This is a genomic window from Streptomyces mauvecolor, assembly GCF_039532965.1.
Taxonomy (GTDB): Bacteria; Actinomycetota; Actinomycetes; order Streptomycetales; family Streptomycetaceae; genus Streptomyces; species Streptomyces violascens.
Genome location: NZ_BAAASQ010000004.1, coordinates 225,804 through 281,840, shown reverse-complemented (window position 1 = coordinate 281,840; position 56,037 = coordinate 225,804). Strand labels below are relative to the sequence as shown.

The 56,037-nt window shown below is 71.3% G+C and carries 53 protein-coding genes, 1 pseudogene and 1 riboswitch (2 of these 55 running past the window's edge); of the genes and pseudogenes, 31 read left to right on the top strand and 23 right to left on the bottom strand.

What is annotated here, in order from left to right:
* The 5 genes from ABD346_RS04410 to ABD346_RS04390 form a co-directional block, all read left to right on the top strand.
* On the top strand, positions 1-514 hold the end of the coding sequence (locus ABD346_RS04410) for a hypothetical protein (RefSeq protein ID WP_344371705.1). It extends 638 nt beyond the left edge of the window; only the last 514 of its 1,152 coding nucleotides appear in the window; its start codon lies beyond the left edge, outside the window; the stop codon is at positions 512-514.
* A gap of 693 nt (positions 515-1,207) precedes the next feature.
* Positions 1,208-2,533, top strand: a complete 1,326-nt coding sequence (locus ABD346_RS04405) for an MFS transporter (RefSeq protein ID WP_344371703.1) — start codon at positions 1,208-1,210, stop codon at positions 2,531-2,533.
* A gap of 62 nt (positions 2,534-2,595) precedes the next feature.
* Complete coding sequence (locus ABD346_RS04400) at positions 2,596-4,407, top strand: S9 family peptidase (protein ID WP_344372180.1); 1,812 nt, start codon at positions 2,596-2,598, stop codon at positions 4,405-4,407.
* Positions 4,408-4,611: 204 nt separating this feature from the next.
* Entirely contained in the window at positions 4,612-6,549 is a 1,938-nt protein-coding gene (locus ABD346_RS04395) for a RiPP maturation radical SAM C-methyltransferase (RefSeq protein ID WP_344371700.1), read from the top strand.
* Positions 6,550-6,635: 86 nt separating this feature from the next.
* Positions 6,636-7,298, top strand: a complete 663-nt coding sequence (locus tag ABD346_RS04390) for a DUF5825 family protein (RefSeq protein WP_344371698.1) — start codon at positions 6,636-6,638, stop codon at positions 7,296-7,298.
* 81 nt (positions 7,299-7,379) lie between these two features.
* On the opposite strand, the gene ABD346_RS04385 is transcribed toward ABD346_RS04390, so the two are convergent.
* The 3 genes from ABD346_RS04385 to ABD346_RS04375 all read right to left on the bottom strand — a co-directional run bounded on the left by ABD346_RS04385 (position 7,380) and on the right by ABD346_RS04375 (position 10,312).
* Positions 7,380-8,156, bottom strand: coding sequence for a class I SAM-dependent methyltransferase (locus ABD346_RS04385; RefSeq protein WP_344371697.1), 777 nt, complete (start codon positions 8,154-8,156; stop codon positions 7,380-7,382).
* 127 nt (positions 8,157-8,283) lie between these two features.
* Positions 8,284-8,955 carry a pyridoxine/pyridoxamine 5'-phosphate oxidase gene (locus tag ABD346_RS04380; RefSeq protein WP_344371695.1) on the bottom strand — a complete coding sequence of 224 codons (672 nt, stop codon included), beginning with the start codon at positions 8,953-8,955 and terminating at the stop codon, positions 8,284-8,286.
* Positions 8,956-9,163: 208 nt separating this feature from the next.
* Complete coding sequence (locus ABD346_RS04375) at positions 9,164-10,312, bottom strand: methyltransferase domain-containing protein (RefSeq protein ID WP_344371693.1); 1,149 nt, start codon at positions 10,310-10,312, stop codon at positions 9,164-9,166.
* A 455-nt stretch (positions 10,313-10,767) separates the two neighbouring features.
* Between ABD346_RS04375 and ABD346_RS04370 the strand changes: the two genes are divergently transcribed.
* Positions 10,768-11,349: a molybdopterin-dependent oxidoreductase gene (locus tag ABD346_RS04370; RefSeq protein WP_344371690.1), complete on the top strand. Its 582-nt coding sequence runs from the start codon at positions 10,768-10,770 to the stop codon at positions 11,347-11,349.
* A 42-nt stretch (positions 11,350-11,391) separates the two neighbouring features.
* Here ABD346_RS04370 and ABD346_RS04365 read toward each other — a convergent pair whose 3' ends face one another.
* The 3 genes from ABD346_RS04365 to ABD346_RS04355 form a co-directional block, all read right to left on the bottom strand.
* Positions 11,392-14,175, bottom strand: a complete 2,784-nt coding sequence (locus ABD346_RS04365) for a molybdopterin-dependent oxidoreductase (RefSeq protein WP_344371688.1) — start codon at positions 14,173-14,175, stop codon at positions 11,392-11,394.
* Positions 14,172-15,005: an FAD binding domain-containing protein gene (locus ABD346_RS04360; protein WP_344371685.1), complete on the bottom strand. Its 834-nt coding sequence runs from the start codon at positions 15,003-15,005 to the stop codon at positions 14,172-14,174. The genes ABD346_RS04365 and ABD346_RS04360 overlap by 4 nt, the downstream gene beginning before the upstream one ends.
* Before the next feature lie 174 nt (positions 15,006-15,179).
* Positions 15,180-15,842 (bottom strand): SRPBCC family protein, encoded by a 663-nt coding sequence (locus ABD346_RS04355; RefSeq protein ID WP_344371682.1) that lies wholly within the window; start codon positions 15,840-15,842, stop codon positions 15,180-15,182.
* 233 nt (positions 15,843-16,075) lie between these two features.
* Between ABD346_RS04355 and ABD346_RS04350 the strand changes: the two genes are divergently transcribed.
* Positions 16,076-16,729: a TetR/AcrR family transcriptional regulator gene (locus ABD346_RS04350; RefSeq protein ID WP_344371680.1), complete on the top strand. Its 654-nt coding sequence runs from the start codon at positions 16,076-16,078 to the stop codon at positions 16,727-16,729.
* 3 nt (positions 16,730-16,732) lie between these two features.
* Here ABD346_RS04350 and ABD346_RS04345 read toward each other — a convergent pair whose 3' ends face one another.
* Entirely contained in the window at positions 16,733-17,665 is a 933-nt protein-coding gene (locus ABD346_RS04345; protein WP_344371677.1) for a LysR substrate-binding domain-containing protein, read from the bottom strand.
* A gap of 152 nt (positions 17,666-17,817) precedes the next feature.
* Between ABD346_RS04345 and ABD346_RS04340 the strand changes: the two genes are divergently transcribed.
* From ABD346_RS04340 to ABD346_RS04305, 8 genes are all read left to right on the top strand, one after another.
* Positions 17,818-18,951 (top strand): diaminopropionate ammonia-lyase, encoded by a 1,134-nt coding sequence (locus ABD346_RS04340; RefSeq protein ID WP_344371675.1) that lies wholly within the window; start codon positions 17,818-17,820, stop codon positions 18,949-18,951.
* A gap of 282 nt (positions 18,952-19,233) precedes the next feature.
* Positions 19,234-20,445, top strand: coding sequence for an ROK family transcriptional regulator (locus ABD346_RS04335; RefSeq protein WP_344371672.1), 1,212 nt, complete (start codon positions 19,234-19,236; stop codon positions 20,443-20,445).
* A 54-nt stretch (positions 20,446-20,499) separates the two neighbouring features.
* The gene (locus ABD346_RS04330) at positions 20,500-20,652 is read left to right on the top strand and encodes a hypothetical protein (RefSeq protein ID WP_344371671.1); all 153 of its coding nucleotides are present in this window, start codon (positions 20,500-20,502) and stop codon (positions 20,650-20,652) included.
* 239 nt (positions 20,653-20,891) lie between these two features.
* Entirely contained in the window at positions 20,892-21,965 is a 1,074-nt protein-coding gene (locus ABD346_RS04325) for an ABC transporter substrate-binding protein (protein WP_344371669.1), read from the top strand.
* Between the two features lie 4 nt (positions 21,966-21,969).
* A complete protein-coding gene (locus ABD346_RS04320) occupies positions 21,970-22,818 on the top strand; it encodes an ABC transporter permease (RefSeq protein WP_344371667.1) in 849 nt (282 codons plus the stop codon).
* Positions 22,794-23,606, top strand: coding sequence for an ABC transporter ATP-binding protein (locus ABD346_RS04315; protein WP_344371665.1), 813 nt, complete (start codon positions 22,794-22,796; stop codon positions 23,604-23,606). The genes ABD346_RS04320 and ABD346_RS04315 overlap by 25 nt, the downstream gene beginning before the upstream one ends.
* Entirely contained in the window at positions 23,603-24,949 is a 1,347-nt protein-coding gene (locus ABD346_RS04310; RefSeq protein ID WP_344371662.1) for an LLM class flavin-dependent oxidoreductase, read from the top strand. Before ABD346_RS04315 ends, ABD346_RS04310 begins: the two co-directional genes overlap by 4 nt.
* A gap of 12 nt (positions 24,950-24,961) precedes the next feature.
* Positions 24,962-25,864, top strand: a complete 903-nt coding sequence (locus ABD346_RS04305; RefSeq protein ID WP_344371660.1) for a TauD/TfdA dioxygenase family protein — start codon at positions 24,962-24,964, stop codon at positions 25,862-25,864.
* Positions 25,865-25,917: 53 nt separating this feature from the next.
* On the opposite strand, the gene metE is transcribed toward ABD346_RS04305, so the two are convergent.
* Positions 25,918-28,236 carry a 5-methyltetrahydropteroyltriglutamate--homocysteine S-methyltransferase gene (gene metE, locus ABD346_RS04300; protein WP_344371657.1) on the bottom strand — a complete coding sequence of 773 codons (2,319 nt, stop codon included), beginning with the start codon at positions 28,234-28,236 and terminating at the stop codon, positions 25,918-25,920.
* A gap of 153 nt (positions 28,237-28,389) precedes the next feature.
* Positions 28,390-28,610: riboswitch (cobalamin riboswitch) on the bottom strand.
* A 147-nt stretch (positions 28,611-28,757) separates the two neighbouring features.
* Between metE and ABD346_RS04295 the strand changes: the two genes are divergently transcribed.
* The 4 genes from ABD346_RS04295 to ABD346_RS04280 all read left to right on the top strand — a co-directional run bounded on the left by ABD346_RS04295 (position 28,758) and on the right by ABD346_RS04280 (position 33,438).
* Positions 28,758-31,892, top strand: coding sequence for an ATP-binding protein (locus ABD346_RS04295; protein ID WP_344371654.1), 3,135 nt, complete (start codon positions 28,758-28,760; stop codon positions 31,890-31,892).
* Between the two features lie 95 nt (positions 31,893-31,987).
* Complete coding sequence (locus tag ABD346_RS04290) at positions 31,988-32,362, top strand: cupin domain-containing protein (RefSeq protein ID WP_344371652.1); 375 nt, start codon at positions 31,988-31,990, stop codon at positions 32,360-32,362.
* Positions 32,359-32,799 carry a hypothetical protein gene (locus ABD346_RS04285; RefSeq protein WP_344371649.1) on the top strand — a complete coding sequence of 147 codons (441 nt, stop codon included), beginning with the start codon at positions 32,359-32,361 and terminating at the stop codon, positions 32,797-32,799. The genes ABD346_RS04290 and ABD346_RS04285 overlap by 4 nt, the downstream gene beginning before the upstream one ends.
* 96 nt (positions 32,800-32,895) lie before the next feature.
* Positions 32,896-33,438, top strand: a complete 543-nt coding sequence (locus ABD346_RS04280) for a heme-binding beta-barrel domain-containing protein (protein WP_344371647.1) — start codon at positions 32,896-32,898, stop codon at positions 33,436-33,438.
* Between the two features lie 26 nt (positions 33,439-33,464).
* Here the strand turns inward: ABD346_RS04280 and ABD346_RS04275 are convergent, their stop codons facing one another.
* Positions 33,465-35,102: a serine/threonine-protein kinase gene (locus ABD346_RS04275; protein ID WP_344371645.1), complete on the bottom strand. Its 1,638-nt coding sequence runs from the start codon at positions 35,100-35,102 to the stop codon at positions 33,465-33,467.
* 429 nt (positions 35,103-35,531) lie between these two features.
* On the opposite strand from ABD346_RS04275, the gene ABD346_RS04270 reads away from it, so the two are divergent.
* The 4 genes and pseudogenes from ABD346_RS04270 (at position 35,532) to ABD346_RS04255 (ending at position 38,498) form a co-directional block, all read left to right on the top strand.
* Positions 35,532-36,167, top strand: a complete 636-nt coding sequence (locus ABD346_RS04270; RefSeq protein ID WP_344371643.1) for a DNA primase — start codon at positions 35,532-35,534, stop codon at positions 36,165-36,167.
* Positions 36,160-37,266, top strand: coding sequence for an SRPBCC family protein (locus tag ABD346_RS04265; protein ID WP_344371642.1), 1,107 nt, complete (start codon positions 36,160-36,162; stop codon positions 37,264-37,266). Before ABD346_RS04270 ends, ABD346_RS04265 begins: the two co-directional genes overlap by 8 nt.
* A 58-nt stretch (positions 37,267-37,324) precedes the next feature.
* Positions 37,325-37,799: pseudogene (locus ABD346_RS04260) on the top strand (cation diffusion facilitator family transporter).
* Positions 37,800-37,916: 117 nt separating this feature from the next.
* The gene (locus ABD346_RS04255) at positions 37,917-38,498 is read left to right on the top strand and encodes a hypothetical protein (RefSeq protein ID WP_344371640.1); all 582 of its coding nucleotides are present in this window, start codon (positions 37,917-37,919) and stop codon (positions 38,496-38,498) included.
* A gap of 79 nt (positions 38,499-38,577) precedes the next feature.
* On the opposite strand, the gene ABD346_RS04250 is transcribed toward ABD346_RS04255, so the two are convergent.
* On the bottom strand, positions 38,578-38,925 hold the full coding sequence (locus ABD346_RS04250) for a PRC-barrel domain-containing protein (RefSeq protein WP_344371638.1): 348 nt from the start codon (positions 38,923-38,925) through the stop codon (positions 38,578-38,580).
* Positions 38,926-39,159: 234 nt separating this feature from the next.
* Here ABD346_RS04250 and ABD346_RS04245 point away from each other — a divergent pair, with 234 nt between their 5' ends.
* Positions 39,160-39,660 (top strand): flavin reductase family protein, encoded by a 501-nt coding sequence (locus ABD346_RS04245; RefSeq protein WP_344371637.1) that lies wholly within the window; start codon positions 39,160-39,162, stop codon positions 39,658-39,660.
* A gap of 46 nt (positions 39,661-39,706) precedes the next feature.
* Positions 39,707-40,552 carry an SDR family NAD(P)-dependent oxidoreductase gene (locus tag ABD346_RS04240; protein WP_344371635.1) on the top strand — a complete coding sequence of 282 codons (846 nt, stop codon included), beginning with the start codon at positions 39,707-39,709 and terminating at the stop codon, positions 40,550-40,552.
* A gap of 10 nt (positions 40,553-40,562) precedes the next feature.
* On the opposite strand, the gene ABD346_RS04235 is transcribed toward ABD346_RS04240, so the two are convergent.
* The 5 genes from ABD346_RS04235 to ABD346_RS04215 all read right to left on the bottom strand — a co-directional run bounded on the left by ABD346_RS04235 (position 40,563) and on the right by ABD346_RS04215 (position 43,532).
* On the bottom strand, positions 40,563-41,153 hold the full coding sequence (locus ABD346_RS04235; RefSeq protein ID WP_344371633.1) for a hydrolase: 591 nt from the start codon (positions 41,151-41,153) through the stop codon (positions 40,563-40,565).
* A 71-nt stretch (positions 41,154-41,224) separates the two neighbouring features.
* On the bottom strand, positions 41,225-41,674 hold the full coding sequence (locus tag ABD346_RS04230; RefSeq protein ID WP_344371631.1) for a MarR family winged helix-turn-helix transcriptional regulator: 450 nt from the start codon (positions 41,672-41,674) through the stop codon (positions 41,225-41,227).
* A gap of 125 nt (positions 41,675-41,799) precedes the next feature.
* A complete protein-coding gene (locus ABD346_RS04225; protein ID WP_344371628.1) occupies positions 41,800-42,297 on the bottom strand; it encodes a hypothetical protein in 498 nt (165 codons plus the stop codon).
* 62 nt (positions 42,298-42,359) lie between these two features.
* A complete protein-coding gene (locus ABD346_RS04220) occupies positions 42,360-42,872 on the bottom strand; it encodes a RipA family octameric membrane protein (RefSeq protein WP_344371625.1) in 513 nt (170 codons plus the stop codon).
* A gap of 234 nt (positions 42,873-43,106) precedes the next feature.
* Positions 43,107-43,532, bottom strand: coding sequence for a DUF5997 family protein (locus tag ABD346_RS04215; protein ID WP_344371624.1), 426 nt, complete (start codon positions 43,530-43,532; stop codon positions 43,107-43,109).
* 57 nt (positions 43,533-43,589) lie between these two features.
* Here ABD346_RS04215 and ABD346_RS04210 point away from each other — a divergent pair, with 57 nt between their 5' ends.
* On the top strand, positions 43,590-44,378 hold the full coding sequence (locus tag ABD346_RS04210; RefSeq protein ID WP_344371623.1) for a LysR family transcriptional regulator substrate-binding protein: 789 nt from the start codon (positions 43,590-43,592) through the stop codon (positions 44,376-44,378).
* Positions 44,379-44,387: 9 nt separating this feature from the next.
* Here the strand turns inward: ABD346_RS04210 and ABD346_RS04205 are convergent, their stop codons facing one another.
* Positions 44,388-45,911: an MDR family MFS transporter gene (locus tag ABD346_RS04205; RefSeq protein WP_344371621.1), complete on the bottom strand. Its 1,524-nt coding sequence runs from the start codon at positions 45,909-45,911 to the stop codon at positions 44,388-44,390.
* 160 nt (positions 45,912-46,071) lie between these two features.
* Between ABD346_RS04205 and ABD346_RS04200 the strand changes: the two genes are divergently transcribed.
* The 3 genes from ABD346_RS04200 (at position 46,072) to ABD346_RS04190 (ending at position 49,640) form a co-directional block, all read left to right on the top strand.
* Entirely contained in the window at positions 46,072-46,653 is a 582-nt protein-coding gene (locus ABD346_RS04200) for a TetR/AcrR family transcriptional regulator (protein WP_344371620.1), read from the top strand.
* A 145-nt stretch (positions 46,654-46,798) separates the two neighbouring features.
* Complete coding sequence (locus ABD346_RS04195) at positions 46,799-47,905, top strand: hypothetical protein (RefSeq protein ID WP_344371618.1); 1,107 nt, start codon at positions 46,799-46,801, stop codon at positions 47,903-47,905.
* A gap of 91 nt (positions 47,906-47,996) precedes the next feature.
* The gene (locus ABD346_RS04190; protein ID WP_344371617.1) at positions 47,997-49,640 is read left to right on the top strand and encodes a GMC oxidoreductase; all 1,644 of its coding nucleotides are present in this window, start codon (positions 47,997-47,999) and stop codon (positions 49,638-49,640) included.
* A 71-nt stretch (positions 49,641-49,711) separates the two neighbouring features.
* Here the strand turns inward: ABD346_RS04190 and ABD346_RS04185 are convergent, their stop codons facing one another.
* From ABD346_RS04185 to ABD346_RS04165, 5 genes are all read right to left on the bottom strand, one after another.
* Complete coding sequence (locus ABD346_RS04185; RefSeq protein WP_344371615.1) at positions 49,712-50,191, bottom strand: carboxymuconolactone decarboxylase family protein; 480 nt, start codon at positions 50,189-50,191, stop codon at positions 49,712-49,714.
* On the bottom strand, positions 50,188-51,270 hold the full coding sequence (locus ABD346_RS04180; protein ID WP_344371613.1) for an NAD(P)H-dependent amine dehydrogenase family protein: 1,083 nt from the start codon (positions 51,268-51,270) through the stop codon (positions 50,188-50,190). Before ABD346_RS04180 ends, ABD346_RS04185 begins: the two co-directional genes overlap by 4 nt.
* A gap of 65 nt (positions 51,271-51,335) precedes the next feature.
* Positions 51,336-52,238 (bottom strand): carbohydrate-binding protein, encoded by a 903-nt coding sequence (locus ABD346_RS04175; RefSeq protein ID WP_344371611.1) that lies wholly within the window; start codon positions 52,236-52,238, stop codon positions 51,336-51,338.
* Positions 52,239-52,448: 210 nt separating this feature from the next.
* Complete coding sequence (locus ABD346_RS04170; protein WP_344371610.1) at positions 52,449-53,270, bottom strand: class F sortase; 822 nt, start codon at positions 53,268-53,270, stop codon at positions 52,449-52,451.
* Positions 53,227-53,820 carry a hypothetical protein gene (locus ABD346_RS04165; RefSeq protein WP_344371607.1) on the bottom strand — a complete coding sequence of 198 codons (594 nt, stop codon included), beginning with the start codon at positions 53,818-53,820 and terminating at the stop codon, positions 53,227-53,229. The genes ABD346_RS04170 and ABD346_RS04165 overlap by 44 nt, the downstream gene beginning before the upstream one ends.
* Before the next feature lie 385 nt (positions 53,821-54,205).
* Between ABD346_RS04165 and ABD346_RS04160 the strand changes: the two genes are divergently transcribed.
* On the top strand, positions 54,206-54,586 hold the full coding sequence (locus ABD346_RS04160) for a peptidase inhibitor family I36 protein (RefSeq protein WP_344371605.1): 381 nt from the start codon (positions 54,206-54,208) through the stop codon (positions 54,584-54,586).
* A 109-nt stretch (positions 54,587-54,695) separates the two neighbouring features.
* On the opposite strand, the gene ABD346_RS04155 is transcribed toward ABD346_RS04160, so the two are convergent.
* The gene (locus ABD346_RS04155) at positions 54,696-55,139 is read right to left on the bottom strand and encodes a DUF6294 family protein (protein WP_344371603.1); all 444 of its coding nucleotides are present in this window, start codon (positions 55,137-55,139) and stop codon (positions 54,696-54,698) included.
* Between the two features lie 61 nt (positions 55,140-55,200).
* Positions 55,201-55,551, bottom strand: a complete 351-nt coding sequence (locus ABD346_RS04150; RefSeq protein ID WP_344371601.1) for a hypothetical protein — start codon at positions 55,549-55,551, stop codon at positions 55,201-55,203.
* Between the two features lie 424 nt (positions 55,552-55,975).
* Here ABD346_RS04150 and ABD346_RS04145 point away from each other — a divergent pair, with 424 nt between their 5' ends.
* A protein-coding gene (locus tag ABD346_RS04145; RefSeq protein ID WP_189962442.1) for a hypothetical protein crosses the window boundary here: on the top strand, positions 55,976-56,037 show its start. Its footprint extends 229 nt past the window's final position; the window shows 62 of its 291 coding nt (coding positions 1-62); the start codon lies at positions 55,976-55,978; the stop codon falls past the right edge of the window.

Below are 56,037 nucleotides of genomic sequence, written 5' to 3'. Positions count from 1 at the left end.
CACGCCCGAGCAGGCGCAGATCGCCGACTTCGCGATGAAGCGGGAGCTGAGCGTGCGCATGCCGCGCGGCGGCGCCGTCGTCCTGCCCACCGCGCCCCCGAGCCCCTGGTACGACGCCGATCGCTACACCGTACGCACCGTGTTCCTCGACGGCTCGGAGCCGACTGAACTCCTCGACAGGATCAGGGAGTTCGCCGCCCTGCCGCAGCCCCTGCCGGCCGACGCGGAGCCCGCCCTCAGGCGGCTGCGCCTCGGCTGGCACCTGCTCACCCCGGACGAGGAACTGGTCCACGCCCAGGCCATGGTCGCCAAGTACGCCGAGGCGCTCGACGTCATGACCAACTCCCGCGACCTGTACCGGGAGGCCGCCGAGACGGCGCACGCCGCGCTCGCCGAGGCCACCGGCGGCGACGGCGTGCCCCGGCTGCCCGGGCCGAGGCCGGTCAAGGCGGACGCCTCGCCGCTCGGCGCCATCACGAAGGCGTTCGGCCGCTTCCGGGGGCCGAACAAGTAGCGAGCTTCGGTGCGGTCCTTTCGTCGGCCTGCTGTTGTCAACCTCAACTCCTTTGGTCCGCACGATGGTTGAGGGCGCGGCGGGCATGTGTCGCGTCCGTGCGGTGATCGGCGTCCGGCCCTTCGGTGGGCGCCACCCACCCGCTCCGCCCCGCACGTTTCCGGCCAATGACGGCGCCGGACGGAACCGTTCCGCCGGGTTGGCGTCGGGCGGTGCGTGAGGGTGCCCGGCGGGCGCGCGAGGCGGGAGTCAACCGACCGCCGGGCGCGGGGGGTTCGGGGCTCTGACGCCGTCCCCGGTTCGCCGGCGGGAAGATGCATATGCCGGACGGGCCGCGTCAACTGGCCCGATCCGCCGGGAAGTTCGCCCCCGCGAAGGCGAGACAGGGGAATGCGGTGCTGCCTCCCGGCTCCGAGGACGGATTACCCCCTTTCCCTTTTGCCCGGGCGGGCGCGAGCCCTTGGAGCGGCACGCGCTCCCGATCAAGCAATCGGTTTCTTTGCCCGGCCCTTACGGAGTTCGATTCCGGCCTCCGCGGCGGAACCCTTGTGACCCCGGCGGACGCCTGGTTAGGCTCCCGCTCGTTTCGATTCCTGCACATATTCTTCGCAACTTGACCAACTGTGGGGTGCCTGTGCGTGAACCGGAGTCCCTGGACGCGCCAGGGGCATCTGCAGCGGCGGCGGGGCCCCGATGAGCCCCGGCACCACGGCCGCCGACGAGCGGGCGGCCCGTCGGCCCGTATCCCGCGACGTCCGGCTGTTCTGGTGCGCCGGCGCCTCCGACGCGCTCGGCACGCAGGCCTCCGGGGTCGTCCTGCCGCTGCTGCTTCTCGGGCTCGGCCACTCGGCGGCCCTGGTCGGTCTCGTCGCGGGGGTGTCCACGGCGGCCGGGCTGCTGCTCGCCCCGCTCGCGGCGGTCCCCGCCGACCGGGGCGCGCGCAAGCCCGTGATGTTCTGGTCCGCGACGGTCTCGGCACTCGCCATGGCCGGCGTGACGGTGGCCGTGGCCGCGGGACGCCCGCCGCTCGCGCTGTTGCTCGGCGCGGTCCTGGTGGAACGGTTCTCCACCGCCGTGTACGAGGCCGCCGCCGCCGGCACGGTGGCCATGATCGCCCCGCCCGCCGACTGCCCCCGGGTGGTGGCCGGTCTCTCGGCGGGCGACCAGGGCGCGCTGATCCTGGGACCGGCGCTGGGCGGTGCGCTCTACCAGGCCGCCCGCGCCCTGCCCTTCCTCGCGGACGCCGTCTCCTATGCCGTCGCCGCCGGGTGCGTACGGGCGCTGCGTTCGGACCTCCGGCCGGATCGGTGTGCGGACGCGGGGCCCGGAACCCGGTCGCTTAGCGAGGCGGAGGTGGCGGCGGCCCGGATCGACGGCGGCGCAGGAGATCCGGCTCCCCAGGCGCACCCCGCCCGCCGCATCTGCGACGAGCTCGGGGCCGGGCTCGCCCTGGTCCGCAGCTCACCCCTCCTCCGGCTCGTCCTGATCTGGACCGCCACCGTCAACGGCGTGATCGTCGCCCTCTACTACGGAGCCGTCTTCACCCTCCAGAAGGGTGGCCACGGCAGCGCGCCGATGGGGCTCGTCCTCGCGCTGTCCGGGGCCGCGGGGCTCGCCGGTTCGCTCGCCGCGCCGCGCATCGCGGGCCGGATCGGGACCGCGCGACTCCTGGTGACGGTGACCTGGCTGCTCATCCCGCTCGCGGCCGGGCTCGCCACCGCCGACGGGCCCTGGACGTACGGGGCACTGTTCGGAGTGTTCTGCCTGCTGATGCCGCTGGTCGGCGTCGTGCTCCAGTCCCGCGCCCTTCAGGTGACCCCGCCCGGGCTGCAGGCCCGCACCGGAGCGGTCCTCGCGAGCGCGGTGGGCGGGTCGGCCGCGCTGGCGCCGGTCCTGGCCGGGGTGTGCGTGACCCGGGTCGGGACGGCCGCGCCCGCCGTGGTCTGCGCGGCCGTCCTCGCGGCGCTGGCGTGGCGGACGACCGTCGTACGGTCCAGGCTCACGGGGGTGACGGCGTGACCGGCCGCTACCACGTCTACCGGGCCGCACTGCCCGAGGTGTGTGCCGCGGACCCCACCCGGATGGTGTTCACCGCAGACGCCGACGGCCGCTGCGAGGTGTTCACTTGGGACGCCGCCACGCGGCGGACCCGTCAGGTCACCGACCGCCCGCACGGCACGCTGCACGGCGCGATCGACCGCGACGCCAACGTGTGGTGGTTCGACGAGGACGAACACGGCACCGGCCGATGGCGGTTCCAGCCGTTCGAGGGCGGGCCGGATCAGCCGGGTCTGATGGGCGTGCCCGAAGGCGAGCCCCGCGGCCTCGCCGCCGGCGACGACGCATGCGTCGCCATGGGGATCGGGAACGCACGGTCGACCGCCGTGTACCTCGGCCCGCGCGGAGGCACGGCCCGCGAGGTGACGCGCGTCGACGGCCACGCCACCCTGTCCGGCATCACCCCCGACGGCCGCCTCCTCGCCCTCGGCGGCGCGGCGGGCTCTGCCCGGGCCGTGACCGTCCTCGCCTCGGGCGGCACCACGCACGCGGTTCTGGCGGGGTGCGAGCCGGGCGGCCGGCTCTGGTCGCTCGGCTTCGCACCCGTCGCCGACCGCGCCGAACTGCTGCTCGTCCACGAGGCCAACGACAGCTATTTATTGGGCAGTTGGAGCCCGGAGGCTGGAGTCGTCACCCACTCCTGGTGTGCCTTCGACACCGAGATCACCGCCCGCTGGCACCCCGACGGGCGCTCCCTCCTGGTCCGCCAGGACCGGCACGGCCGCAGCACCCTGCACCGCGTACATCTGCGGGAGCGCACGGTCGAACCCGTACCGACACCACGCGGAACCCTGCTGGATGCCGCGCCCCGTGCCGGATCCGATGTGCACTACCTCTGGACGGACACGGCGACGCCGCCCCGCATGGCCTCCACCGCGGGCGCCCCGCTGCCTCCCACACACGGCATAGCCGGCCAAGTACCCGGAGAACACCGGGACATGTGGACACCGGGCCCGGACGGACCGGTGCACTCGCTGCTCAGCCTGCCCGAGGGACGCAGGGGCCCGGTGCCCGCCGTGTTCCTCGTGCACGGCGGGCCCGCCGACCACGACCGGGACGCCTACGACGGGGTGGTGCACTCGCTGGTGGCCTCCGGCTTCGCCGTCGTACGCGTCAACTACCGCGGCTCCACCGGGTACGGGCCGCGCTGGCGGCGGTCGTTCGGCCAGGGCGTCGGGCTCACCCAGGTCGAGGACCTGGCCGCGGTCCGCGCCGACCTCACCACGCGCGGCGTCGTCCGCGCCGACGCGGCCGGACTCTGGGGCACCTCGTGGGGCGGCTACCTGGTGCTGCTCGCGCTCGGCGTGGACCCCGGGCTGTGGCGTGCGGGCGTCGCCGTCAAGCCCGTCGCGGACTGCGCGGCCGCCTACCGCACCACCACCGAGGCCCTGCGCGCCCTCGACGCGTGGTTGTTCGGCGGCACCCCCGACGAGGTGCCCGAACGGTACGAGCAGAGCTCACCCCTCCACTATGTGGCCGCCGTCCGGGCGCCCCTGCTCGTCGCCGCCGCGACCCGGGACACCAAGTGCCCGCCCGGCCAGGTACGCGACTACCTCGCAGCCCTCCAGCACGCGGGCGTCCGCCACGAGTCGATGTGGCTCGACACGGGACACGACGGCTACGAGGCCGACGACCACGTCGCCGTCCTGCGCCGCGCCGTGGTCTTCCTCGACCGCGAACTGCGCGGACGGCCCCGCACCACCCCCCAGACGCCCCGCTCCGACCGGGACGGGGATTCCGGACGGGTGCGTTACCCAGCGCCCGCCGGAACAGGCACAGGCACCACCCACACAGAGAGGAGTTCCGGCCATGCAGAAGGACATCATCCACAATGACCCGCTCGCGGGTGACGAAGAGAACCGCAAGCCGAGCGTCGGCGTGACCATCAAGGTTCCGTTCCGTAACGCCGAGGACGGCGAAGAGGACTGACCCTTGCGGCCGGGCCGGCGGTCAGCCGCCGGGCCGGCCGGTACCACCCTCTCGATTCCGGCCCCCGGGCCTCATTTCCCTCACGTCTCCGCACCTCCCGAGGAGCCGACATGCGTGTCCTGCTGGTCAACATGCCCTGGTCGCCGATCGACCTTCCTTCGCTGGCCCTGGGAATCCTGAAACGCAGCGTGGACGAACGCGTGCCCGGAGCCCGCGCCGAGGTCCTGCACGCCAATCTCGAATTCACCGACTGGATCACCGAACGTACGGAATTCACGGCCGACGACTACGAGTACTACGCGCTCTCCTCCTATTTCATGGGCTGCGGCGACTGGGTGTTCTCCTCGGCCCTGTATGACGACCCAGCCTGGCGGGACGAGGAATTCGCGGCCGCGATGAAGGGAAAACTGCGGAAGTCCCGGCTGCGCATGTCGCAGGAACTGCACCGCAAGGTACCGGAGTTCGTGGAGATGATCGCCCAGCGGATTGTCAACCATGCCCCCGACGTCGTCGGCTTCACCTCCACCTTCCAGCAGAACACCGCGGCTCTCGCCGCCGCCAAGCACGTCAAACGGCTCGCTCCGCACATCGTGACCGTCATGGGCGGCGCCAACTGCGACGGCGAACAGGGCGAGGCGGTCCACCGCAACTTCCCGTTCATGGACCACGTGATCCGCGGCGAAGGAGAGTCCGCCTTCCCGCAACTGCTGACCGCGATCGCCGAAGGCGCCCGGGGCGATGCCCTTTCCGGGGTGCCGGGACTGTGCCATCGCGACGCCGAGGGCAAGAGCATCGTCAATGCGATGGCCACGAGCCCGCTGCCACCGGCCACCATCCTGGCCCCCGACTACAGCGGCTACTTCGAGCGCCTCGCCGCCTCCGTGGCCCGCAACTGGGTCGAGCCCAAGCTCGTCGTCGAGGGAGCCCGGGGCTGCTGGTGGGGCGAGAAACACCACTGCACCTTCTGCGGCCTCAACGGCTCGTTCATGCAGTTCCGTTCCAAGAGCCCGGACACCTTCTTCGAAGAAATCATGGAACTGGCCCGGCGCCACCGCGTGCTCGACATGTACCTCGTCGACAACATCCTCGACATGGGCTACCTCACCACGGTGCTGCCCCGCATCATGGAGAGCGGCTACGACCTGCGGATGCACATCGAGATCAAGGCCAACATGCGCCGCGCTCAGCTCCGTACACTCGCCGAAGCAGGACTCATCTACGTGCAGCCGGGCATCGAGAGCCTCAACAACCGGGTGCTGGACCTGATGGACAAGGGCGTCAGCGGCTGCCAGAACGTCCGCATGCTCCGCGACGGCGCCGAGACCGGTCTCTCCGTCGCCTGGAACTACCTGCACGGCTTCCCCGGCGAGACCGCCGAGGACTACGACCCGGTCATCGCGCAGATCCCCGCCCTGGAACACCTGGACCCGCCCGTAGACCTGTCCGCACGGATCGCGATCGAGCGGTTCAGCCCGTACTTCAACCGCCCCGAACTGGGCTTCGACGGACTGCGTCCCGAGGAGCACTACCGTTTCACCTACGATCTGCCCGAGTCGGAGCTCTACGACCTCGCGTACGTCTTCGAAGCCCCGCAGCGCGGCATCACCGAGCCCACCGTCACCGCGCTCAACAACGCGCTCGACGCCTGGAAGAAGCACCACGCGGATGCCCGGCTCACCCACACCGACCTGGGCGACCGCATCGTCCTGGTGAGCAGGCGGCGCAGCTTCGCCTGGCGCGCGATGGAACTGACCGACCCGTTCGAACTGGCCGCCTTCCGCCTCCTCGACCAGCCGCACACGGCCGCCGCGCTGACCCGCAAGGCCGCGGCCCGCGCCAAGAACGCAGCACGCGAGGAGCGCGAGGTGCAGCAACTACTCGATGCCTGGCTGGAGTTGGGGCTGGTCTTCACCGACGGCGGCCAGTACGTCCACATCGCGCCCTCGGCCGTCAACGAGGACCTGCTGCGCCTGGACTTCATGCGCCACGCGCAGGCCGCGCTCGACGCGGCCGAACAGCCCGCCCGGCCCGAGCCCGTGAGTGTCTGATCGGTGAGCGTCGGATCCATGAGCGTCTGCATCCGTGAGTGTCCGAACCGCGCGTGTCTGACTGAGCATCAGGAGGAGCAACCCCGATGAGCACCACCATGGCCACCGAGGCCCTCACGGTCACCGCCTGGCGTGACTACGACCCCGAGGCCTGCGCCCTGCCCGGGATGTACCTCGGCGAGGTCGAACTGACCGGCCCCATGGGCGAGGAGAGCGACCGTGTGTGGGACTTGGGCGCCCGCCGCGTCCGCCTGCCCGAGACCGTCGACCTCGCCGACCCGGGGGTGGCCGACCGTGCCGTACGTCGCCTCAGCCTCGTACGGGACCTCACGGCGCGGGCCGTCCTCGTCGAGTGGAAGCTGCGGCTCGACCCGGCGGCGGCCGCCGCCACCTGGCGCGCCCTCAGCCACCTCCAGCCGCCGCAGCGCCTGGACGGACCCGCCGACGCGGCCGGCGACCTGCGCCGTTGGCGTGACGGGCACTACCTCTGCAAGTGCCTGTGGCGGCAGGGCCCGGGCTTCGTCCAGATCCGCGACCGCCGCTGGGGCGACCTGCGCCGCTTCACCGCCGACGAGCCGGAGTACCAGCAGGTCATCGAGACCCTGGCATACGGAGCCCCGACCGCATCGGTCCCCGGCGCCGTCCTCGCCGACTTCCTGGAGGAGCGCCTGGTTCTGGAGGTCGGCGAGCTCGCGTGGTGGCTGCCGTACCGGGTGAACCGCTGGATCCAGGAGGCGATGGCGATCTGACGCGGCTCCCGCCCGCAGGGCAACTCCGGTCGGGGGCCATGGCGGCGTCCACTGTTCCTCTCGTTGTTCCCCCCGCCGTGCTTACGGCGTGGCACGCACGATCACGAGCGAGCCTTCATACGTCGCCTGACGGCGCAGATGGCCGAACTCCTCGTCCCACGCACCGGATTCGAGATCGCGGCGCAACGCCGTGTCGAAGCGCTCGCGGACCCCGTCGTCGACGAAGCTCCAGGCGGAGCAGGCCTGGCGGGCGGCCGGGTCGAGCAGGTACTCCGGCCGCCCGTAGTACGCCTCGTTGAACCCGTCGGTGCAGTCCAGCGGGATCGGTACGGTCTGGACCGTGCCGGTGTCGCCGAGTGCGGCCGACAGTTCCCCGACGGCGGGGTAGCGGCGGGCCTCGGTGTCGAGGACCTCGGGCGCGTACCGGTACAGCCAGAAGTCCCGTACGAGCACGGGGTCGCAGGTCAGGATGACCACCGGCCCCCGGGTCACGCGCCGCATCTCGCGCAGCCCGGCCCGAACGTCGGACCACTGGTGCACGCTGAACGGCGTCATCGCGGCCTCGAACTCCCCGTCGGCGAAGGGGAGTTCCTCGGCCACGGCGTCGATGGCGCGGGCGAGCCGGGCCGGCCGTTGGGCGCGCATCGACTCCGAGGGCTCGACCGCCGTCACGGCCTGGGCCGCGTTCTCGTACGACCCCGCGCCCGCGCCGACGTTGAGAACCGACTCGGCGCCGCCCAGGGCCTCGGCGATGAAGCGGGCGATCCGCTCGTCCGGACGGCGGTAGGAGGAGTAGCCGGCGCCGATCGAGCCGTAGTCGACGTCGCCGGCGCTGCCGTCCTGGGTGCGTGTGGTCATGAGGTACCTACCTCGCTTCGTGAGCAGGAATGAGCAGGAACGGGAGAGGGGATCTCGCGCGCCCATCGGTTGTGCCGGTCGGGAGCGGGAGACGGGTGGGGACCTGCGGTACTTACTACGCCTACGGTTACGACCAGAGCTGGAAGCGCTCCCAGCCGGTGTCGGTCCGCTCGTAGCGCAGCCGGGTGTGGACGCGGCTCCTGGCCGCCTGCCAGAACTCCGCCTCCGTCGGGGCGAGGGTGTAAAGCGTCCAGGCGGAGTCGACGAGCGACGGCTCGCTCTCGACCAGGGCCAGGGACTTCTCCAGGGCCTGGTCCCGTTCGGCTGTGTCGGCCAGGTACTGGCTCTGCCGGGACAGCAGGGACTCGGCGCGGGCGGTGGCCGACCGGCCGAGGAAATCGGCGGCGTTGTCCTGCGCGGACCCCGGCGTCACGGGCCCGCGCAGGCGCACCTGTCTGCCGTGCTCGGGCCAGTAGAAGGTGAGCGCGGCCCTGGGGTGAACGGCCAGTTGGCGCCCCTTGGGGCTGAATCCGTGCCCGGCGAACTGCCAGCCGGAGGCGTCGACTCCCTTGAGGATCAAGACGCGTGCGTCGGGGTCGCCCGCTTCGTCGACCGTGGACAGCGTCATCGCGTGCGGGTCCCGCAGCCCGGCCGTCACCGCTTCGGACAGCCAGTCCAGGAAAAGGCACACAGGGTCGGCCGGTGCCTGCTCGGGGACCAGCTCGGGGAGAGGCTCCGCGAACACCTCGATGCCGCGCAGCCACCCCCGGACCGCACTGCCCTGGTCTCCGTCGCCCATCTGTTGCCTCCTCCGCGGAACACCTTGGTGGCCCATCCTGCATCTACGGCTGAAATTCGACAATTGCTCGGCACATGCTTGGTCAATGGCCCAAAGTGCTGTGTATATGAGCAGTGGTTGTTGGAGGTAGCGACAAGGTTCTGGTCCTGATTCCCTCCGGCCGCATGGCCGCCCGGCTGCTGCCCGGGCCTGCTCCCCGGCTGCTCGGCTACTCGGTGAGGGTGGCGTGGGCCAGGAAGTGGCCGGGGGCGTCCTCGTACTCGTCCAGGTTCCAGCCGGTCGCCTCCAGGGCGGGGCGCAGGTTGTGCTCCGCGAGGAGGTCGGCGGGGTCGAGGGGGCGGCCGTGCCGGGCCGCCCGTTCCGCGCGGCCGGAGGGGTGGAAGAGCAGGAGCACGCAGTCGGACATGGCGACGCGGGCCAATTCGGTGAGGGCGGCGCGCGGGGCGGTGAGGTGGTCGAGAAGCCCCGCCGAGAAGATCCCGTGCACGGAACGGTGGGGCACGGGGAGCCGGGTGCAGTCGGCCGCCAGCAGGTGCCCGTGCCGGGTGCGGCCGTGCCGGGCGGCGGCCGTCAGCATGGCCGGTGTGACATCGATGCCGAGTACGCGGCCGTGGGCGCCGACCTGCTCCCGGAGTGCGGGCATGGCCCGACCGGTGCCGCATCCGAGATCCAACGCCGTTGCGCCGGGCCTCAGTTGCATGCGGAGGGCCGCGGCTTCGTAGGCCGGAGTCTGGTGGGCGAACCGCTCTTCCCAGGCTTCGGCCCGGTGGGTGAAGAAGGCACGAGTGGCGGTGTGTTCGGCCCGTGCGGCCATCAACGAGGCGAAACGGGACAGGAGTTGCTCCGTCCAGGTGTCGTCCTTGCCGTCATGGCCTGCGGCGAACCGCACTCCCCAGGTGCTGCTGCCGAGGCGGAATGCCTGGGCCGGGTGGCCCTGGGCGGTGGCCAGGACGACGGCGCCGGGCGGCAGGGAGAGCGGGGCGGGGTGCGGGCGCAGGTCCCTGGGCAGGGGCCCCGCGAAGAGCGGGTCCGAGCTCGCGGCCGGGGTCAGCTCCACCGTGGCCCGCGTGGAGCCGGAACCCGTGGCGGTCACCTCGGCCAGCAGCTCGGTGCCGCTTCCCAGGGCCAGGACCGGAACCTGCGCGGCGAGCGCATCCCGCACCAGGGCCGGGCCTGCGGCGCCGGCGAGGTGAGGGGCGGACAGGATGATCAGACCCTCGACGCCGCCGAGGTCGACGGGCGGAAGCCCGCCCGCGTCGAGCGGGACGGGCCGGGTGGTGAGCCCCGCGGCGCCGAGCGCCGCGCTCACCGCGGCCGGCACTCCGGCGGACGCCTGCTGTACGACGACCACGGCCATCGCCCACTCCTTACATTCGAGCCCATCCGGCCACAGTGGCTGGTATCTACGCAAGGATGCGCCCATCCCCTCCGCAAGTGCCAGACCATCCCCCGGTGCCGAGATGTCGTGTCATGGGGCCAGGCCGGCGCCCCGGAATTCCTAGGAGGCCCCGTGCGCCGAACCGCGAACGGCGTACGAGGCCTCCTGCCGGTATGTCCCCGTGGCGGCGAGAGCCACTCCTCCGCCCCGTCCCGGTACCGCAAGTGAATCAAGGCGCGTAGGAGCGCGGCTACTGGATCAGCCCACAGAAGCAGGCCCGTGTGGCCGGTATGTGTACGGGCGATCATCCAAGAGGTGAACAGTGCGAAAGAGGTAGCATCTGCAAGGCAGAATGCCACTTCGATCTAGCTGTTGCTGTTGTTGATTCCGTCGCTTCTGATGCCCGTCGGCGCGGAGGAAGAAGGAGGTGTGTGGTGGGAAGCGGGCCCGTCCCTCCGGGACAGCGCGTGGTGAAGGGGTGGCCGGTGTCCCACTACGGCCCCGTGCCGCGGTTCCGCGCCGACCGCTGGAACCTCCAGGTCTTCGGGTCCACCGCGACGGGTGAGAAGTACTCGTGGACCTTCGGCGAGGTCATGGCGCTCCCCGCGGCCACGATCACCGCGGACCTGCACTGCGCGTCGGGCACCACGACCCTCGGCCACGAGTTCTACGGCGTGCCCGCCGCCGTCCTCCTGAAGCTGGCGCCGCCGGACCCTCGGGTCACCCACGTCATGGCCTGGGCCGAGTACGGATACAGCGCCAACCTGCGCCTCGACGACTTCGCCGCGGACCGCACCCTCATGGCCACCCACCACAACGGCGAGACCCTCACCGCCGAACACGGCTTCCCCCTCCGCCTCGTCGTCCCGCACCTGTACGGCTACAAGGGCCCCAAGTGGCTGCGCGCCATCGAGTACATGACCCAGGACCGACGCGGATTCTGGGAGGAGCGGGGCTATCACAACCGCGCCGACCCCTGGACGGAGCAGCGCCACTCGTACCAGGAGGACGAGTAGCGCTGCCGGGTGTTCTCTTCGTCAACTACCTTTACCCGAAGCCTAGTTGCCGGACTCCCTGGCTCGCCGGTCCATGGCGAGCCATACGCGGTCCCGGGTGACCGGCATCTCCGTGAACCGGATGCCCGTGGCGTCGCGCAGGGCGTTTGCGAAGGCGGGGCCCACCGGGTTGAAGGGGCTCTCGCTCATCGACTTGGCGCCGAGCGGGCCGATCGCGTCGGTGGTCTCCATGAAGTGGACCTCGGTGCGCGGGACGTCCGCGTACTGGGGGAGGCGGTAGCGGCGGAACGCGGCGGTGGTGACCTCGCCGCGGTCGTCGACGCGGACCGTCTCGAAGAGCGTCGCGCCGAGCGCCTGGGCGACCCCGCCCTCGACCTGCCCGCGGCACTGCATCGGGTTCATGACCTTGCCCGCGTCGGCCGCGTGGACGCTGCGCAGAATGCGGATCTCGCCGGTGCCGGGGTCCACCGCGAGGCGGAACCACTGGGCGTTGAAGGCGACCGAGCGGGGCGAGCCGCCCCAGTGGCCGTCGGCGGCCAGCTCCTCCTGCGCGCCCGTCGTCCGGGCCGCCTCGTGGAGCTCCTTCAGCGTCACCACCCGGCCCGCGCAGTCGACGGCCTCGGGCCCGAGCACGCACAGGTGGCGGGCCACCCCCGTGTGCCGGGCGGCGAAGGTCTGCAGCCGTTCGGCCAGCGAGGTCGCGGCCAGCAGGACCGCCTTGCCGGCCACGACCGTACCGGCGGAGCCGAAGGCACCCGTGTCGTGGCGGACCACGTCCGTGTCGGACTGGCGGACCGTGAGGCGGTCCTCCGTGGTGTTCAGGGCGCCCGCGGTGATCTGCTTGTGGACGGTGGTGGTGCCGTTGCCGAACTCCGCCGTGCCCACCGCGATGTCGTACGTCCCGTCGGAGAGCAGGGACACCCTCGCGTCGGCGTAGTGCCCGCCGGGCGGGCCCGTCGCGATCATCGCCATCGCCGTGCCCTGGCCGACCAGCCAGCCCTCGGGCGCCCTCTCGGAGCTCCCGTCCTCGGCGATGGCCTTGCGGACGACCGCCAGACACTGGTCGAGACCGTACGAGGCGATGTGCAGGTCCTCCTCCTCGCCGATCGGGCTGTGCATGGCCTCGCCGGGGCCGATGATGTTCTTCTCCCGGAAGACCAGCGGGTCCATGCCGAGCCGGCGGGCCAGCTCGTCCATCACCGACTCGACGGCGAAGGTGACCTGGCCGAGTCCGTAGCCCCGGAAGGCCCCCGCCGGAACGACGTTCGTGTAGACCGAGAACGCGTCCACCTTCTTGTGCGGGGCGCGGTAGACGGCGAACGACTCACCCACGCTGTGGAACATCACGGCCGGGCCGTGGTTGCCGTACGCACCCGTGTTGGACACGACGCGCATCTGGATCGCGGTCAGGGTGCCGTCGGCGCGGGCGCCCACCTTGATGCCGATGGTGAAGGGGTGGCGGGTGGTCGCACCGTAGAACTGCTCGGCCCGGGTGTACTCCAGTTTCACCGGGCGGCGCAGTTTCAGGGCGGCCAGCGTGACGATGTCCTCGGTCAGCATCTCCTGCTTGCCGCCGAAGCCGCCGCCCACCCGGCCCGCGACGACCCGGACCTCGTCCTCGGGCAGGTTGTACAGGGCGCACAGCGCGCGGCGCGTCAGGAACGGTGTCTGGGTGGACGAGCGGACGGTGAGACGCTCTCCGGTGCCGTCCTCCTTGGGCTCGAAGTAGGCGACACAGCCGTGGGTTTCGAGGCTCGCGTGCTGGACGCGCTGGGTGCGGAAGGTCTCTTCGCAGATGACGTCGGCGTCGGCGAACCCGTCGGCCACGCAGCCGATCTCGCCGTGCACCTCACCGGCGACGTTGTTTTCCACGCGGGCGATCCGCACCTCGGGCCCCTTGCCCTCGTGGACCATCGGCGCGCCGGGAGCCATCGCCTCCTCGGGGTCGATGACGTACGGGAGTTCCTCGTAGACCACCTCCACCCGGCGGCAGCCCTCCTCGGCGGCCTGCTCGCTGTCGGCGACGACCGCCGCGACGCGCTGGCCGACGTAGCGGACGGTGTCGTCGAGGACGCGGGTGTCGGCGGGGTCCTCGGTGGGGTGCTCGTGGCGGGCGGAAGAGTACAGGGTGTCGGGGGCGTCCTCGTGGGTGAGGACGGCGTGCACGCCGGGCACGCGCAGGGCGGCGGCGCTGTCGATGGAGACGATCCGGGCGTGCGGATGCGGGGAGCGCAGCAGCTTCATGTGGAGCAGGCCGGGCACCTCGACGTCGAAGGTGTAGCGCGCGGTGCCGGTCACGACCTGCGGGCCCGCCGGCGCGCCGAGACTCTTGCCAACCGTCTTGCCCGCACAGGGCCGTTCGGTGTGCCGCACACCTCGCACGGCGTCCTCGATGGCCCGGTATCCGGTGCAGCGGCAGATGTTCCCCTTGAACGCGCGGGGCAGATCGGCCAGCTTGTGGTCGTCGTGCTCGGTGCCCTGCTCGGCTTCGAGAGCGGCCGTCGTCATCAGGAATCCGGCGGTGCAGAAGCCGCACTGGAAACCCTGGGCGTCGAGGAACTTCTGTTGCACGGGGTGGAGCTCGCCGTCCCGCGAGGCGAGCCCCTCGACCGTCGTCACGCTGCGGCCCTGCGCCCGCACCGCCGGATACAGGCAGCTGTGCACCGGCTCACCGTCCACGTGGACGGTGCAGGCGCCGCAGTCCCCCTGGTCGCAGCCCTTCTTCACGCCGAACCAGCCGCGCTCGCGCAGATAGGTGCGCAGACACTGGCCGGCCCTCGGCTCGGTGTCGAAGCGCTGGTTGTTGACCTCGATGCCGAAGCTCATCGCACACCGTCCCGGGAGAGCTGAGTCAGTTCGTGGCGGACTTCCTCGGCGAGGCGGAATCCCATGTGCCGCCGCCACTCGGGCAGTCCGTGGATGTCGTCGTACCAGTCGTCGTCGCCGACGGCCGCCTCGATCGCCCGCCGCAGTTCGCCCCGGTCAGGAGGCAGCGGGAACCAGAGGCGGAACGGCCGCACGGTCGCCGCGCTGATCGTCACCGCCATCGAGCTGTCCACGGGGTCGAGCGTCCCGATGACCAGCGCGCCCGAGCGACCGAGCCCGTACAGCGATGCCTGCCGGAAGGCCGTATGGCAGGCCAGGGCGCGCGCGGGCAGGGTGACCGAGCGGAGCAGCTCGCCCTCGTCGAGGACCTTGCGGCCCGCGCCGGTGACGAAATCGACGACCTTGACGCTCCGCAGCGAGCCCGCCTGCGACTGGAGCAGGCACGAGCCGTCCAGCGCGGCGGTCAGCGAGATCATGGGACCGGCGGGCAGCCCGTTGCAGAGGTTTCCGCCCACGGTCGCCATGTTCCAGATCTTGAACGAGGCCAGAAAGGCCCGGCAGCACTGTTCGAACAGAGGGGCCACGCGATCCTTGAACTGCCGTCCGAATCGCGACAGTTGGGCGATGGTGCACGTCGCCGCGATCTCCAGCGACCCGTCCTCTCCGTGGGTCAGCGGTTCCCATCCCATCCGGCTCAGATCCACCAGGCGCCGCAGGTGCGGCTGCGGTTCGGAGAACAGATAGGTGCCTCCGCCCAGCCATGCGTCACCGGCCTGCCAGGGCTCACGAAGCCGCGCGTCCCGCACGTCCGCCACCGTGTTCAGATCCATGTCTTCCCCCGTGCTTCGACCACTGCATCCAGGCCAGTGAAGCCGCGGGAGAGGCCGAAAACGACTGGTTCAGCACACGGAAAACGTCATCGCGGTGAGCCGTGTACTGGATGAACAACCAGGGGGTATTCCGGCCAATCGGCGAAGAGGGCGCGGCGCGGACCGGTTCGCGGATCAGCGAGCCCCGCCCGCCTCCGCCGCCGTCTTCAATTCACGCAGCCAGGCCTCGAGGCCGTCGCTGAGGATCTTGGTCGCGGCGGGTACGTTCGCGTCGACCTGGGGGCCGGTGTGGGTTTCCTCGGTGCGTACGAGGACGCCGCCCTCGACCCTCGTGAAGTTCCACACGTGGACGCCGTCGATGTGCAGCCCCTCGCCGATCGCGGGGCCGGTCCAGCGGATGCAGGAGTGGTGCTTGATCTGCTGGACGGTCGAGGTGATGTCCAGGCTGGTGGCGGGAGTCGAGGGGTTGGGCGGCACCGGGGTGGTCCACAGGAAGGCCGAGCCCCTCCGGAAGGGGCCGTGGTCGAGCCGTTCCGAGGTCTTGACCGCGGCCTGCCAGGAAGGCCAGCGCTCCACGTCGGTCTGCAGCTTCCAGACGGTGCTCAGCGGCGCGTGGATCAAGGTCTCGCTCCGGTAGCGGACGCGGGCATCCGGGTCGACGCCCTCTCCGCGGCAGGTGAGCGACTTGCCCGGGCGGGGACCGGCTCCGGCGGGCGCCGCCGCCGTCGTGCCGAGGATGGCGACGGCGAGCGGGATGGCGACCAGGGCTGCGCGGAGGGTGGTGCTGCGTACGTGGCGGTTCGATCCGGCGGACGACTGTGCGGCTGAGGCTGACATGGCGTTCCCCTTGAGTGAGTGAGTGAGTGAGTGAGTGGCCCCGGCGTGCGTCGATGAGCGCGAGTAGCCGAGCGGGCGGGATGGAAGGACCCGCCCCCTGGAGGCGATTTAGGTGGCTTGCCGTTCGTTAGAAGTTCTAACACCTGGCTGCGGCGGCCGTCAATAACCTTCGTGATACCCTCTAACTCAATCTGGCGGCTCAGGCCGCGGCCGTACGGAGAGGTGGCAGGCCAGTGGCCGAATCGGGCACCAAGACACCGCGCGAGCGCTATCGCGCCCAGGTCCGGGCGGAGATCAAACAGCACGCGTGGGAGCAGATCGCCACGGCGGGGGCGTCCGCGCTGTCCCTCAACGCGATCGCCAAGCAGATGGGGCTGAGCGGGCCCGCGCTCTACCGCTACTTCGCCGGCCGGGACGAGCTGATCACCGAGCTCGTCCGGGACGCGTACCGGAGCCTCGCCGACACCCTCCGCGCGGCCACCGAGTCCTCCGGCTCCGGCCCAGACATCACCACCCTGGCGCAGGCGCTGCGCGGCTGGGCCCTGGAGGACCCCAACCGCTACTTCCTCGTCTACGGCACGCCCGTCCCCGGCTACCACGCGCCCGACGACATCACCGTCATCGCCGACGAGATCATGAGGATGCTGCTCGACGCGTGCACGGCGCTGCCCTCCGGCGGCCCCGCGACGTCGTTCGCCGAACACCTCCAGGAGCACCGGCGATGGGCGGAGGGCCACCCCGCCCCGCCCGTCGCCCTCCACAGGGCCCTGGTCTTCTGGACGAGACTGCACGGCGTCCTGTCCCTGGAAGCCGCGGGCCACTTCGCCGGTATGGGTTTCGACCCCGGGCGGCTGTACGCCGCCGAACTGGACGAGTTGCGGCGATAGCCGTCAACTCCCTTGCCGGTACGCCTTGTTGGTCGGTGGGCCCACCGCGCGGAGGAGAGCGGCCCGGCAGGCCTGGATGGCCGGGTGGCGGCTGCTCCCGCGGCGTACGACCGTGAAGATGCGGCGGGTGCGCCGGCCGCGCGGGAGCTGACGCAGGGGGACGGTCGGGCGCCGCCCGTTCCAGACGAGGTCCGGCAGGAACGCCGCGGCGTGCTTCTGCTCGACCAGGCGCAGGTGGAGCAGGAGGTCGGGGGTCTCGAACCGTACGTCCGGCTCGAAGCCGGCGTTGCGGCACAGCGTCATGGCCCAGTGCCGCGCGCTCGTGCCCTCGGGTTCCATGACCCACGGTCGGTCGGCGAGGGCGCGCAGCGCCGCCAACGGGGTCTTGGAGCCCTGCACTTCGGCCTGCGGCAGCGCGAGGTGGAGGGGGTCGTCGAGCAGGTCCTCGTCTTCGAGTTCGGCAGGGCGCGGGTTGGGGTTGCCGGGATATTCCTCGGCGAGCACCAGGTCGAAGTCGCGGGCCTGCAGGGCGGGCAGGGCGCCCTCCGGCTCCATGTGCGTGACGTGGACGCGCAGGTGCGGGTGGGCGTCACGCAGCAGGCTGAGCGCGGTCGGGACCAGAGCCAGGGCGGCCGTCTGGAACGAGGCGATGCGCAGCGTGCCGGTCAGGTCGGTCAGGGAGGTGGCGATGTCCGCCTCCGCGCGCTCCAGGCGTTCGAGCACCGCTTCGGTGTGGGCGACGAGGATCTCGGCCTGCTCGGTCAGCCGTACTCGCCGCCCGACGGGTTCCAGCAGCGGGACGCCCACCTCGGCCTCCAGCTGGGACAGTTGCTGGGAAACGGAGGAGGGGGCATAGGACAGGGCCGTGGCGACGGCCGCGAGCGTGCCGCGGTGCTTGAGCTCGCGCAGCAGGCGCAGCCGGTGCAGATCGAACATCGTCGGACCGCCCTCCGGGCCGCCGCGGAGCGGCCGCCTCGAACGGATGGCGCCGAGTGGCCGACGGCAGGCGTTTACGTCGGGTTTTGTGACGAGTATAGATCGGAAAGATTCGCTGGACCGATCGGAGAGGGCCGCCGCATCCTGGTCGGGTGCCCGAGAACGCTTCCTCCCTCCGTGTCCTGCCGTGGTCCGCGCGGCCCGGCGCCCGTGCGTGGCGGTGTGAACCCGCACCCTCCCGAGTGCGGGACTTCCATGCCGCGCTGCCCGACTACGCTCCCACTCCGTTGGTTGAACTCCCCTTGTTCGCAACGGAGTTGGGGGTCGGCCGCGTGTTCGTCAAGGATGAGTCGTGCCGGCTGGGCCTTCCGGCCTTCAAGGCGCTCGGTGCGTCCTGGGCGGTCCACCGCGTCCTCGCCGAGCGGGCCGCGAGCGGCGACGATGCGGGCACGGTCACCCTGGTGACCGCCACCGACGGCAACCACGGCCGCGCGGTGGCCCGCATGGCCCGCCTGTTCGGGCAGCGTGCCCATGTCTTCGTGCCCCGGGGGGTGCATCCCCAAGCGGTGTCCGCCATCGCCGCCGAACGCGCCAAGGTCACCCAGGTCGCGGGGCCGTACGACGAGGCGGTACGGCTGGCGGCCGGGGCGAGTGCCGCGGCGGACTCGGTCCTGGTCCAGGACACGGCCTGGCCGGGCTACGAACGCATCCCCGGGTGGATCGTCGAGGGCTACTCCACCCTCTGCGCAGAGATCGACGAGCAGTTGACGGCGGCGGGGGTCGCCGCCGGGCCCGGCCTCGTCGCCGTACCCGTGGGAGTCGGGTCGCTGGCCCAGGCCGTGATCACCCACTACCGCAGCCGTCCCTCCGGGCGTGGCCCCGCGCTGCTCTCGGTGGAGCCGGAGGCCGCGGCCTGCGTCCTGGAGAGCCTCTCGCTCGGTGCGCCCGTCAGCATCACCACCGGCGCCACCACCATGGCCGGGCTGAACTGCGGCACCCCGTCCAGCATCGCCTGGCCCTACCTGCGCGACGGACTGGACGCGGCCATCGCCGTCGCCGACCCCGACGCGGCACGAGCGGCCGCCCGTCTCGCCGAACTGGGCGTGTCCTCGGGGCCCTGCGGTGCCGCGGCGCTCGCCGGGCTGCGGGCAGCGCTCACCGGCGCGGGCGCCGACGAACGGCGTACGACGCTGGGGCTCGGCCCGTCCTCCGTGGTCGTCCTGCTCAGCACCGAGGGCACGGCCGCCAACCCGCACTCCCGCACCGGCTCAGGAACGGGGTGCTGACCGACTTCGTGGCCGCGCTCGGTGTCCTCGGCCTCCCGGCCGCCGTCGGCCGAGCAGCGCGCGAGGGGCCGTCCGTACCGTGGCCGGCATCTGGGCAGCCGTCGGCCGGTTTGCTAGCTTCGAGCCATGGTCGCCCAGGCTGAGAACTTCGCGTCGCGTCGCTATGTCGACCTGCGGCGCCAAGGCACGGCCACCTGTCGCCCGAGCTGAGGCGGCCGGAGCGAGTCCGGACCGCCGACGACGAGACGGCGCAGTGTCGGACCAGCTCCCGAGGAAGAACCCATGGCCATCGCAACGGCACCCGCAGCGGCACGGCGGGCCGCGGACAGCGCGCGGCGCAGGACGAGCGCCAGCGTCGTCCTGCGGTCCGTCCTTGAGCACGGTCCGGTCGCCCGGAGCACCATCGCCCGGCTGACCGGACTCTCCCCGGCTTCGGTGACCGACCACTGCGCCCAGTTGGGCGCGCTCGGCCTGATCCGGGAGGCCGCCGTGCCCCGGCAGTCGAAGGGGGCCGGGCGCCCGCACATACCCGTAGATCTGGACGCCTCCCGCTTCGTGGTCGGGGGGGTGCACGTGGCCGTGCCGTACACCACCGTCGCGCTGCTCGACCTGCGCGGGCGGGTGGTCGCCGAGCGACGCCTCGGCCATGGCGAAGGCACCGAGCCGGGCCGGGTTCTCGCCAACGCCGCCGACGGGCTCGGCGCGCTCCTCGCGGAGGCCGACGAGCGGACCCCGCTGGGTATCGGCGTGGCCGCCGGGGGCTGGGTGGACCGTGACGCCGGGGCCGTCGTCGAGCACGGGCTGCTCGGCTGGCGCGACGTGGCCGTCCGCGAGGTGATCGGCGCGCACACCGGCCTGCCGGTCCAAGTGGACGGACACGCAAGGGCGTTGGTCAACGGGGAGCGGCTGTTCGGGCGGGCGCGGGGGAGCCGGAGCGTACTGCACCTCTTCGTCGGCAATGTGGTGGACGCCGCGTTCGCCACCCACGACCAGGTGCACCACGGCCCCCGCTCGCAGGCCGGGGCGATCGCCCATCTGCCGCTGGAGGGCGGCACGGAGCCGTGCGACTGCGGCCGGACCGGATGCCTCCAAGTCGAGCTGAGTGAACGGACGTTGTGCCGCCGGGCGCGAGAGCGGGGCGTCATCGGCACGGCGAACCCGATGCACGTGGTGCGCGCAGCGGCCGAGGGGAGTCCGGTCGCGGTACGGCTCCTCGTGGAGCGGGCCGGGATGGTCGGGCGGGCGGCCCGGCTACTGCTCGACGTGCTCAACCCGGAGACGGTCGTCATCACCGAGGCGGGAGTGATGTACCGGGACGACTGCCTGGACGCGGTGCGCGAGGCGGTGGGGGAGGAGCGCGCCGCGCTGGTCGTGCCGAGCAGTTTCCACGACTCCGTCCTCGCCGTGGCGGGCGGTTCCGTTGCTCTCGACGTGCTCTACCGCGATCCGCTGAGCGCGTCGGCTGTATCGGGCGTGCATGCCGGGCCGAATTAATTCAGAAACTCCGAATGTTGACAGGGACTCCGCCGGGCCGCGAACATTCTGGGCATGAGCAGCGCGCAGGAATTCTCCCCGGTGATCCGGTCGCGGCAGGTCCGCGACGGGATCACCGGTGTCGCGCAGGCACCCTCGCGGCAGGTTCCGCTGACCAAGTGCCGTTTCATCGATCTGATGCGGATCGGTCGCACCCTTTGTTGCTGATGTGACGCAGTGTTCTTGACGGATTGATGCGTCGCCTGAGTGACGCATTGTTGCGGGCATGTTGACGTATTGATGCGCTCACTGCCCTGCACCCGTCATGACTCCGGCGTGGGCTTTTGGTGTGCGCCGATTTTCTGCGCGTACTTCCCCCTTTCCGGCACGTCTCCGTGCCCGGATTCCGGAAATGGCGCATGAATTCCACCCTCTTGAGTTCCCCCCTGACTTCACGGAGTCCCTCCATGCCACCAGCGTCCCCTGTCGTGCCCGGCGTCGACCGGCGGCTGTTCCTGTCCTCCCTGCTCGGCGTCGCCGCAGCGGCCGGCCTCACCGGCTGTGCGGGTGCCAGCGCGGCCGACTCCAAGGTCAAGGGGTCCGCGTCCGCCCCGCTGGCCACCTCCGTGCCCTCCGGCACGAGCCTGAAGATCGCCTCGTACCAGGGAGTCCAGCAGCTCCAGTTCAAGCTGGCCGGCCTGACCGACCTGCCCTTCACCGTGTCGGACTGGGTGAACACCGGCGCGGGCCCCGATGTCATCAACGCGTTCCGCGCCAAGTCCCTGGACCTCGCCAACAACGCCGGCATCCCGCCGATCCAGGCGCACTTCCAGGGGTACGACGCCAAGATCGTCGCGATCGACATCACGCGCAAACCGAGTTACGTCTTCGCCACCAAGCCCGGCAGTGACATCAAGGACGTCCAAGGGTTCAAGGGCAGGAAGCTCGCCTTCTCGCAGGGGCAGGCGCAGGGCGTCGTCCTGCTACGGGCCCTGAAGCAGGCCGGGTTGAAGGATGACGACGTCCATCTCGTGCCGCTGACGAGCAATCAGTTCTTCACCGCGCTCCAGGCCGGCCAGGTCGACATGGCCCCGCTCGCCAACAGCCAGGCCCCGGCCTACCTCAAGCAGTACGGCCCCAAGGGCGCGCACACCATCCCGACCGACGTCGTGGACCTCCTCAACCTGCTGTGGGCGCCCGCGTCCGTCCTCGCCGACCCCGCGAAAGCCGCCGCGGTCGCCGCGTACATCCCCCGCTGGGCCAAGGGCCAGGTGTGGGCGTACGAGCACCCGGACGCCTGGAACGAGGAGTTCTATGTCAAGACCCAGAACCTCAGCGTCGCGCAAGCCCAGTCGATCACCAAGGTCGCCAACAAGCCGCTCTTTCCGCCCAGTTGGGACGAGGCGGTGAAGTGGGAGCAGGAGACCGCCGACCTGCTCGCCGAAGGCGGCTTCGTGAAGAGGTTCAAGGTCGACTCGCTCTTCGACCGACGCTTCGAGCACCTCGCCGCCCAGGCCGTCCCGGCCGAGTACCAGAGGTGACGGCATGACCACCACCGCGACGACACCATTGGTGTCGACACCCGCCGAACAAGCACCTGCGGCACCTCGCACCCGGCGTCGCACCCTCGCGCCCGGCAAGCGGCTGCCCGCCTCCCGGATCATCGGCCCGGCGCTCGTGCTCGCCCTGTGGGCGTCCGCGTCCGCCGCCGGTCAGCTGGACCCGGCCGCGATCCCGGCGCCGTGGACGGTGCTGCGCACCGCCGGCCGGCTGTGGAGCGACGGCACCCTGTCCACCGATGTGCTCACCTCGCTCGAACGCGCCGGATGCGGGTTCGCCGTCGGCCTGACCGCCGGTGTGGTCCTCGCGCTCGCGGCCGGGCTCAGCCGGGTCGGCGAGGCGCTGATCGACGGAACGGTCCAGCTCAACCGGGCGATCCCCACCCTCGGGCTGATCCCGCTGTTCATTCTCTGGCTCGGCATCGGCGAGACCTTCAAGATCGCGATCATCGCCATCGTCGTCTACATCCCGATCTATCTGAACCTGCACGCCGCGCTGTCCGGCATCGACCACCGCTTCGTCGAACTCGCCGAAGTCCAGGGCCTGTCCAGGGTTCGCTTCGTCCGGCAGATCGTCATTCCCGGCGCGCTGCCCGGCTTCTTCGTGGGCCTGCGGCTCGGGGTCACCGGCTCGTGGCTCTCCCTGGTCGTCCTGGAACAGATCAACGCAACCAGCGGCCTCGGCTACCTGATGTTCCAGGCCCAGAACTACGGCCGCTCCGACATCATCCTGGTCGGCCTGCTGATCTACGGCGTCTTCGGCCTCGTCTCCGACAGCGCGGTCCGCATCGTCGAACGGAGGGTGCTGTCGTGGCGACGCACGCTGAGCAACTGACCACGGTCGAGGAGGCCCCGGCGGTCCGCCTCGCCGGACTGACCCGCTCGTTCGACGGCCGTACGGTCCTCGACGGCATCGACCTCGACATACCGGCCGGGCAGTTCACGGCCCTGCTCGGACACAGCGGATCCGGCAAGAGCACACTGCTTCGCGCCATCGCCGGGCTGGACCACCAGGTCACCGGAAGCGGTCGACTGGCCGCCCCGGAGCGGGTGTCCGTGGTCTTCCAGGACTCCCGGCTGCTGCCCTGGCGCCGCGTCCTCGACAACGTGCTGCTCGGGACGGACGGCAAGGAGGCGGCCGAACGCGGGCGCGCCGCCCTCGCCGAAGTGGGGCTCGCGGGGCGCGAGAGGGCCTGGCCCCACGAACTGTCCGGCGGCGAGGCCCAGCGCGCCGCGCTGGCCCGCTCCCTCGTGAGGGAGCCCGAACTCCTCCTCGCCGACGAGCCGTTCGGTGCCCTGGACGCGCTGACCCGGATCCGCATGCACGTACTCCTGCGCGAGCTGTGGCAGCGCCACCGGCCCTCCGTCCTGCTCGTCACGCACGACGTGGACGAGGCGATCGTCCTCGCCGACCGGGTCCTCGTGCTCGACCGGGGCCGCATCGGACTCGACCTGACCATCGAGCGCCCGCACCCCCGCTCGTACCGCGACCCGCTCGATGGGGGTCGCTCCCTGTTCGAGCTAAGTCGAGAACTTGGGGGACAGTACCGGGAACGCCTGCTGACCGCCCTCGGCGTCACAGCACACCAGGAACACGCACAGCGTCAGGAGGACCACCAGTGACCCGGCGCCAACTCCACCTCAACGCCTTCCTCATGAGCACCGGGCATCACGAGGCCTCGTGGCGGCTGCCCGAGAGCGACCCGTACGCGAGCGTCGACCTCGACCACTACCGCGAACTCGCCCGCATCGCCGAACGCGGCACCTTCGACTCGCTGTTCCTCGCCGACGGCCCCGTCCTGTTCAGCAATGTCGGCCAACGCCCGGCCGGCGTGCTCGAGCCCCTCACCCTGCTCACCGCTCTGGCGGTGGCCACCGAGCACATCGGGCTCATCGCCACCGCCTCCACCTCGTACAACTCGCCCTACAACCTGGCCCGCCGGTTCGCCTCCCTCGACCACATCAGCGGCGGCCGGGCGGGCTGGAACATCGTCACCACCGCAGGCGCCGAGGCCGCCCGCAACTTCGGGCTGGACGACGAGCCGACCCATGCCACCCGGTACGAGCGTGCCGCCGAGTTCCTGGACGTGGCGCTCAAGCTCTGGGACAGCTGGGAGGACGACCTGATCGTCGCGGACAAGGCGCAAGGGGTCTGGGGCGACGAGCACAAGGTCCACCCGCCGCGCCACCAGGGCACGTACTTCAGCGTCGAGGGCGCGCTCAACGTCCCCCGCAGCCCGCAGGGTTACCCGCTCCTCGTGCAGGCGGGCTCCTCGCAGGACGGCAAGCACTTCGCGGCCCGGTACGCGGAGGCCGTCTTCACCGCGCAGCAGACACCGGGGGACGCGCAGGCCTTCTACGCCGACCTCAAGTCCCGGGCGCGTGCGGCCGGCCGGGACCCCGGCCACCTCAAGATCCTGCCCGGCATCGTGCCGGTCATCGGCTCCACCGAGGCCGAGGCGCGTGCGCACGAGCAGGTCCTGGAGGACCACATCGTCTACGAGCACGGTCTCCACCGGCTCGAACGCCTGCTGAACCTGGAGCCGGGCATCCTCGAACTCGATTCCCGACTGCCCGCCGACCTGCCGCCGGAGAGCGACATCGAGGGCTCCAAGAGCCGCTACACCCTCGTCGTGGAGCTCGCCCGGCGCGAGCGGCTCACCGTCCGCGAACTCATCGGCCGCCTCGGCGGCGGGCGCGGCCACCTGACCTTCGCCGGTACGCCGGAACAGGTGGCCGACGCGATCGAGAACTGGTTCAGTCTCGGCGCCGCCGACGGCTTCAACATCATGCCCGCCGTCCTGCCGTCAGGCCTCGGCCTCTTCGTCGACCACGTCGTGCCGATACTGCGCGCCCGCGGCCTGTTCCGCACCGCGTACGGCCCGCGAGGCACTTTGCGTGACCGCTACGGCCTCCCGCGCCCCGCCAACCAGCACACCAGCTCCCCTGTCCTCACCCGAGCCTGAAAGGCCCCTCTCATGTCCGGCACAGAGATCCGCAAGGTCACCGCACACATCGGCGCCCAGGTGTCCGGCGTCGACATCGCCAAGCCGCTCGACGCGGAGACCGTCGCCGCCCTGCGCGCCGCCCTCAACGAGCACAAGGCGCTGGTCTTCGACGATGTCGACCTCGACGACGAGGGCCAGCAGGCCTTCGCCCGCCACTTCGGCGACCTCACCACCGCCCACCCCACCGTGCCCGCCGTCGACGACGCGCCCAACGTACTGCCCGTCGACAGCGAGCGCGGCCGCGCCAACCACTGGCACACCGACGTCACCTTCGTCCTCAATCCGCCACAGGCCAGCACCCTGCGCAGCATCACCGTCCCGCCGTACGGAGGAGAGACGCTGATCGCCAACTCGGCCTCCGCCTACCGGAGTCTGCCGGAGCCGCTGCGGCTGCTCGCCGACACGCTGTGGGCCGAGCACACCAACGACTACGACTACGCGGTGCCCGACGAGGAGGTCGACGAGGAGAAGGCCGAGCAGCGCGCCCAGTTCACGTCGATCAACTTCCGGACCGCCCACCCCGTCGTCCGAGTCCACCCGCTGACCGGTGAACGCGGCCTGTTCATCGGCGGGTTCGCCCAGCGGATCGTCGGCCTGTCGGTGGCCGAGTCCCGCAAGATCCTCGACCTGCTGCAGGCGTACGTGACCCGGCCGGAGAACGTCCTGCGGTGGCGCTGGTCCCCGAACCAGCTCGTCCTGTTCGACAACCGGATCACCCAGCACTACGCCATCGACAACTACAACGGCCTGCCGCGCCGCCTGCACCGCGTGACCGTCGCCGGCGACGTGCCGGTCGGCATCGAGGGCAAGGAGAGCTACTCGATCGCGGGCGACGCCTCGCACTACACATCGGTCCACACCCCGGAGGCATGACACGGAGGCCGGGCGGGAGGCGGGGCGCCGGAGCTCGGCGCCCCGCCCCTCCCTCAGTCCGCGGCGGGCAACTGCCGACGCGCCGCGCGCGCTGCCGCCGTCATGCGTTCCAGGGCCGGGCGGACCTCGGCCCAACCGCGGGTCTTCAGGCCGCAGTCGGGGTTGATCCACAGGCGTTCGGCCGGTACGGAGCGCAGCGCCCGGGTGATGAGGCGCGCGGTCTCGTCCTCGGACGGGACGCGGGGCGAGTGGATGTCGTACACCCCCGGACCGACCTCGCGCGGATAGCCCGCCGCGGCCAGCTCGTCCGCGACCCGCATGTGGGAGCGGGCCGCCTCCAGGCTGATCACGTCCGCGTCCAGGTCGTCGATGGCGGCGAGGATCTCGCCGAACTCGGCGTAGCACATATGGGTGTGGATCTGGGTGTCCGGCCGCACCCCGCCGGTCGTCAGCCGGAACGCCTCCGTCGCCCAGGCCAGGTATGCCGGGTGGCCGGCCGCGCGCAGTGGCAGGGTTTCGCGCAGCGCCGGCTCGTCGACCTGGATGACGGAAGTCCCGTTCGATTCAAGGTCGTCGACCTCGTCGCGCAGGGCGAGAGCGACCTGCCGGGCGGTGTCGGCGAGCGGCTGGTCGTCACGGACGAAGGACCAGGCGAGCATGGTGACCGGGCCGGTGAGCATGCCCTTGACCGGGCGGTCGGTGAGCGACTGGGCGTACGTCGTCCAGCGCACCGTCATCGGCTCGGGCCGCGAGATGTCGCCGGCCAGGACCGGCGGGCGCACATAACGGGTGCCGTACGACTGGACCCAGCCGTGCTGGGTGGCAAGGTAGCCGGTGAGCTGCTCCGCGAAGTACTGGACCATGTCGTTGCGTTCGGGCTCGCCGTGCACGAGGACGTCGATGCCGGTCTTCTCCTGGAAGGAGACCACCTCGCGGATCTCGGCCTCGATGCGCTCCTCGTACGCGGCCGTGCCGATGCGTCCGGTGCGCAAGTCGGCCCGGGCCGTGCGGAGTTCACCGGTCTGCGGGAACGAGCCGATCGTCGTCGTGGGCAGCGGCGGCAGGTTCATGTGGGCGCGCTGGGCGGCGGCCCGCTCGGCGTACGGCTGGGCGCGGCGGGCGTCCGCGTCGGTGACGGCGGTGGTGCGGGCGCGTACGGCCGGATCGCGGGTGATGGCCGAACCGGCGCGGGAGGCCAAGTCGGCCCGGTTTGCGGCCAGTTCGGCCGTGATGGCTCCGGTGCCGCCGGACAGGCCGCGGGCGAGCGTGACGACCTCGGCGGTCTTCTGGCGGGCGAACGCGAGCCAGCGCGCGATCTGCGGCTCGATGCCGCGTTCGGCGGCCGCGTCGAGCGGGACATGGAGCAGCGAGCAGGAAGCGGCCACGTCCACGCGGTCGGCGAGACCGAGCAGCGTGCCCAGGGTGGACAGCGACTTCTCCAGGTCGTTGATCCACACGTTGCGCCCGTCCACGACCCCCGCGACGAGCCGCTTGCCGGGCAGGCCGCCGACCGCGGCGAGGTCGTCGAGGTTGGCGGCCGCGGGGCCGGTGAAGTCCAGGGCGAGCCCGTCGACCGGCGCCTTGGCGAGGACCGGCAGGGCCTCACCGAGCCGGTCGAAGTACGAGGCGACCAGGAGCTTGGGGCGGTCGGTGAGCGCGCCGAGTTCGCGGTAGGAGCGGGCGACGGCGTTCAGTTCGGCGGGGGTGCGGTCCTGGACGAGCGCGGGCTCGTCCAGCTGCACCCACTGGGCCCCGGCCGCCCGCAGATCGGCCAGCACCCGCGCGTACACCGGAAGGAGCCGGTCGAGCAGGGTCAACGGCTCGAAGTCGGCGGCCACGCCGGGCGCGGGCTTGGCGAGCAGCAGATAGGTCACCGGACCCACGAGCACGGGACGCGCGGCGAGCCCGAGCGCGAGGGCCTCCCCGAACTCTCCGACCTGCTTGGAGGAGTCGGCGGAAAAGACGGTGTCCGGCCCCAACTCCGGTACCAGATAGTGGTAGTTGGTGTCGAACCACTTGGTCATTTCGAGCGGCGCCACGTCCTGGGTGCCGCGCGCCATCGCGAAGTAGCCGTCCAGGGCATCGGCCGCGACGGCCTCGCGGTGGCGGCCGGGCACGGCGCCCACCATGACGCTGGTGTCCAGGACGTGGTCGTAGTACGAGAAGTCGCCGGTCGGCACCTCGTGGACGCCGGCCTCGGCGAGCTGCCGCCAGGTGGCCGCCCGCAGTTCGGCGGCGGTCCGCCGGAGCTCGGGGGCGCCGACACGGCCCTTCCAGTAGCCCTCGATCGCCTTCTTCAGTTCCCGGTTCGGGCCTTGGCGGGGGTAGCCGTACACGGTGGCGCGTGCTGCCGCGGCTGCGGACTTGGTCACGAGACTCTCCTTCGCGAGCTCTTCGGTGGAGCGGACCCCGGAACGGGACGAAGGCGCGGAGGAACGACGGACCGGGGCCACGGCGTGTGTGCCGTTGCCGCTGGTGCGTACGCCGACCCGCCCTCGAGGTCACCGGGATCTCCGCGCGCGATCGGTCGCACACGGGCAGTGGCAGGTCTTCGGACTCGCGGGCACGCCTCGTGCTCTTTGAGGCATCTACTGGCCGTCGCTTCCCAGACCCGGCCGGGCCCAGTGCGTATGACGGCGGTCGTTCCCGCTCACCGCTGCGGGGCAGTCCCGGATTCCCACCGGGTTCCCTCTTGCGACGCATCCCGCCTGGCGGACGGGGCGAACCAGCTGCATCCGCACCCTATGCGCTCGACCGGCGACCGGGAAACCGCGTTTCCGCATGCCGGACGGTGAGTCGGCGCACGCGGCGCCTCGCGCTCCGGGCCCCGGCTGCCTACGCTCGAAGGGAGGAGCACTCTCGAAGCGGCGATGGGACGGACGAGGCGGGCATCGTGGCGGGTTATCCGTTTGTCGGGCGCGAGGACGTGCTGCGTGAGCTGAAAGACGCGCTGGCGAGCGCGGCGGCGGGCCGGGGAGGGCTGGTGTCGCTGACCGGCGCGGCCGGCGTGGGCAAGACGCGGACCGCGGAGGAGGCCGTCGCACACGCCGACGGGTTCCGCACGCTGTGGACGTGGTGCCCGCCGGGCCCCACCGGGCGGGCCCTGTGGCCCTGGTCGCGGCTGCTGCGCGAACTCGTCTCCGACGATGTGCGGTGCGGCCGCCTGGTGAGCGGGTCGCCGCCGCTGCGGGCGCTGGTGTCGGGGGCCGGGGCGGGCTCCGGGGGCCGGACCGACCCCGAGGCGGCGCGGCTGCGGTTGACCGGAGATGTGGCCGAGGTGCTCGCGACGGCGGCGCAGAACCGGCCACTGCTCCTGGTCCTCGACGACGCGCACGCCGCCGACGCGTCGTCCCTGCGGCTGCTGTTGGAGCTGGCCGACAGCGCGCGCACCACCGCGGTCGTGCTCCTGGCCACGGCACGTGACGACGACACGGCATGGCAGGACCGTTCCTGGGCGCGGGCTCAACTGCTGCGCCGGGGAAGGTCGTTGCCCCTGGGGCCGCTGCGCGAGGAGGACGTCGCGGACTTGATCACGGCGGCGACGAGCACCGAACCTTCCCGGTCCGACGTCCGGCACCTGCTGCGGCGCACCGGCGGAGACGCGTTCTTCGTGACGGAGCTGCTGAGGGCGGGGGCGCCCCTCGCGACGTGGGCGGGCCGGCCGCGCGGTGAACGGACCGCCCCCTCGGTGGCCATCCGGGCAGCCGTCCTGGCGCGGACCGCCGAACTGTCGCAGCGCGCCGCCCACGTACTGGACGTCGGCTCCGCCCTCGGCACCCGGTTCCGGCTCGACGTCGTCGCCGAGGCCGCGGGTGTGCCCCTGGACGAGGTGCGCGCGCTGCTCGGCGAGGCCGCCGACGCGGGCCTGCTGGCAGAGCTCACGGCCGACCGTGCCGCTTTCCGGCACGACCTGCTGCGGGAGGCGGTCTACGGTGGGCTGTCCGCCGGACAGCGGTCGGCTCTGCACCGCGCGATCGCCGCCGTACTCGCCGTCCACGCCCGGCGCGGACGTGACACCGGGCCCGCCGAGGTCGCCCACCACCTCCTGCTCTCCGGGCCCGAACACGCCCATGAGGCCGCCGGCTACGCCCGCGAGGCAGGCGAACGCGCCTCCGGGCTCCTCGCCTACGAGGAAGCGGTCCGCTGGTACGAGCGCGCCGCCGAGGTCTGTGCCCCAGGTGCCGAACTCGCCGAGGTACTGCTCGGTCTGGGCGCCGCCCGCCTCGGCGCCGGCGAGTGGGACGCCGCCCGCAGAGCCGTCCTGCGCGCCGCCTCCCTCGCCCGCGAGGCGCATCGCCCCGACCTGCTCGCGCAGGCCGCTCTCGGCCTCGGCACCGGCCCCGTCGGCTTCGAGGTCGACCTCGCCGACCGCGAGCAGACCGACCTGCTCGCCGAGGCACGCGCGGCCCTGGCCGGCGATCCGGCCCACACCGCGCTGCGCGCCGCGGTCACCGCCCGGCTGTCCCTCGCCGCCGGGCTCATCGAGTCCGAGGAGCACCGGATCGCCCTCGCGGAAGAGGCCGTACGCACCGCCCGCGAGATCGGTGACCCGGCGACCCTCGGCCCGGCGCTCGCCGCCCTGTGCGACGCCCGGCCCGGCCCCGGCCACTGCCGCGACCGGCTCGCGTGGTCCGCGGAGATCGTCGCCACGGCCCGGGAACTGCCGGACCCGGTCCTCGAACTCCTCGGCCGCCGCCTGCGGTTGGTGGCGCTGATGGAGACCGGCGAGTTCGCGGCGGCCGACGCGGAGGCCGTCGCCTACGAGGGCGTGGTCCGGCCGCTCAGACGACCCCTGTACGCCTGGTACGTGCCGCTGTGGCGCGGAGAGCGGGCGCTGAGGGAGGGCCGGTACGGGGACTGTGCGGCGGCGCTCGACGAGGTGGAGGCCCTCGGTCGCGAGGCGGCCAGCGCCAACGCGGCGATGCTCGCCGTCACCCAGCGCTGGTGCCTCTACGCCGCGACGGGCGACCCGGAGCAGGCGAAGCCCGTGCTCGCCGCCGCGCCGGAGCTCGAACGGTACTCGGCCCTGTGGCCCAGGGTCACGCTCGGCCTGCTCGCGGCCCAGCTCGGGCACCTCGACGACGCCGCACGGCGTCTGTCCGCCGTGGCGCCCCGGCTCGGCGGCGCACCCCGCGACAGCGAGTGGCTGCCCATGATGGCGCAGGCCGCGGAGACCGTCGGCGCGGTCGGCACCCACCCGGCCGCACCCCTCCTGTACGACGCGCTCGCGCCGTACGCGGGCCTCTTCGCCGTCGAGGGCATCGGCGCCGCCGTACGCGGCCCCGTCGACCGCCACCTCGCGATCCTCGCCTCGGCCATGGGCCGTGCGGACGACGCCCGTCGCCACCGCGAGGCGGCCCTCGCGGCGACCCGTTCGGCGGGCGCGGTCGCCCTGACCGAGCTCATCGAACGCGAGACGCCCCCCGGCACCGCGGCACCACAGGGCTCGTGGGAAGACCCGGCCTCCGGACCGCCCCCGCTCTTCCACCGCGAAGGCCCCTTGTGGCAGCTGCGCTACGCCGGCCACGAGGTGAGGGTCCCCGACAGCAAGGGACTGCGGGACATCGCCGTCCTGCTCGCCAGGCCCGGAACGCCGGTCCCCGCAGTCGAGTTGGCGACCCCCGCCGCCCCCGCCACCGGTGACGCCCCGGGGCTGCATCCGCAGGGCGACACCGGCGAACTCATCGACGCCACGGCACGATCCGCCTACCGGCGCAGGCTGCGCGACCTGGAGCAGGAGGCGGCCGACGCGGACGCCCGCGGGGACGCCGCGCACTCGGAGCGGATCGCCGTCGAGCGGGACGCACTCGTGGCACAGCTGTCCGCGGCGTACGGCATCGGCGGCCGCGTGCGCCGTACGGGCTCTCCCGCGGAACGCGCCCGTACGGCCGTCACCGCCCGCATCCACGCGGCCGTGCACCGTATCGCCGCCCTCCACCCCGAGCTGGGCCGCCACCTGGAAACCGCCGTCCGTACCGGCACCCTCTGTGTGTACGACCCGGAGAACCCGCCCGCCTGGCGCCTGTGAGCCCCGACGGCACACCGTGCCGCCCGACCTCACGCCTTCCTCGGTACAAGGGCCGCACACCAGAGACGCGGCCAAGGGACACGAGGACGGACACCATGCCACGTACATCCAAGGCCGAGGCCGAACTCAGGGTCGACGAGCCGGTCATCGAAGGGCGCTACGCCGAGATCGGCCCGTACACCGTCGCGTACGAGACCATGAAGGAGGACATGGACCCCGCCCCGCTCTTCCGGAGCCTGCCCGACGACCGCTGCCAGTGCCCGCACTGGGGCCACGTCGTCTCCGGCCGGATCGTGTTCCGGTACGCCGACCACGACGAGGTCTTCCACGCCGGCGACGCCTACTACGGCGCGCCCGGCCACCTTCCCCTTCTCTTCGCCGGAACCGAGGTCGTCGAGTTCAGCCCCACCGCCGAGCTGAACAGCACGATGGAGGTCATCGGCCGCAACCTCGCGGAGGCGACATCATGACGGACATCGACATCCGCGCCGAAAGCCGTTCCCCCGACTCCCGCCGGGCTGGTCGACTCGCCGCCCTGTTCGTGGAGTTCCTGAGCACCAGCACCGCGCCCGAGGGCCTCTTCACCGAGGACGTCTTCTGCGACCTGAGCCTTCCGCAGTGGCGGATCCAGACGAAGGGCCGCGACGAACTGGTCGCCCTGCGCACCACCAGCCACCCCTGCCTCGGCACCGTCCCGCGCCACCGCGTCGACGTCACGGACTCCGGGCTCGTCATCGAGTTCGAGGAGCGCTGGCAGGACGGTGGCGAGAGCTGGTACTGCCGTGAACTGCTGCGCGCCGACGTGCGCGACGGTGCCATGAGCGAGGTGTCCATCTACTGCACGGGCGACTGGTCGGCGGCCGTGCAGGACAGCCACGCGAAGGAGGTGACGCTGCTCCGCCCGTGAGCGCGGCAGGAGCGATGAGCGGCGGAGCGGGACCTGCGGAGGGGCGACGGCCTAGGCTTCCGTCCGGCAATGGCCCCGACCTCAGGAGCGCACACCGTGTTCGACCCCGCACCGGAGTACCCGTACCCCGACGGCCACCGGCCCGACGAGGCGCCCGCTCCGCACGCCCTGCTCGCGCCGGTGACCGGCTTCCTCGGCACTTGGTCCGGGCGGGGCGAGGGCGGATATCCGACGATCACCGGAGACTTCACGTACGCGCAGGAGGTCACCTTCAGCCACGACGGCCGGCCCTTCCTGCGGTACGAGGCCCGGGCCTGGCTGCTCGACGAGAACGGCGCGCCCCTGCGTCCCTCCGCGCGCGAGAGCGGCTGGTGGCGGCTCCAGGCCGACGGGCGGGTGGAGGCCCTGATCACCCAGCCCACCGGCATCGCGGAGATCGCGGTCGGCGCCGCGGACGGCAAGACGGTCGACCTCTCCACCAACGACGTCGCCCTCACGCCCACCGCGAAGGAGGTCAACGCGACCCGCCGGCGCTACGAGCTGACCGACGACGACACGCTGACCTTCACCCACGATCTCGCGGCGGTCGGCCGGCCCTTGCAGCACCACCTGTCGGCGGTCCTGCGCCGCAGGGCCTGAGCGCTCACCTCGAAGGAGCCGACGGACTAACAGGGCGTCGAAGCGCCGTGCTGGCGGGTGATGTTGTCGTTCGACATCCAGCCCGCGGTGCTGGAGCCCTCGACGCGTACGTACGTCCACTTGTTGCCGTGGGCGTTGGTCACGTAGCAGTGGTACCAGAGCTTCGTACCGGACTTGGCCAGCGAGACGGCCGGGCACGTCTGGTACGGGCCGGTCTCCAGGTGGTAGTCCCCGGCCATGTAGCCGTAGGAGCCCGGCGCCGGGTCCTTGTGGCTCCAGCCGGTACAACTCGTCGACACCGGCGTGGGTTTGGCCGGCGTCGAAGGCTTCGCGCTGCTGCTCGCGGCGCCGCTCGGCTTCGCCGGGGTGCCCGGTCGCGAAGGGGCTGTCGAGGGCTCGCCGCCGGGGCTCGGGGACTTCGCGGCGCTCGGGGAGCCGTCGGCGGTTCCGGGGAGCCTGGCCGCGTTCGACTCGTCGGCGCCCGGTGGAGTGCTGACCGCCGGTCCGGCCGCCTGCGCGCCGCCGTCGGAGCCCTTGTCGTCCTGACCGCTCGTCAGGGCGTAGGTGATCCCGCCGCCGGCGAGCACCACCGCGGCCGCCGCCGCTATGACCGTACGGCTGCGGCGCCGGCCGCGGTCGGCCGAGGCGCGCCCGGGGGGCACGTCGTACGGCGGAACGGTGGGCGTCTGGTAGCCGGTCTGCGGAGGCTGCTGATAGCGGACCTCGGCCACCGGCACCGGCGGGGGAGGCGGGCCGAAAGCGGCCGGAGCCGTGGGGACGGGGGCCGTCGGCGTGGGGTTCACCGTGCCGCTCGCCGCCACCTGCTCCAGCATCTGCCGCGCCTGTTCGGCGGTCGGCCGGTGCTCCGGCTCCTTCGCCATCAGAGCCTGCAGCACGGGCGTGAGCGCGCCCGCCCGCTGCGCCTGCGGAAGCGGGTCGGTGACGATCGCCGACAGCGTGGACCACACCGACGTACGGCGGAACGGAGACGTGCCCTCGACCGCCGCGAACAGCGTCATGCCGAGCGACCAGATGTCCGAGGCGGGACCGGGCTCGCGGCCCTGCGCGCGCTCGGGCGGCAGGAAGTCGAGCGAGCCGACGAGCTCACCGCTGCGGGTCAGCTTCGCCATGGCGTCGTCGCCGGAGGCGTCCATCGTGGCGATGCCGAAGTCGGTGAGGACGACGCGGCCGCCGCGCTCAAGGAGGATGTTGCCCGGCTTCACGTCCCGGTGCAGGACGCCGACCTGGTGGGCGGCGTCGAGCGCGTCCATCAGCTTGGCGCCGATCGCCGCGGCCTCGCGCGGATCCAGCGGGCCCCGCTCGCCCATCACGTCGTCGAGGGAGGGCCCGTCGACGAGTTCCATGACGATGACCGGAAGCCCCCGCTCCTCGGTCACGTCGTGCACCGTGACCACACCGCTGTGCCGGATGCGCGCGGCGGCCTGCGCCTCGCGCTGCATCCGGGTCCGCAGATCGGCCAGTTCGGGCGCGGACACGTCGGTGTACGCCCGAAGGATCTTGACGGCGACCTCTCGGTCGAGCATCTCGTCCACGGCCCGGGCCACCACACCCATGCCGCCGCGCCCGATCATCGAGGTCACCCGGTAACGGCCGCCGAGTAGCCTGCCGATCAGCGCTCCGTCGTTCTCTTCCCCCGCTGGCACCGCACGCTCCGTTCCCTTGCGGCCGTCACTCCACGGCCTGGCGGCACCAGAGTAGACGTATGTTCGGGTGCTCCCGGCGGCGGATACGAGCCCGCGCCGCCCCCGATGACCTCCGGTCGGCACCCGCGGTGAACTCGCCCTGCCCGAGCGCCTGTTGTCCTCGCCCCGTCCCGTGTCAGGGGAGGTTGTGGGCACGCCGGAAGCGTCGGCGCGATCCCGTACGCCGCACAAGCCGCACGGGCGGATCCGGGACGCCGGGCCGACGACCTCGCCCTGACCGGCGCGGAATCCGGGCCCTGGGACGGCCCGGAGACGGCGTCCCCGGGACCCGGGCCAGGGTTTGGCTCTGGCCATGTTGGCTACCCGGCGTGATGAACCCTCGACGGGCTCCCCCTCGCGGGACGGGACGACTGGAGGACGGGTCAAGGCATGAACAATCGGCTGGGATTGGGGCTCGCGGTGGGCGCGGGCTATCTGCTCGGGCGGACGAAGAAGGCGAAGCTCGCCTTCGGCATCGGGACACTGGTCATGGGCAAGCGCCTGCAGCTGAGCCCGCGGGCGATCGCGGACTTCGCGGCGGCCCAACTGGCCGACAATCCGCAGTTCAAGGAGATCGGCGACCAACTGCGGGAGGACCTGCGCGGCGTCGGCAAGGCCGCGACGGGCGCGCTCCTCAACCGGCAGATCGAGGGCATCGCCGACCGGTTGCACGACCGCACGCTCGATGTCCAGGACCGTATCTCGGGCGTGGTGCCGGACGTGCCGGGCTCGGCGGAGTACGAGGACGAGAGCGAGGGCGAGGACGATGCCGAGGGCGAGGGGCGGGCGGACGAGGAGGGCAAGGTGTCCGCCAAGCCGTCTTCGCGATCCCCTTCATCCTCTTCGAGCAGGGAAGGGGCATCCTCGAAGTCCCGTCCGGCCGGGCGCGTGTCCGCCAAGTCCCCGTCGACCAAGGCGAGTTCGGCCAAGAAGACCGCCAAGTCCGTGCAGCGTACGGCCAAGCGGGCACCGGCGAAGAAGACGGCCGGCCGGCGGAGCGGCCAGGGTGGTGAGGGCCGTGGCTGAGACCAGGAATCCGCTGGCGCAGAGCCCCGCGGCCGACCGGCTGAAGCAGGAGCTCCAGGGCTATCTTCTCGCGCAGGGGGAGCGGCTGCTCATGGGCGTGGGCCACAAGCTCGGCGAGACCACGGTCAAGCTCAACGACATCGCCGAGGGCCGCAGCCCCGGGTTCGCCAAGCTGGCACTCGAAGGCGGCCGCAAGGTCGCCGAGGGCAAGGGACCCGTCCGCGCCGCGGTGGAAATGGGCGCCTCGCATCTCAAGGACAACGCGAAGGAGATGCTCAAGGGGCTCGGTGGCAAGCGCAAGAAGGGCGGAGCGGGACGCAAACCGACCGTCATCATGGAGTCCGTGGACGTGGGCGTCCCGGTGCGCGAGGCCTACGACCAGTGGACCCAGTTCCAGTCGTTCGCCACCTTCGCCAAGGGCGTGAAGAGCGCGACCGTCGCCGACGACACCACGTCGGACTGGAAGGTCAAGGTCTTCTGGTCCAGCCGCAGTTGGAAGGCGCACACCACCGAGCAGGTGCCGGACGCGCGCATCGCGTGGACCTCCGAGGGCGCCAAGGGAACGGCCAAGGGCGTCGTCACCTTCCACCCGCTCGGCGAGAACATCACCCGCGTCCTGCTCGTCATGGAGTACTACCCCAAGGGGCTGTTCGAGAAGACCGGCAACATCTGGCGCTCCCAGGGCCGTCGCGCCCGCCTCGACCTCAAGAATTTCGCGCGGCACATCGCGCTGCGCGGCGAGGCCGAGGGCGGCTGGCGTGGTGAGATCAGGGACGGCGAGGTCGTCGTCAGCCACGAGGACGCGGTCGCCGAGGAGGAAGAGGAACAGCAGGCCGGGCAGCAGGAGGACCGGGCCGAGGGCGAGCCCGAGCGAGAGGACGAGCAAGACGACGAGCCGGAGGGCGAACCCGACGAGGAGTACGAGGACGAAACCGAAGGCGAAACCGAAGGCGATTACGAGGGCGAGTACGAGGACGAGGACGACGCCGCGTACGAAGACGAGGCGGACGGGGAAGTCGAGGAAGAGGACCCCGAGGAGGCCTCGTCCGCACGCAAGCGGCGTGCCTACGCGGGCTCCCGGAGCAACGGCCGCCGCTGACCGGCCGCGCGGGTCAGTGCCTGAGTAGCGGAGCCCGAGATCTGATGGACCGTCAAATATGGGGCTGCCGCAAGGACATGGGGAAGTGACCGCAGACAAGAAGGACCGCAGGACCCGGCTGACCGTTCTGGTGGCGCTCGGGGCCAACCTCCTCATTGCCGCCGCCAAAGCGGGCGCCGGAGTCCTGGCCGGATCGCCCGCGCTGCTCTCGGAGGCCGCGCACTCCGTGGCCGACAGCCTGAACGAGGTCTTCCTGCTTGCCGCGCTGCGCCGCAGCCGGCGCCCGGCCGACCAGCGGCATCCGCGAGATCGACAATGTGGCGAGTCTGCTGACGATGCGGCTCGGCCTCGACTCGACGCTCGTCGCGGCCCGGATCGACCTGCGGCCCGGCCTCGACAGCGAGGAGGTCGAGCTGGTTTCCGAGCGCATCAAGGCGGCCGTGGCGAAGGCATGGCCGGAGGCGGACCAGGTGTTCCTCGACATCACGGAGGCCCCGCCGAGCCCGCATCCCGCTCAGGACGCACCGGCCTGACGCTGCGAAACCCAGGTGCCCGAAACCCATCGGTGCCGTTCAGGGGCGTTCCCACGTGATCTAAGGTCGATCGGAAAACCATGCATAACGCCCATGCATGACCGCATGCATGGGGTCATGCACCGCACCATGGAGTTCGCTTTGGAATCGACGCCTTCGACACCTCCGTCCCCGGGCACGTCCTCCGGCCCGCAGAAGCAGGGCTGCATGGTCGGCCTGTTCTGGATCGACGCGGACAACGTCCACCTGGGCACGCCCGGCGCCGGCACGGCGTCGGACGTGCTGCTCACACCCGACTCGCTGCGGGTCGTCGGACCCGTGCCAAGGGAGTGGCCCTGGTCGGATGTGACCGCCGTCGAGGTCGTCGGCGCTCCGGTCCGTTCGGCCGGCGCACGGTGGGCCGGCCGCGCGGCATCGGTCGCCGCGGCCGCGCTGGACGTCTGGGTCCCGGGCAGCCCCGATGAGATGACGGTGGCGGTGAGCGCGGGGGGCGACCGCGTGGAGACCACTGTGCTGTCCGGCGCCGCGACCGCGTACAGCCGGCGCGAGGTCGACCTCTCCCGCGCGCTGCTCGCCCGCTTCGTCGACGGTACGTCCTCGCCCGCCGTCCTGAGCGACTGGTGGAGTGCGGCGGAGCAGGGTGTCCTCCACTCGCGTGGCCGCGAGGCCGTACTGGAGGAGTGGCTCGCGGCGCAGTGACCCGGCGACGCCCGTCGGGGGCGTCAACTGAGCGATGCCCGGCCGGTGTTGACGGCCGGGCATCGTGAGAACGCGGATGTCACATGTGCGGGCGCCCGTAGTAGCCGCCGATCTGCTCGTGATAGGCCGGGTCCCCGAGGTGCTTCTCCTTGTCGAACTCGGGGGAGTCCTTGATCTGTTCCTTGGTGCACGCGACGTAGATCTTCTTCTCGACCGCGTCGATGCGCGTGAGGACCCCGGCCGGCAGCAGGACGTGCTTGCCGAAGATCCAGGGGCCGGTGTCCACGACGATGTACGAGGAGCTGACCTCCTCGGAGTACTTGTCGACCTTGCCGATGCTTCCGTCGGTCGCCTCGACCTTGAACCCGGTCAGGTCGGTACCCGGCCGGTACGCGGCGGCCTGCGGGTAGGCCCAGATGTTCTCCATGGTGAAGGAGTCCCTTCGTATGGACGGTGGGTGCGGGGTGCGGACGGCGAGCGCCGTAGGTGCACGGCACCGCGGGTCCGCGCACCGCCCGGGTTCCCGCGGCCCCCGCCCCTACACTCCGCTCGGCGGGCCGAGCCGCTGCTTTCGGCCGATCGGCCGACCCGGGGCGTGCCGGAGGCCGCCTCCTGTGGTCGGCTGGTCGCAGCCCGACGACGAGCTGAGGGGTTGAGCAGCGTGAGTGCCGTGCAGGAGTTCCTCGACCGCCTCGACTACCCGATGTATGTCGTGACGGCGGCGGCCGGCGACCAACGGGCCGGGTGCCTGGTGGGGTTCGCCTCGCAGTGCTCGATGGTGCCGGTGCGGTTCATGGTGTGGCTGTCCACGGCCAACAGGACGTACCGCGTTGCCTGTTCGGCCGATTTCCTCGCCGTGCATCTGCTGAGCCGCGCCCAGTACGAGCTGGCCGCGCACTTCGGTGGCCGGACGGGCGACGAGGTCGACAAGTTCGCCGACATCGCCTGGCGCGAGGGGCCGGCGGGCACGGTCCTGCTCGACGAGGCCCCGGACTGGTTCGTGGGGCGCGTCGAGCAGCGTACGGACGGCGGGGACCACGTCGGGTTTCTGCTCAGCCCGCTGGAAGCAGCGGCTCCGCGACGGCGGGCGCCCGACTGGCAGCCGTTCCGGCTGAGCGACAGCGAGGGCATCGAGGCCGGTCATCCCGTGCCGGGTGCATGAGTATGCGTACGCCTGCCGACGAACCCAGACGAACCTGGAGAACCGCATGACCGCCGAACGCACTGTCCTGATCACCGGAACGTCCTCGGGCATCGGCCTGGCCGCCGCGGTCGGCGCGGCCCGGGCCGGCCTGCGGGTCGTCGCCACCATGCGCGACACGGGGAAGGCGGGACCGCTCAGGGAGGCCGCGGCCGAGGCGCGGGTCGCCGACCGTGTTGCCGTGAAGCGCCTGGACGTCGTCGACGCCGGGTCCGTCATGGCCTGCCTGGGCGAGGTGATCGACGAGTACGGGCGCCTCGACGCGCTGGTGAACAACGCGGGCGCCGGGTACGTCGGCACCGTCGAGCAGGACGGCATGGACCCGGTGCGCGCCACGATGGAGGTGAACTTCTTCGGCGTCGTCGAGGCGACCCGCGCCGCCCTGCCCCATCTGCGTGCCTCGCAGGGCCGCGTCATCACCGTCACCAGCGTCGGCGGTGTCGTCGGGCAGCCCTTCAACGAGGCCTACTGCGCGGCCAAGTTCGCCGTCGAGGGCTTCATGGAGTCCCTCGCGCCGGTCGCCGCCACCCTCGGAGTGCACGTCACCGTCGTCGAACCGGGCGCCGTGGCCAGCGAGTTCGTCGCGAGCCTGGAGCTGGACGTACCCGCCCTGCTTGAGGCCGCGGGCCCGTACGCCCCGGCGCTGCGGGCCTACGTCGAGCGCGTCACCAAGATCTTCACCAGCGCCCAGACCCCGGACGAGGCCGCGGCTCCCGTCATCGCCGCGCTCACCGCCGACCGGCCGCCCTTCCGGGTCCAGACCTCCGACTGGGCCCGGGACTTCACCGGCGCCAAGCTCGCCGACCTGGACGGCTCGGCCGTGCAGTCCCTCACCGGATCGTGGGTGGGCTGAGGAGAGGGCGTCAGACGGCGCGGGTCTTGGCCAGCAGCTCGCCGATCTCCGCGGTGGTGCCGGTCTCGCCGAGCCGGGGGAAGATCCGCTCGATGCTGTTGAGGTGGGCCTCCGGGGTCAGGTCGGTCATCGCGTCGGTGGCCAGCGTGACGTGGTAACCGTGCTCGTGCGCGGCGCGGGCGGTCGACTCGACGCCGATGCTGGTGGCCACGCCCGTCAGCACGATCTGGCTGATGCCGCGGCGGCGGAGCTGGAGGTCGAGGTCGGTGCCGTGGAACGCGCCCCAGTTGCGCTTGGTGACCCGGATGTCCTCGGGGTGCCCGGACAGCTCGTCGACGATGACGTCCCAGCCCTCGGGGCGCTGGGCGCCGGCCCCGTGACCGGCCTCCGTGCGCCCCGGGGCGGCGTCCGCTCCGTCGGCGGCGAACGAGACGCGTACCAGGACGACGGGAAGCCCGTGCGAACGGAAGGCGTCGGCCAGCTCCACCGTGCGGGCCACGACGTCGGCGGCGGAGTGGGGCTGGGTGGGCGCGGCGACGATGCCCCGCTGGAGGTCGATGACGACGAGTGCCGTGTGCGGGTCGAGCGTGGTGAGAGCCATGGTGGTGCCTTTCTTGTGTGCTGCTCAGGGGGTGAGCCGGCCTGGTGCGCATGGCCCGGACGGCGGGCGCCTCAGGGCTGGGCGAGGCGTTCGAGGAGAGCCATCGCCTCGGTGATGGTGGCGCGCTCTTCCTCGGTGTAGCGGTCCTGGAAGGCCTGGGTGAGCCACTCCGTGCGGGCCTGCCGATTGCCCTCGGCGCGCTCGCGGCCCGCCGAGGTCAGAGTGACCAGCTGACGGCGGCCGTCCTCGGGGTCGGGGCTGCGCTGGATCAGTCCTTGCCGGCCGAGCGCCGCGAGCGTGGCGGCCATCGACTGCGGCCGCACCCCCTCGGTGGCCGCGAGGGCGCTGGCCGAGGCGGCCCCGCCCTTGTCGATGAGAGTCAGCGCGGACACCTGCGAGGGGGTGAGGTCCTGTGTGTCGGCGACCTCCCGGAGCCGGCGCCGCAACCGGCTGAACACCACCCGCAGGTCGCGCGCCGCGCGGACGGCGGACACGGAGATGCCGTGAGGGATGTCTTCCATGCCCTCACCGTAAATTCTTCAGGCAAGACTGTCCAGTTTGGGCTGAACAGATTCGGCTGAAGAATTTCAGGTTCCTCCGCCTCGGCCCGACGGCGCGCTGCCGTCCCGGCCGGAGGAGCCCCCGCTCAGGTATCGGCGCTGGTTCTCACCGCCTCGGGCGGCCACACCACATCGACCCGTACGCCGGCCGCCCGCGCCGAGGCCACGACGTCCGCGGTTCCTCCGCCCCGGCCCGACGGCGCGCTGCTGTCCCATACGGCCACCAGGCGGTCCGCCCCCTGGAGCAGGCGGCGGTTCGCCGCCTCGTATGCCTCGCGGCCCGCGTGCTCGTACGGCATGACCAGCACCTCGTCGGCGGCGTCGAGAAGGGCGTCGAACTGTGCCAGGTCCGCCGCCCGCACCTCGGCCTCCCGGTAGTCGCGGGACGGGACGATCGCGCACAGTCGGCCGCCGAGGGCCAGTACTTCCTGGGCGAAGAGGGTGTCGGCGCCCCGGGCGATGCACGAGCGCCCCACCAGGTCGCCTCCCTCGAACTCTCCGAGCAGTTTACGGAGTTCGGTGCGCACCGGCCCGGTGGCCTCCGGGGCCAGGTCCATATGGCCGGTGACGGCGATCGTGGTCACGTGACAATTTCCTTCCGGGCCAGGGCGGTTGTCCGTCACGCTACGGGACGGTCCGCCGCGCATCACACCGCGAGGGCGATGAATCCCAGGAGGTAGGCGCTCGCGAAGATGACGGGGATCCAGCGCTCGACATGGGTCAGCGGCAGATAGACGCGCCAGTCCCGGCCCCTGCCGAGCGCCTCCCATTCGGCCCGGTGGAACGCGCGGGCCGGAAGGCGCTCCTCCAGGGCGCCTATGACCTGGAACTTCCCGTCGTTCAGCTGCCGGTAGGAGCTCAGCGTGAACCACCACGCGGTGCACAGGGCGAGCAGCATCAGGAGGCCCGCGAGGAGCAGCAGGACCGAGATCCTGCTGTGCTGCGACTGCGACAGCCACGCGCCGAGGAAGGCGACCAGGCCGCTGTGGAGCGTGAGGAAGAAGGTGTTGGCCAGATTCCGGCGGGCGCTGACCCGGTCGGCCATCTCGACGCACAGCTTGTACTGCTCGAAGACGGCAGCATGGTACGTCGCCTTCTCCACGCCGTAGTCGGACTCGGTGACGTCCTCGTTCCACACTGCTTCGCTGATCTCGGCCATGGCGGCATCATGCCCCAACCGCCACCGCCCGACCCTCGTCTTGGACAACCCTGATCCGCCGGCCGGGAGCGCAGCTGGTGACGCTGCGTCAGGAAGAGCAATTCTCCGCGCTCTTATGGGAGTTGAGGACCTGCGGGAGCGGGCGCCAACGCAAAGCGCCGCCGACCAGGTGCTTGGCAACCGGTCAGCGGCACTCTCGTACAGCTGCTTGGCGTCGGCGGACGCCGGGGTGGGTCAGGAGCGGGGGCCGCGCGGCTCGTCGGCCTGCTGCGCGCTCTTCGCCCTGTCCTTCTCGTGCTTCTCCTTGATGCGGACCGATTCCTTGCGGACCTCGGCCTGCGTGGCGCGCTCCTTCTGCAGCCACTCCGGGTTGTCCTGCTTCAGCGCGTCGATCTGCTCCGTGGTGAGGGCCTCGGTGACCCCGCCGCGCGCGAGGCCCGCGATGGAGATGCCGAGCTTGGCCGCGACCACCGGCCGGGGGTGCGGGCCGGTCCGTCGCAGGTCCTGCAGCCACTGGGGCGGGTCGGCCTGCAGGGCGTTCAGTTCGGTACGCGAGACGACACCCTCCTGGAACTCGGCGGGGGTGGCCTCGAGGTACACACCCAGCTTCTTCGCCGCGGTCGCGGGCTTCATCGTCTGGGTGGTCTGGTGCGACGTCATGTGTCAAGAGTAGCGAGCGTGTGCGATACCGCTGACCACGACCGGTAACCTGGCGGAGTGACAGGCTCGGAAGAATCCCCATCGTTCCGGCTCGCCTACGTTCCGGGTGTGACGCCGAGCAAGTGGGTGCGGATCTGGAACGAGCGGCTGCCCGACGTCCCCCTCACCCTCAGCACGGTGACCGCCGCCGAGGCGCCCGACGTGCTGCGCGGCCGCGGCGCGGACGCGGGATTCGTCCGGCTGCCGATCGACCGTACGGATCTCAGCGCGATCCCCCTCTACACCGAGACGACGGTCGTCGTGGTCCCCAAGGACCACCTCGTGGCGGCGGTCGAGGAGGTGTCCGCCGAGGAGCTGGCCGACGAGATCGTGCTGCACCCCCTCGACGACACCCTGGACTGGGAGCGCCCGCCGGGCCGTCCCGCACTGGAGCGCCCCGCCACCACGGAGGACGCCATCGAGCTGGTGGCGGCCGGAGTGGGCCTTCTCGTCGTGCCGCAGTCGCTCGCCCGCCTGTACCACCGCAAGGACCTCACGTACCGGACGATCACGGGCGTCCCCGAGTCGCGCGTGGCGCTTTCGTGGCCGGAGGAGGAGCCCACTCCCGACTTGGTCGAGGAGTTCATCGGGATCGTCCGCGGCCGTACGGTGAACAGCTCCCGCGGCCGTACCCCGACGCCGCCCCAGCCCAAGCAGAAGCGTTCCGACAAGGGCGGCGCCCAGCGCAAGCCCGCGGCGGGCAAGGCGGGGGGCAAGTCGGGCAAGCCCGGCGCCAAGAACCCGCGCGGCGGCTCCGGCGCAGCGAAGGGTGCCGCCAAGCGCGGCAAGCCCCGCCGCCGCCCGTAGCCCCCGCGCCTACACGGCGGCCTTGCTCGGCGCTGCCGCCTGGACGGGCTGCGGCTTGCCCCGGAGCGGGACCTCCTTGACGCACAGCGCGGCGACGAAGGCCGCCGCGCAGAGGACCGCGGCGGTCAGGAAGATCTGATGGGTGCCCCGGACCACCGCGTGCAGGTAGGCGTCCCTGGCCGCGGCGGGCAGGGACGCGAGCTGGCCGGCGTCCGGTACGCCGCCCGACGCCGTACCGGGCAGGTGGGCGGTGACGGCGCCGGTGAACAGGGAGCCGAAGACCGCGACGCCCAGTGATCCGCCGACGGTGCGGAACAGGTTCATCGAGGCCGAGGCGGCGCCCATGTCACGCATCTCGACGCTGTTCTGCGCCATCGTCATCACCATCTGCATCTGGGCTCCGAGCCCGATGCCCACGAGCGCCATGTAGCAACTGGTCAGCGTGCGCGAGGTGTTGACGTCCATGGTGGACAGGAGGAGCAGGCCGGCCGCCATGCAGGCCGCGCCCACCACAGGGAAGATCTTGTACTTGCCGGTGGCCGACATGTACCGGCCGCCGAGCTGCGAGACGAGCACCACCGGGATCATCATCGGCAGGAGCAGCAGCCCCGAGTCGGCCGCCGAGGCCCCCTGAACAGTCTGCTGGAACAGCGGCAGATACAGCGCGCAGCCGAACATGACGACCCCGGCCACCAGGATCAGCGCGGACGCCAGCGGGAAGTTGCGATGCCCCGTGAACACCCTCGGCGGAAGCACCGGTTCGGCGGCCCGCTGCTGCGAGGCGACGAACGCGGTCGTGCCCATGGCGGCCAGCGCGAACAGGCCGAGGACCTGCCACGAGATCCAGGCGTACGTCGATCCGGCCCAGGTCGCGGCCAGGACGAGCGCGCAAATGGTGGCCGTCATCAAGGTGATGCCCCGCCAGTCGACGCGCGCGGGGGAGCGGTGCGCCGGCAGGCGCAGCATCAGCAGACACCAGACGAAGGCGACCGCGCCGAGCGGCAGGTTGAGGAAGAAGGCCCAGCGCCAGCCGATGTGCCCGGTGACGAAACCGCCGAGCAGCGGGCCGCCGACCGTGCCGATCGCCATCACGGACGCGGTCATGCCCTGGTAGCGGCCGCGTTCGCGCGGCGTCACGAGGGAGGCGATGAGGGCGAAGGCGCCGGCGCCGATGCCGCCGGCGCCCAGGCCCTGGACCACCCGGAAGGCGATCAGCTGGGTCATCGACTGGGCGGCTCCGGACAGCGCGGAGCCCACCACGAACACGGCGACCGAGGCCAGATACATGTGCTTGCGGCCGTACAGATCGCCGAACTTCCCCCACACGGGAGTCGACGCGGCCGTGGCCAGCGTGTACGCGGTGACGACCCAGGCGATGTGCTCCAGGCCGCCGAGGTCGCCGACGATCGTCGGCATCGCGGTGCCGACGACCATGTTGTCGAGCATCGACAGCAGCATGGCGAGCATGACACCGAGCAGCGCCCAGCGGACGTTCCGGGGCGCGACGGCCGGTTCGGGTACGGATGCGGACATGGCTGATCACTCCTTCCACGAGGGACATGCGAGTGGTGAGGGAAAGCCGGGCGGAAGGGGGCGGAGCGCCGTGCCCGGCCATTCCAAAAAACCACACTCGCTAAAAAAGTGCAACGAGTAAACTTTTCAATCGTGCCAACCCGGAGGTAGGGTGATCGTCATGACCGAGACGATGGGGCGCCGGGAGCGCAAGAAGGCGGCCACCCGGCAGGCGCTGGCTGACGCGGCGCTCCAACTGTTCCTGGAGCGGGGCTACGACCAGGTCGGCATCAAGGACATCGCCGATGCCGCCGATGTGTCGACGACGACGCTGTTCAAGCACTTCTCCGGCAAGGAGGCGCTGGTCTTCGACGACGACGCGGGGCAGGAGGCGGCCCTCGTGGCCGCGGTGCGCGAACGCCCGAAGGGCCGGTCCATCCCCGCGGCCCTGCGCGAGCACATCCTGAAGAACAAGATCGACGCAGGCGCCGGGGACTCCGCATTCGCCCGGTTCACGGCGCTCGTGGACGGCACGCCGGTGCTGCGCGAGTACGCGCACCGCATGTGGCTGCGCCACGAGGTGGCCCTGGCCCAGGCCATCGCCGAGGACATCGGCGCCGCGCAGGACGACCCCGTGTGCGCGGCCCTGGCGAGGTTCGCCCTGGAAACCCTGAGCCTGGCGAGGGCCCAGCCCGACTCGCGCAGGGCGGTCGAAGCCGCCTTCGCACTCCTTGAAAAGGGCTGGCAGGTCGCAGCGCCCTGAAGGGGCGGGGCTGAATGTCCATCAGGATCCGGCCCCCGAAAGCCGGGCCGGGCCTTCCGGTGTGCCCGCTCCGGGGCGACGTAACCTTCCTGTGGCCGGGCGAGGGCAGCCGCCGCCCGGCGTACCGGAAAGGAACAACCTCCAGGTGAGAGCAGTGTTCGGCGTGCTCGGCGCCGTCCTCGTGCTCGGGATCTTCTCCTCGGTGCTGCGCACCCTGGTGATTCCCCGGCCGACCCGATCCAGCTTCACCCGGACCGTCCAGCAGGCGGTGCGCTGGCCCTTCCAACGGGTGGCCGACCTGTTGCGCGGGGCCGAGGCCAAGGACCGGGTGCTCGCGCCGGTCGCGCCGCTGTCCATCGTGGTCACCCTGATGGGATGGCTGCTCTTCTTCATGATCGGCTACGGGCTGCTCGAAGCGGCGGTGAGCGGGCTCGGCCTGCGGGAGTCGATGACCGAGTCCGGCTCCTCGCTCTTCACCCTCGGTTTCGCCGCCGGCAACCGGGCCAGCCTGAATGCGATCGACTTCTGCGCAGCGGCCACCGGGCCCATCGTCATCGGCCTCCAGATCGGCTATCTGCCCACCCTGTACGCCGCTTACCAGCGCCGTGAAACCGAGGTCACCCTGCTCCAGGCGCGCGCCGGCAGCCCGCCCTGGGGACCCGAGATCCTCGCCCGGTACGCGCAGGTCGAGTTGGTGAACAGCATCGGCGAACTGTTCGCCGGATGGGAACGCTGGAGCGCCGAGGTGGGGGAGAGTCACACCACCTACCCGGTGCTCATCCACTTCCGCTCCCCGAAGGCGACCCGCAACTGGCTGATCGCCCTCCTTGCGGTGATGGACGCGGCCGCCCTTCAGCTCGCCTTCAACCCGTCCCAGCCACAGGCCGACGTACGGATGGCGCTGCGCGCGGGATTCGTCTGCCTCCGCGACATCGCCGACCTCCAGGGCATCCCGTACGACCCCGATCCCCACCCGGACGGCCCGCTGGTCCTGACGTACGAGGACTTCCTGGTCGGGGTGGCGCGCATGCAGGAACAGGGCTATCCCGCCGAGCGCGGCGCCGAGGAGGCATGGCCGCACTTCCGGGGGTGGCGGGTCAACTACGAGGCGCTTGCCATGCGGATCGCGCGGGACATCGACGCCGTGCCCGCGCCGTGGTCCGGGCCGCGCCGCACCCCGGTCGCCATCCGCACCCCGGTGACTCCGATCAACCGGAAACCGGCGCCCGCACCCCCGTTCAAGAGTGCGTAATGAGCCAGAAGTTACCTCCAGGTATCTAGTGACTTATCACGCAAGCGCCAGTAGAACCTGTTCTCACTCCATCGAGAGTGAGGAATGTCACATGAGTGACACTACCATGCAACCTTCAGGTTCCCAGGGTGTTTCGCGGCGAAGATTCATCGCTGGAACGGGTTCTATTCTCGGGGCCGCTGCGCTGGTCGGTCACGGAACTGCGGCGCATGCGGCGACCGCGGCCCAGGCCGCCCCGATCGGAGACGGCGCCCATGTCCCGGTGCTCGTGATCGGCACCGGATACGGCGGCTCGGTCGCGGCACTGCGGCTCGCCCAGGCGGGCGTCGACGTGCAGATGATCGAGATGGGGATGGCCTGGGACACCCCCGGCTCGGACGGCAAGATCTTCTGCAACACGACCGCGCCGGACTACCGCTCGTACTGGCTGCGCACCAAGACCAAGCAGCCGCTGAGCAACTTCTTCGGCATCCCGATCGACAAGGACATCCCCCGCTACACCGGGATCCTGGACGCCGAGGACTTCAGCGGCATCACCGTCTACCAGGGCCGCGGCGTCGGCGGCGGTTCGCTGGTCAACGGCGGCATGGCGGTCACGCCCAAGCGCGAGAACTTCGGAGCCATCCTCCCGTCCGTCAACCCCGACGAGATGTACAACACCTACTACCCGCGCGCCAACGCCGGGCTCGGGTCCGGACTCATCGACCCGGCCTGGTTCGACACCGTGGACTGCTACCAGTTCGCCCGCGTCGGCCGCAAACAGGCGCAGCGCTCCGGCTTCCCCTTCGAGTTCGTGCCCGATGTGTACGACTGGGACTACATGAAGCAGGAAGCGGCCGGCACCGTTCCCAAGTCGGCCGTCGCGGGCGAGATCCTGTACGGCAACAACTACGGCAAGAAGTCGCTCCAGAAGACCTATCTGGCGCAGGCCAAGTCGACCGGCAGGGTCACCATCTCCCCGCTGCACAGGGTCACTTCGGTCTCCCCGGGCTCCGGCGGCTACACCGTCGTCATCGAGCAGCTCAACACCAGCGGCGATGTCACCGCCACCAAGACCGTCACCTCGGCCAAGGTGTTCTTCGCGGCCGGCAGCGTCGGTACCAGCAAACTCCTCGTCAAACTCAAGGCCACCGGCGCGCTGCCCAACCTCAACGGCGAGATCGGCCGCGGCTGGGGCGACAACGGCAACGTCATGTGCGGCCGCGCCAACTACCTGTGGGACCCCACCGGCAAGGTTCAGGCGTCCATCCCGTGCGGCGGCATCGACAACTGGAACGCGGGCGGTGCGTTCGCCGAGGTCGCGCCGCTGCCCACCGGCATCGAGACGTACGCCTCGTTCTACCTGTCGATCACCAAGAACCCCAACCGCGGCACGTTCTCCTGGAACCCCGCGGCGGGGCGGGTCGACCTGGACTGGCAGACCGCCTGGAAGCAGGCGTCCATCGACATGGCCAAGACGATCTTCGACAAGATCAATGCGACGGAGGGGACGATCTACCGCACCGACCTGTTCGGTGTGTACAAGATCTGGAACGACACCCTCACCTACCACCCGCTGGGCGGTGCGGTCCTGAACAAGGCCACCGACAACTACGGTCGCCTGTACGGCTATCCGGGCCTCTACGTCATCGACGGCTCGCTGATCCCGGGCAACACCAGCGTCAATCCGTTCGTCACCATCACGGCGCTCGCCGAACGGAACATCGAGAAGATCATCGCCGCCGATCTCACGTGACGGCGCGAACGCGGGGCCGCCCGGGACGCCGGACGGCCCCTTTCAGTGTGTCTTCTTCCGAGTGCGTCCTTTCAGTGGGTCGGCAGCACGCACACCGAGTCGAGGCCCAGCACGTGGTTGAGCCGGCCGAACGCCAGCCACGAGCCGATGCTCATGCTCAGCTCCACGATCTCGACCTGGCTGTAGTGCGCGGTCATCCGCGCCCAGAAGTCCTCGTCGAGGCCGTGGTGGTCGAGCGCGTACCGCTCGGCGTACTCGGCGGCGAGCCGCGTACGGTCGTCGAAGGCATCGGTGGTGCGCCACTCGGTGACCGCGTCGGCGAACGTCTCCTCGACCTTCTCGCCGTCCCGGTCGGTCCGCCAGTCCAGGCAGAACCGGCAGCCGTTGATCTGCGCGATCCGCAGTCGCGCGGCCTCGAACTCCCGCAGCCCCAGGGTCGTATGGGAGTAGACGGACAGGGAGAAGTTCGCGGCGGCCATGCCGATGCCGGGGACCATGTCGCCCCACACGTACCCGATCGGCTCCTGGCCCTCGGGGATGTCGATCCTCATCGTTGCTTCCTTCCGAGTCTGCCGACTGCCGGGCGCAGCGGGACGTCGAGCGCGTCATAGAGGCCGGGATCCGCGGCCACCAGCCAGTCGATGGCGTTGACCAGGCGGCCGACCGCGGTGGCGTTGCCGCCCGCGGACCGGTTCTCGCCCTCGTCGCACGCCTCGACGGTGACCTCGATGCGCGGGCGCCCCTCGACGACGACCCGGTGCGCCCCGTCGCCGCCGTCGGGCGGGACCGGCCAGTCCGGGGCGCAGGAGGGGTGGATGCGGGTGACGTGCTCGATGACGATGCGCGGCTCGCCCCCGACGATGCCCTGCACCTCGAACCGCACGGCACCCTGTGTGCCTGCCTCGAAGGTGCCCATCGTGCGGGTGCTCACCGTGGCATCCAGCGCGCGCCGGTCCATGGTCTCGCGTATGTCGTCGAGCTCGACGCCCAACGCCCTTGCCATCAAACGGAGTTGACCGCCCCACACCATGGTGGGGATGGACGGCGCGAGCATCAGGGGCTCGTACTCCATCGGGTGCCCCATGCCGATCAGGTCGCGGACCGACTCCTCCTGGTCGTACGTGGAGTAGTCGAAGATCTCCTGGCAGCGGATCGCGTCCACAGTGCTGCCGAGCCCACTGATCAGCAGGGGCAGCACGTCGTTGCCCCAGCCCGGGTCGACGCCGGAGACGAACAGGGACCCGCAGCCCTCCGCGACGGCGGCGAGCACCGGGTCCCGGAACTCCGGCGGGGCGCTGCGATGGTCGTAGAGCGGATACAGCGCGGGGGTGACCACCACGGCGCCCGCCCGCATCGCGCGGGTGACGTCGGCGAGGGCCTCGTCGGGCCGGATGTCGCCGGATGCCGCGTACACGACGGCCCGCGGGTGCCCGGCGAGGACGGCCTCGATGTCGTCGGTCGCGGCAATGCCCAACGGTCCGTCGATTCCGGCGAGTTGAGACGCGTCGCGGCCGACCTTGGCTCGGTCGTGGACCAGGACGGCCGCGAGCTCCAGTGCCGGATGGGCCTCCACGGCACGTATCGCCGCACGGCCGACATTGCCGGTACCCCAGACAACCGTGGAAATCATGCGCGGAGGGTAGCGAGACGGCCCTGAGGTTCCTAGTGCCGTGCCCGGAAAAGATGGGGCTGCCTCTACTGGCGTACGGTCCAGTGGTCGTCGGTGCCTGCCTGGATGAAGTTCAGCCGCGGGCACAGGAAGTCCTGGCCGGACGGATTCTCGTCGGTCCAGGGCGAGTCGGACGGGCTCGCGGGCTTCCACGTGCCGTTGTGGCGGAGCTCTATCGCGCTGCTGTCGAAGACGGTGTTGCGCGCCTCGGTGCAGTAGTAGCCCGTGCCGGTCGAGGGGTTCACGCTCGCGTAGATCTCGAACATGTCCCAGCCGTGGTCGAGTCCGCTCTGGTCCCGACCGGACTGGCGGTACAGCAACTCCCATTGCGCGGAACGGTAGTTGTAGAGGTACGACGACCAGCTGTTGCCGGAGCCGGGATCCCGCACCAGCTGGACGCTGTAGGCGAGTTCGCCGCCGGACGGCTGGGTGTACTTCGCCTTGAAGTCCGCGTCGACGGCGACCGTCTTGGCCGGGCCGCCCGCCCCGCACCAGTCCCAGGCCCATATCTCGTCGCCGCTGTTCCAGTAGGCGGTGACCACCTCCATGCAGGAGTTCTGCGCCTTGGTGGTGGGTGCGTAGGTGAAGTTGTCGGCGTCGCTCACGTGATAGCCCGGGTCGACGGTGTGGGTCGCGGTGATGCCGTCGTGGGTGCCCGGCTGGGGGAACACGCCCCACCAATTGTGGGTGGGCTCTGCCTGGTTCGCACGGAACGCGGTGCCGCGCCCCTTCTTGAGGGCCGCTACGGCGCGGTCCCGCGCCGGGTTGTGGTCCGGCGTGCGGGCCCCGGCCACCGTCCCGCGATGGGGGGCGTTCGGGGAGGGCGTGGTGGCGGGGTGCGCGGGGGCGGGGTGGGCGCTCTGCGTCGAGGCGAGTCCTGCGGCGGCGGTGAGCAGGGCTGCGGCCAGGGCGGTTCTGTGTCGTCTCATGGTGGCTCCTCCAGGACCGTGCGTCATGGATGTGACGAGGGTGGGGGGTGGAGCACGGCTCCCGGCCGCTTGGGTGGGGCGGCGGGGGAGCCGGATGAGCGACTAGTAATGTCCATGTCATTGACAGGAGTGTCAATAGCCACGGAGTGTCACCGGCGCCCCAAGGGGTGCTTTTCGGCCGGGAGTTGGGACGGCCGGCGCTTCGGGTGTTCAGTGCTTGCTGTGCTGCGGCTCCGGTGGGCGCGTGGGGGTGGTGCGGATGTCGGTGAGGTGGGCGAAGACGACGAGGTTGCTCTCGTACCCCGTCTTCGCCTTGAACCGGCCGGCGCAGGTGATGAGGCGCAGCTCGGGGCGGCCCGTCGGGCCGTACACCTCCTTGTCGGGGAAGCGCGCCTTCGCGTACGTCTTGATGCGGTCCACCGTGTACACGGCGATCTTGCCGTCGGCGCGGCGGGCCTCGATCAGCCGGCCCGGGCGCAGCATTTTGAGTCCGGCGAAGACGGCGGCTCCGACCCTGGTGTCGAGATGTCCTACCGCGACGGCAGTGCCCAACTCGCCGGGCGACGGCCCGCCCTTGTACCAGCCGACCACCTTCGGGTCGTCCTCGGGCGGGGTGGCGAGACGCTGGTGCGCGTCGAGGCCCAGGGCGACGACCGGAGCCTTGATTCCGAGGTACGGAACCGCCAGCGAGACCGCAGGGGAGGGCGGCAGCGGATGCGGCGGCGTCACCGGACGCGGGGCTACGGGATGCTGCGCCACCGGATGCTGCTCCACCGGGCGCGGGGATGCCGGGCGCGGGGACGCCGGCCCCCGGCTGTCGCCCGCCGGGCCGGCCGCCGCCTTGGCGAACCGCGGCCCGTCGCCGGCCGATGGGGCGGGCTCGCCGTGGTGAGCCACCCAGACGCCGCCCACCACCAGGGACAGGGCCAGGGCCGCCGTCCTCGTCAGGCGGTAGGCGCGCGTCCGGTGCCGGGCGATGGGGGCGCTTCTACGCTGAGCCATCGGAGCGGCGGCGGCGGAGTCGGCGGACATAGAGCACACCGGCGACCGAGACCAGCCCCAGGCCTGCCGCGGCTCCCGCCTGCGGCGCGCCCGAAGTCTCGGCGAGACCGCCACCGCCCGCGGGCACCCCGCCGAGCGGGGCGCCGGCCTTGGGGGAGCCCGGCTTGCAGTCGACCGTGAAGACCTTCTGCTTGCTCGCGCCGTTGCCGGCGATGTTCCAGACGAGCTTGTACTGTCCGTCGGGCAGAGTCAGAGGTGTGGTGTATCCGGTGCCGCCCGCGAGTCGCAGGGTGCCGGTGAGGGTGGCACCGCCGGCCCTTGCGGGCTGGGGGCTGATGTTCCAGGTGACGCCCTGGACGGTGTCGAAGTTGAAGCCGTCCAGGTAGAAGCCGCAGACCCTCGGGTTGTTGCTCGGGTCGGTGAAGAGCGTCCCCATCGCGTGGATCTTGACATCGCCGTTGTCGCCGGGGGCGGCGAGAGCAGCCGATGTGCCGGCCAGGGCGGTTCCCGCGAGAGTGAGTGCCGCGACGGCGGCGGCCCGCGTACGTGGGCGGGTGGAGCCATGGAGTGCTGCTGGCATGCGCAGTTCCTCTGATTTGGGTGATTGTCATATAAATCGGAGCTCTGCCTGATTCCCTCTCACGCCCGCGCGGCGCTGCACCAGCGCCGCGCCGCGCGATCCGCCGGAAATCACCCGTCCGTCCCAACACGGCAGGCCACGGGGCGCACGGGGTGGACCCCGGCGCACGACCTGAGCGTGCGCCGCCGTGCTCCCAGCCCTGCCCGGTCGGCGAGAAATGCCCTGATGGCGCGGTGGGGGCGACGAAATACTGGGCGGTGTTTTCGCGGGGCGGGCCCAGCGGCGCCACCGTTCGGCCCGGCCTCCCCGCGTCCACGCGGTCCTGAACGGCCGGCCCACGAGGTGTGGCCGCCCGGGCCGCCGACGAGAAAGAGGAGTTGCTCCTATGCGTCGTATCCACTCGTTCGCCGTCGCCTCCATGGCGCTGGCCGCCGCGCTGGGCGTCGTACCCACGGCGACCGCGGCCCCCACCGCGCCCGCACAGGCGGCGGCCTACAACTGCTCACCCGGATACTTCTGCATCTACAGCGGCTGGAACGGTTCGGGCACCCGTTGTCAGTGGTCGCAGTCCAGCCTGGCCAACACGGCGGACAACTGCTCCTTCATCCAGAAGGGACAGAACGTGCAGTCCGGATGGAACAAGACAGGGCACCGCGTCCAGTACTACACGCAGACCAACTACCACGCGCGCGTCGGATCCACCCAGGCTGGCCAGGGCGGCAACCTCCAGGGCAGCTACCAGATCCGCTCCTTCAAGCCCCAGTAGGCCCGCCCAGGCGTCAGTCGACGCGTCGGCGCATCCCGCGCCCAGCACATGAAGAAGCGGCGCTGTGCTCTGCGAAGCGCAGCGCCGCCGCTTGTTCCAGTTGTGGTTCTCAGCACTCGGAGTGCTGGACGACCCTCGCGATGGCGTGGTAGACGCTGGGTTCGAAGGTGCCCTGCACCGTGTAGTCGTGGTGCTTGCTCGGCCACATGGTCGGGCTGTTGTACGTGCCGGTGGTGTACAGCGTCTGGCCCGACCCGTTGTTCAGCTTGAACCGAGAGTGCCAGATGTCGCCGCTGAGGGTGAAGGTCGTCCAGGTCGTGGCGCTGAACGTGAGTTTGCCGTCGGAGTAGAGCTGAAGGTGCCCGCCCGTCTGGTGGCAGTCACCGACGTTCAGGTCGCCCCAGGTGAACCACTTGTAGTCGGCCGCCACTCCCGAACGGACCGCGCTCCCATGGGAATCGGCCGAAGCCGTCGCGGGGTTCAGGACGAGGACGGTGGCACCGATGGCGGCTGCGGACACGAGGACTCTGCTCGCCCGCCGCAGAACGTTCATGGTGGAACTCCCTTGCTGTGAAGGTGACGCGGAGTACTTGATCGCCTGACCGGGCAACGGGCTAGCCGGAACCGAATCCCACGCTGCGGGCGGGCAGCGGCGGCGGGCCGGTCTCGTCCCATGTCCCTCCGACGCCCACGATCGCGAGGAGTTGCTGGCAGCCGGTGTCCGCGTAGACGAACGCGGTGGCATCGGTGTCGTTGCCCGCGTGGGCCGCACCGCCGGGCAGCTGTAGGCAGAAACCGTTCGGCGGATTGGCGAGCGCGTCGCGTGTTCCGGTGTCGAATCGGATGTACGGGAACTGTCCGTCGGCCGCCTGGGCGCTGGACGGCACCAGGGCGACCAGGAGCAGCGTCGCACCAACTACCGTTCCCAGCCACCGAATGGGAGTCGCGCGCCGTTTGGGCGTCACATTCTGCGCTGCTTTCCGCAGGGTTTTCTGTGGCGTAACTCGCCAGTGCATAGGCACCCCCCTCTGGGTCCCTCGATGGTTCCGCAGGAAAAATGCCGCTGACAACCGCTCGAATGGGCGTGTACCGGCGTTCCGGGCGCCCGCCCGCGCCTGTACGGCGAGGGTGTGCGCTGCGCCGTCCGGGTGAAGGCGGGTGTGAGTCGCTTTCTGTTCCCGTGCCTGGGCAGCACGCTCAAGTGGCCCAGCCACAGGGAGAGTTGGGCGAGGGAGGGAGAGGTCGCAGATGCGTGTACGCAGTCGCGCAATCAGTCGTGTGCCCAGCCGTGTATCCAGTGGTGAACTCATCCGTGTACCCATTCGTGCATTCAGGCGGGTGCTCACGGGCACGAGGGTGACCAGGTCGGTTCTGGTCGTGGGTGCGGCGATGTCGCTGTTCACCGCGATGGCCGGGCTCTGCACCGATGCTCAGGCCGCCACCGGAAGCTT

Bases quoted from the DNA above. Each gene is read 5' to 3' on its own strand.
- ABD346_RS04405 (WP_344371703.1), top strand. From the start codon at position 1,208: ATGAGCCCCGGCACCACGGCCGCCGACGAGCGGGCGGCCCGTCGGCCC.
- ABD346_RS04400 (WP_344372180.1), top strand. From the start codon at position 2,596: ATGGTGTTCACCGCAGACGCCGACGGCCGCTGCGAGGTGTTCACTTGG.
- ABD346_RS04395 (WP_344371700.1), top strand. From the start codon at position 4,612: ATGCGTGTCCTGCTGGTCAACATGCCCTGGTCGCCGATCGACCTTCCT.
- ABD346_RS04390 (WP_344371698.1), top strand. From the start codon at position 6,636: ATGAGCACCACCATGGCCACCGAGGCCCTCACGGTCACCGCCTGGCGT.
- ABD346_RS04385 (WP_344371697.1), bottom strand. From the start codon at position 8,156: ATGACCACACGCACCCAGGACGGCAGCGCCGGCGACGTCGACTACGGC.
- ABD346_RS04380 (WP_344371695.1), bottom strand. From the start codon at position 8,955: ATGGGCGACGGAGACCAGGGCAGTGCGGTCCGGGGGTGGCTGCGCGGC.
- ABD346_RS04375 (WP_344371693.1), bottom strand. From the start codon at position 10,312: ATGGCCGTGGTCGTCGTACAGCAGGCGTCCGCCGGAGTGCCGGCCGCG.
- ABD346_RS04365 (WP_344371688.1), bottom strand. From the start codon at position 14,175: ATGAGCTTCGGCATCGAGGTCAACAACCAGCGCTTCGACACCGAGCCG.
- ABD346_RS04360 (WP_344371685.1), bottom strand. From the start codon at position 15,005: ATGGATCTGAACACGGTGGCGGACGTGCGGGACGCGCGGCTTCGTGAG.
- ABD346_RS04355 (WP_344371682.1), bottom strand. From the start codon at position 15,842: ATGTCAGCCTCAGCCGCACAGTCGTCCGCCGGATCGAACCGCCACGTA.
- ABD346_RS04345 (WP_344371677.1), bottom strand. From the start codon at position 17,665: ATGTTCGATCTGCACCGGCTGCGCCTGCTGCGCGAGCTCAAGCACCGC.
- ABD346_RS04335 (WP_344371672.1), top strand. From the start codon at position 19,234: ATGGCCATCGCAACGGCACCCGCAGCGGCACGGCGGGCCGCGGACAGC.
- ABD346_RS04330 (WP_344371671.1), top strand. From the start codon at position 20,500: ATGAGCAGCGCGCAGGAATTCTCCCCGGTGATCCGGTCGCGGCAGGTC.
- ABD346_RS04325 (WP_344371669.1), top strand. From the start codon at position 20,892: ATGCCACCAGCGTCCCCTGTCGTGCCCGGCGTCGACCGGCGGCTGTTC.
- ABD346_RS04320 (WP_344371667.1), top strand. From the start codon at position 21,970: ATGACCACCACCGCGACGACACCATTGGTGTCGACACCCGCCGAACAA.
- ABD346_RS04305 (WP_344371660.1), top strand. From the start codon at position 24,962: ATGTCCGGCACAGAGATCCGCAAGGTCACCGCACACATCGGCGCCCAG.
- ABD346_RS04290 (WP_344371652.1), top strand. From the start codon at position 31,988: ATGCCACGTACATCCAAGGCCGAGGCCGAACTCAGGGTCGACGAGCCG.
- ABD346_RS04285 (WP_344371649.1), top strand. From the start codon at position 32,359: ATGACGGACATCGACATCCGCGCCGAAAGCCGTTCCCCCGACTCCCGC.
- ABD346_RS04270 (WP_344371643.1), top strand. From the start codon at position 35,532: ATGAACAATCGGCTGGGATTGGGGCTCGCGGTGGGCGCGGGCTATCTG.
- ABD346_RS04255 (WP_344371640.1), top strand. From the start codon at position 37,917: ATGCACCGCACCATGGAGTTCGCTTTGGAATCGACGCCTTCGACACCT.
- ABD346_RS04250 (WP_344371638.1), bottom strand. From the start codon at position 38,925: ATGGAGAACATCTGGGCCTACCCGCAGGCCGCCGCGTACCGGCCGGGT.
- ABD346_RS04240 (WP_344371635.1), top strand. From the start codon at position 39,707: ATGACCGCCGAACGCACTGTCCTGATCACCGGAACGTCCTCGGGCATC.
- ABD346_RS04235 (WP_344371633.1), bottom strand. From the start codon at position 41,153: ATGGCTCTCACCACGCTCGACCCGCACACGGCACTCGTCGTCATCGAC.
- ABD346_RS04230 (WP_344371631.1), bottom strand. From the start codon at position 41,674: ATGGAAGACATCCCTCACGGCATCTCCGTGTCCGCCGTCCGCGCGGCG.
- ABD346_RS04220 (WP_344371625.1), bottom strand. From the start codon at position 42,872: ATGGCCGAGATCAGCGAAGCAGTGTGGAACGAGGACGTCACCGAGTCC.
- ABD346_RS04215 (WP_344371624.1), bottom strand. From the start codon at position 43,532: ATGACGTCGCACCAGACCACCCAGACGATGAAGCCCGCGACCGCGGCG.
- ABD346_RS04205 (WP_344371621.1), bottom strand. From the start codon at position 45,911: ATGTCCGCATCCGTACCCGAACCGGCCGTCGCGCCCCGGAACGTCCGC.
- ABD346_RS04200 (WP_344371620.1), top strand. From the start codon at position 46,072: ATGACCGAGACGATGGGGCGCCGGGAGCGCAAGAAGGCGGCCACCCGG.
- ABD346_RS04190 (WP_344371617.1), top strand. From the start codon at position 47,997: ATGAGTGACACTACCATGCAACCTTCAGGTTCCCAGGGTGTTTCGCGG.
- ABD346_RS04185 (WP_344371615.1), bottom strand. From the start codon at position 50,191: ATGAGGATCGACATCCCCGAGGGCCAGGAGCCGATCGGGTACGTGTGG.
- ABD346_RS04180 (WP_344371613.1), bottom strand. From the start codon at position 51,270: ATGATTTCCACGGTTGTCTGGGGTACCGGCAATGTCGGCCGTGCGGCG.
- ABD346_RS04175 (WP_344371611.1), bottom strand. From the start codon at position 52,238: ATGAGACGACACAGAACCGCCCTGGCCGCAGCCCTGCTCACCGCCGCC.
- ABD346_RS04170 (WP_344371610.1), bottom strand. From the start codon at position 53,270: ATGTCCGCCGACTCCGCCGCCGCCGCTCCGATGGCTCAGCGTAGAAGC.
- ABD346_RS04165 (WP_344371607.1), bottom strand. From the start codon at position 53,820: ATGCCAGCAGCACTCCATGGCTCCACCCGCCCACGTACGCGGGCCGCC.
- ABD346_RS04160 (WP_344371605.1), top strand. From the start codon at position 54,206: ATGCGTCGTATCCACTCGTTCGCCGTCGCCTCCATGGCGCTGGCCGCC.
- ABD346_RS04155 (WP_344371603.1), bottom strand. From the start codon at position 55,139: ATGAACGTTCTGCGGCGGGCGAGCAGAGTCCTCGTGTCCGCAGCCGCC.